We start from the raw sequence: 52,486 nt of genomic DNA, 5'->3' as shown, positions 1-52,486 counted from the left end.
TGAGGCTGTTGGTGTCGGTGAACGGCATCATCAGATGGTTGAACCATTCATCCGGCATCGCTGCGATGACCGTGCTCATGTCGGGGGAACCAGAGCCGCCGGTCATGGCCACGGTGGTGATGGTGATGCCAGGCGGCAGCTGCTCGCCCGCGTAGTAGTTGAAGCGCAGGTCAATATCGTTGCCGGTCAGCCCCTTCCACTTGGCGGTGATGTTGACCTTGGCGGTATCGGTACCGTCCACGGCAGCGGTCACCGGCAAGTTCTTGGCGGCGGTGATAGCCGCGACCACGTTGGTGGCCACGGTGGCAGCCGTGGCGGCAGCAGCCACCCCCACCTGCAGCGGCTGGCCAGCGATCAACAGGTAGAGGGTGCCGGCCTGGGTCGCAGGGCCGGCAAAGGTATAGGAACCCACGGCGGCCGCGCCGGCGGTGAGATCCCCCACCGGCAAGGCGAAGGTGCGGGTGTAGCCGTTGGCCTTGCGGTAGCGCTTGGCGGCCAGCGCCATCATGGAGCCGACGCCGAACAGGCTGTCGATGGCCGACTCGCTGACCGGCACCTCGACCACGTTGAGCGGGGTGGCGGTACCGGCATCGGCACCAGCGTTGATCATCTGACCGAACAGCATCACCTGCTGGTCCTGGGCGATGTTGCCGCTCAGGGCCTGGCTGTTGTCGATCTCGATATAGACGAGCGGCACGCGCACGTCATTGGGGATGGATCCGAGGGCCATGGTCACTTCTCCGTCTTCTTGTTGGTGGCCTTGGCGGCCGGTTTCACTTCAGTCACATCGCCATCGGCGAGGCGTCGCAACCAGAAGCTGTTGCGCGATACGGTTTCACCGGCCTCGGCCAGCTTGCTGCCATCGGGCTTTCTCACGGTCAGCCCGGGTTTGGGTTTCAGGGTCAGCTCCACGTTCTCTCCTAGGGGGTTGGGCCAGGCAGGTTGATATCCGCTTCGCAGACCGGGGCGCCATCGCCCTGCTTGGCCTGCCAGTTGAAGCGCAGGAAGTCGTCCAGGGCGGCCTTGTCGATGGGGTCATCCAACGGCCAATCCTGGCGCCAGGTGACAGCCCAGATGGCCACGCCTTTCTTGTCGGTCTTGATGGCGTAGAGGTTCTGCATCGAGACCGCTTCGGGTGCCTTGGCGGCGCCCGTTCCCGTCCAGTTACCTTTGAGCATCAGCGCCTTGGCCAGGCGGCCGGCGATCACCTCGGCGCGCTGGTCTTTGGCGTAGGCCCACATGTCGGCGCAGAACACAAAGGCGGCCAGCTCGATGGTGCCAATCAGGGTGCTACCCTGGTTCTCCATCTTCGTCACTCGCTGGGCGGCGATACGGATCCCGCCATCCTTGGGGCCCATCCAGCGGCTAATCTCTTCTGCCGTATCGAACTGGCCGATATGGCGCTCGACGACTTGCACCCGATCAACCACGCGATCGGCGCCGGGGCCGGTCGCTTCCAGGTAGGGCTTGAGGTACTGCACCACGGCCTCGCAGGCCGAGACGGTACTGCCGATGGTGCCAAAATCCGGGCGACTCATAGGCCTGCCTCCTTCATCACGTCTTGCCAGAAGTCGCCGATCACGGCGAGCAACTCGGTCTGGTTGTCACTGGAAAGCCCCAGGTAGGGGCGCGCCGGCATCTCCATCTGGCGGGTGAAGCCCCCCACCGACGAATAGACCGGGAACTTGAGCGCCTTGCCGAATGCCTGAGTGATGCGGCGGATATGGGCCGGCACCTGCACCTGGCCACTGAATCCGTCCTGGTGCACCCCGGCATAGGCCAGCGCCGACCCGACCCGCACATTGTTGCGCTGCACCTGGTACTCGATGCTGTCGAGCAGGGCTCCTTCGCCCTGCAGCAGCGACTGATTGCCGTGGCGGGTCTTCTGATAGGCCGCTGACCAGGGCGTCCAGGCGCTGCCATCCGGCGCGGTTTTCTCATCGCTGATGCGGCGGCGGGTCTGGCTCTCCACCACGGCACCGATGCTTTCCAGCAGCTCGGCCTTGTGGTCACTGCGCCCCAGGGTATCGAGCAGGCGCTGATAGTCAGCAAGCTCTGGCCCCTGGGTGTGGACCTCGACCGAGACAGCCATCAGAGCACCCCTTTCAGGCTGTCGCGGGTGAAGAGGCGCTCGTTCTCCTGCACCAGTTCGACCTTGCCGACCGCACCCTCGGGTGGTTGTTCGGGAGTGGGCAGCCCCAGATCCAGCTTGCCGGAGGCGATCTCTTTCAGCTTCGTGATGGCGCGGTCATAGCGGTCCTGCAGCAGGTCGGTGACCTGGTTGTCCCGATCCCCGAGCCAGTAGAAGGCGATAACCACGGCCTGACGCTTGAGCAGGTCAGGCACTTCCGGCAGCGGCAGCACATAGCGACGCGACAGGTAGCCGTTGATCTCGTCGTCAGCCGTGCCCAACGCCTCATCGATCCAGGTGTCGTTGAGAGTGTCGGTGGAGCGATCGAGGGCGAGGTTGTAGAGCATGCTCCCGTCCCGCGTCTCCAGATCCTGCTTCGTCGCATAGATGGCCATGAGATTTCCCTTGGTTATCAGGCATGCCTGGCAAACGGCGTTGTCTTTCAAAAACGGTTAGATTTGATACTCAAACCCAGCCTTATATCACTTCACTGCCTGGCACCACGGTGAGCCAGGATTCCTGGTGAACGCGCTTGGCCTCTTCCAGGGTCAGATAGCAGCACACCACACTGCAGTCGTGATCTGCCGGCACGTCGGCCTTGTCGTTCACCACGAACACCCGGGTCGGGCTGGAGTGCAGGAACTGCACACCACAGCGCCAGAAGCCCGCCGGCGACTTGGCCTTGACGTCAAACTGACCGATCAACCAGTCAGGCTGGTGTTCCTCGACACCCAGGATCAAGCTGGCGGCGGAGGCATCGAACTCCTCCAGGGTGAGGCTGGTTACGTCCGCACCTGCAGGCAACTGCTCGGCGGTGAGCAAGTCGGAGTTCAGGTTCGCCCCGGGTTCGCTCGATGCGCCGATGGCATTGGCGCTTCCCTGGTCACTGGTTTGCCCTTCGGCTGCCAGGGTGGAAGCCACTGCGGCGTTGGCTTCTGCAGCCAGCCGTGCTTCTTCGGCGGATTTCGCCTCCGCTTCCAGACGATCGGCTTCAGCCTCAGGGTCTACCAATACGACACCATCGTTCTTCGGTTCGGATTGCGCTTGTACCAGGTCGGCACCTGCGCCCACTGCAGCAGCTGCCAGCTGCTCGCTTTTGCCGTCGGGCTTCTTCTTGCCTGCCATCTTCAATGCTCCTTTAAACGGGGGTTACACCGCCGAAATGACGGTCTCGGTGGTGATCTGCTCGGCGATGATCTGGACGGCGGTCACCGTGAAGGGGGCCCCGTTGCTGCGGATCACCGGCTTGGTGCCGTTGGTGGCGATGTTGCCGTTCTTGTCGATGCTGAAGAACGTGGCCATGGTGATGTCGTCCACCGTCACCGCGACATCCCGGCTAGCCACCAGTCGGTTGCCGTTGGTACCCACGAAGTCGAGCTGCATCGAGCGGTTATTGCCGCCGGTCCAACTGCCACGCAGGTTCAGCTTGAAAAACACGCTGGCGTTGTCGTTGTAGACGTTCAGCTTGTTGCTGGTCGTGTTGAAGAATGGGGCCAGGGTGCCGCTGGTTGGTGCCACCAGTGCATTGAGCCACGCCACCAGATCGATATCGGTGTTGGCCGCCAGCGAGGCGCCGGTCAACGTTGCCCAAAACACCTCGCTTTTCTTGCGAGCCGGCAGGGGCATGACCGGCCCCGGAATGAAGTTGTCACCGAACGGCATGGGTTATCCCTCCACCACAACCAGCGGACCGCCAGGCTGGCCAAGAGCACGGGCATAGATGTTCTGGGCCGGGTTAAAGCTCCAACTCACAGACTTGTCTCGCTCCAGCGTCAAGCCCACCATCTCGGTGGGAGCTGGCAATGCGGCGGCGGCGCGGTAGATGACGAGCTGGCCGGTCTGGTTCTCCATGGTGCCGCTGACGGCGCTAGAGACCAGAGTCCAGGCATCCGCGCTGAGGGTCTTGGTACTGGTGGCCATGCTGCGCTCCTGGTAATGGCCTGGGCTTCGACGCTTGGAAGCTCCACCCAGGCCGGGTGAATGAATGCCTGGGCTTCATCGCCATGAAGCTCTGCCCAGGCCTGGGGGTTACACGATGTAGGGGCTGACCACCAACTTGACGCGCTGGTAGTTGATGTTGGTGCCACCGTTATCGAGCAACTGGCGGTTGAGGATCTTCTCGGCCGCGGCCCGGTTGGCCGGGCCCACGACCAGCACGCGGCCCATGGTGCCGATGGGAGTACCATCCGCCTTCTTCATGGTGGCCAGGCGGTCGAACGCGGCTTCGAAGTTGGCCTCGGAGAGTGCGGCCTTGGAGCCGATGGCGGTCTGCGGGAAGCCGAAGCCATAGCCGTGACGGCCGTCCACCCCCTGGGCAACCATGTTGTTGAACCAGGCGTATTCGCTGGTCGCCCCGATAAACTCGAGGGCGAGCGGGCGCCGTTCCTGGAAGATGATCGGTTTGAGGATCTGCATGTCATCGACCAGGAACCAGGGCGAGCCGGTATCGGTGAGCGGATCGCCGATAACGTTGGAGAAGACGGTGGCCGGCGTCGATTCGACCGGGTGGTCGGTATCGAAGAAGTTCTGACCGTCATAGCAGAGGGTGGTGAAACCGGCGGCCAGCAGGGCGAACGAGTTCTTATCCGGGAACAGACCGGTTTCACGACCCCAGGCGCGGGCCAGGATGGAGTACTTGCCGATCTTGTCGTCTTCCAGATCTTCACGCTTGATCTTGATGGACGCTTCGTAGGTCTTGTTGAGGATGGCGTAGCCGTGGGAACCCAGCTCCTTGAGCATGCGGGGGCCGGTCCATTCCACAATGCCAGGCAGGTCCTTGAGCCAGCCATAGAGTTCGCTGGAACCAGAGCTGGGAACTCGGGTGGCGACAGCATCCCACTGCGGGGTAACGGTGTTGAGACCTTCGACAAAGGCGGCGTTGGAGCCGACGGTCAGGGCTTCGATAATCTGCGCTTCAGTAAAAGCCATGGTCAGACTCTCCGATTAGTAGGTGGGCTTATGTTGGCGGTTGGCCAACCAGGTTTCGGGTTTGACGCCCATGGCACGGCACAGCGCCAGCTCGTCTTTGCTGAGCTCACCCTGTTGCTGCTCTTTGCCCTTGACCTTGCTGGCATCGGCAATGACCGGGGCGCTGGCCACGAAGGCGTTGAACTTCTCTACCCCGCCTTCCTGGCGGCACATGCCCAGGAACATCTCTTTGTTGGCCGGGGCGATCTTGCCGTCGTTGATGGCGGCATCCACCAGGGCGGTCAGCTTGGCGTCATCGGTCTCTTTGACCTTGGCTTCGGCGGCGAGGGCCCGATTGAGCGCCAGCTCATGGGTCTCTTTGGGGACGAACTTGGTCAGGTCCGGGCCGACATTGGCACGGTTCAGGGCCAGTTGATGTTCGGCCTTGAGGGTATTGATGGCGTTGAGCGCGGCGGCGGTTTCCGCATCAGCGCCCAGACCCAGCGCCTGGGTCAGTTCGACGGGCAACGGCATGGTGTTTTCCTCACGGTTCAGTGCAGGGAGTTGATCAAGGTTGGGTTCATTGGTGAGGCCGACACTGGCGATGGCTCGCACGGTGCCGTCCTCTTCATAGAGAAACGCCGGGGAGTAGAAGGCATATTCCTTCTTCTCCAGCATCTCGCGTCCTTCGCTGTTCCAGTCCACCATCCCCCACACTTCGCCGGCGATGTTCTGCAGGGCCAGGATCCAGCCAACGGCTGGGGCCTTCTCGCCCTTCGGGCCTTTGATGTGGGTGGCGTGCTCAACGTCGAACGGGCGCTTCTTGGTGAACGAGGCCACCACGGCATCCGGGTTGCTGTTGTTCCAGGTACGCCCATCGTTGCCACTGAATACCCCAGGCGGGATAAGCGGTAGCCAGACCTTTTCATCACGGACTTGCTGACGTGACAGGTCAAAGCAGAGGGCTAGATAGGTCTTGGGCATCACTCGCTCCGTCACATAACAACCTCCCGCCAGGTGGCTGAGTGGGTTGAATGAAGTTGTTGGGACGAATCGATGATGAAGGGGCTGGGCTGCTCGGGTGTAATGACGGTTTTCGCTTTGAACCAGGGGAGATCTGGAGGAAGTGATCGCCGGGGATGGGGAGGCGATGTTCTGAACAGGGGAATGATGACCGGGCATCAACAGGGTACACGGCATTCTGCAGGACGGATAGCGCGGCATGAAATGGCAGCCATCGCCGCCACCTCACACCATCTTTAAACCCCCTTTAAATCGCGCCAGATTGAGCGCTAGCCATTTCACGCATACGCTGGCAGCCTAAAACGCTCACAGAGGCGCTGAGAGCGTCTGGTGCAGGGTTTGCTCCTTGGCTGCCAAGTCGGCCTGCAGGGCCTGCGGACGACTCTTGCCGGGGTTGTAGTTCCAGCCTGGCTCGATCCCCTTGGGGATCACCTCCACTTCACCGGTCCGCTTGTTCACCCATTCGCTGGTGCCGTTGTCCGGGGCCGTGGTGATCGCCGTGCCGCTGGCCACCATCTTGTCACGCTCGTACTTCGAGACCTGCCTCACCCCGCAGTGACAACCCCAGCCGTTGGGCCCCATGTGACTGTTCCACCAGGGATCATCTACCGGCAAGGTAACGCCCTGCCAGCTGACATGCAGGGCCCGGTGCTCCTTGGCCGGCCCGATGGTGTAAACCAGATAGGGCATGGCCCGCTTGGTGCGCTCGATGCGCTGCCACTGGCCGGCGGCCCGGGCGGTGCGCATGTTGGTGCTGTAGATGGTCTTGATGCGCCCCTCGCTGCCGAGCTGTACCTGCTTGGTCTCGCCGGTGGCGGGGTCGTCCATGGTCTGAATGCCCCACCACCCTGACTTGACCAACAGCGGTTTGATGGTCGCGGCGAATTGCTGATAGGTCTGCCCCTCAGCCAGCGCCTGTTCAACCAGCTGCCGCACCTCGACCAGCAGATCGGCGTTGAGCATCTTGGCCACGGTGAAGGCGTTGGCCTGCTCTTCCTTCCAGACGTCGCGGTAGTCGAACCCGGGCTGAATGCCCTTGGCCTTGAACCAGTCCAGCGCCGCCTGGGGGGGAAAGTCGGTGGTCTTGACCTCAGCCTGCTTTTTGTCAGCCATCCTGGGCATCTCCCAGGCCACGGGTACGGAACATGTAATCGGCCATCTGCTGTACGAACGCCTCGGGCGCCAGCTGCTCCTGCAGGGCCAGCAGCCCGGCGTTGAACTCGTCAAAGCTGGCGGAGGTGGTGGCCAGCTCGATGATCGGGTTCATGAACTCCTCGCCGCCCAGCTCCACCCAGTCGCTCATGGCCTCGTCGGTCAGTTCGGTGATGATGGCCTCGCTGGATTGTTGAATGCGGTTGATGGCCAGGCGCTTGGCGGCGGCCTTCCGATTCAGGGCAACAGGCTGCAAGGCTTGCATCTCCATGGCGCTGATGGGCTGCAGCACGGCGTCATCATCATCAGGGGCAGCCAGCCCGAACTTGTCACGCAAGGCCCCTTCGCTGACACGCAGCCCGCGATCGATCAGCGGGGTGATGCTCTCGACCAGCAGCTTGAGATCTTCCGGCTCCGGTACCCGGATGCAGACGCGGGGATAAGCGGCCTGCACCCCCCAGTTGAGGATGATAAACGGCTTGACCAGGTACTCGTTGATGGTGGCTTCCAGCTGACGGGCATCCCACTTGGCGATGTCCAGGCGCACCTCGTCATGCACTTCGGCCTGGGCCCGGCTGCTGCCATCGTCGGTGGTCATGGTCTGGCCCAGCACCGCCTTGCTGGTCTGCTCGTCGCACCAGCGCGCCATGTTCTCGAACAGGGTATTGCCGCCGTTGCCCTTCGCCGTCTCGACCAGCTCGATCTTCATGCTCTCGGGTATCACCGCGCCAGCGTCGGAGGCGATGCTGCCGATGGCATGCTTGAGGGTATCGATCTGTTCGGGGGTGGCATTGGTGCCGTACTTACCCACCCGGATGGGGATGCCAAACACTTCGGCAAACGCCCACCAGTCGCGGATGGTGAAGCTCTTGAGCATGTACATCACGGCGCAGAGTCGGGTCAGGCCGTTACGCCAGATGCTGCCTGACTTGGTGCGCGGCAGATGGACGATGAACTTGTAGGGCTCCAGGGGGGCGCCCTGGGGAGCATCGTCGCTGATGAGCAGGATCTCGCTCAGGGTCTCGGGGTCCGGGCGCAGGTAACGGGGATCGACCCAGGTGTAATCCTTCGGCATCCAGGGACGCTGGGTGGTGTCCCAGAGGATCTGGCACACCCCCATGCCCTTGCCCAGACCATCGAGCAGGTCGAAGAACAGCTCGGGGATCTGGTCACCGGTCATCAGCTTGCGCACCTCGTCGGCCAGACGCAGGTCTTCGGCTTCTTCGCTGGCCGCCTCGACGCTGGGGGGCAATGCTGCCACCGCCAGCTTGCGGGTGCGCAGCACGCTGGCGTAGTGCAGATCCCGCTCTTCAATCTCTTCGGCCAGGGTCATGTAGTCCTGGGGGTTGTTGCCATCCACGACCGAACGCAGCAGGCCCGCCAACCGATGGGGGGTGATGGTACTGGCCACACTGGCCGGGCGCGGGTTGCGTACTCCGGTGACATAGGCCTTGGCGATATCTTCGCTCAGGGTTGGCACATCGGGTTTGATGGGGTTGCCCCCGGCATCGAGAATGCTGGTCACAGTGAGACTCCTCGGCCACGCAGGGCCTTCATATTCGTTTGCAAGTCAGCGATTCGGTTTCGCTCGTTTACATCAGTGATATATGCAGCAGGATCGGGGTGACGGTTACCGATGGTGTGCAGGGCGTACTCGACGTTCTCGGCGCGGCTGGCCAGGTAAGCGAGGAAGATGGCCACCGCCGAGTCGCCGTGACGCTTGTTGCCATCGCTGCCCTGGGTGCGGCTGTCGTCGATGCCGGGGGTGCCCCGGTAGATCTGGATCTGTCCCAGGTCGGTGATGATGTCTTCGTGCTTGGGCAGCTCCAGCTCGTCATCTTCAAACGCCGCCTTGAAACGCGGCATGTTGTCGCGGTAGAAGCCGACCGACAGCATCACCTGTACCACCTCCTGCCCATAGCGATAGGCGGCCTGCTCGGCCAGGTACTGGCCATTGCCACGGGCATCGAGCCAGATCCCATCCCGCCGTGGCAGCCGATCGCAGACGAAGTAGAGGACCTGCTCCTGCTGCTTGAACGGCACGTTCTTGAGCTCGACCAGGAACGGCACCCGGCGACGGGTATTGGGCAGCACCTGGATCGGGGCGAAATCGGTAAGGTCACCCGAGCGGGCGAAGTCTTCGCCCAGAGCATGACGCAGCGTTGGGTCCAGCTTCTCCAGTTCGTGAAGCACGACGGCATCCAGCCACTCCTGCATCTCGCCCTGGCGGGCGGTCTCACTGGCGGCATTGAAGGCGGCCGAGCCGGTGAAACGCAGCACCGGGCCATCGAGCCGACACGCCCGCTCGCGCAGGCCACGGGGCAGGTAGGCGCCGCCGCCGCTCTTGGGCTCGCAGAAGTATTCCTCCCTGGCATCCTCCTCGGTGGCGGTATTGCGCAGCAGCTTGCGCAACCATTCCTGTTCTGCGCCACGGCTCCACTCCTGCTTGGAGACCTGGCAGATACGCTGATAGAGCCCCTCGTTGATGGCGGTCTCTATGTCGATGCGGTGCACGCTGAACTCTTTCTTGCCGGCGCGGCTGTCCTGGATCAGGGTGTTGAACAGGTTCTCGATCCCATTGTGGGTCGAGATGATGCGCACCTTGCTGCCCCACATGGTGAGCGCCATCGCGGCCTTGAGGATGGCGGCCAGGTCCTTGTGGAATCCCCCCTCGTCGATCACCACGTTGCCCTGCATCCCCCGCAGGTTGCTGGGGTTGGATGACAGCGCCTTGATCTTGAAGCCGCTGTCGAAGTTGATGACGTAGACCAGGATGTCCTTGTCTTCGTCGGCCAGCGCCTCCTCACCCACCTCACTGGCGGCATAGTGGTAGGCGCGGGCCCACATGGCGCAGGCGTCGATAAACTCTCGGGCCATGTCCTTGGTGGTGCCGACATAGAAGGTATCGCAGCCGCCGGCCGCCGCCGACATCGAGCCATTGAGCGCGGCATCTGCCGCCTCTGCCCAGGTGAGCCCGGTACGGCGCGACTTCTCGGCGATTTTGAGGGTGGCGTCATCGGCGATCCAGCGCTTCTGATAGGGCAGCAGCACCTCGGCAGGATTGAACTGGCCGCCGATGATGGCGGCCGCGGACTGGTTGCGCAGGGCGTTTTCAGTTTGGGTGAGGTGGTTCATCACGCTATCCCCAGGATCTGGCGCCGGATATCGGCAGCGGTCTCAGCCGTCAGCCCGGCCTGCTTCACTATCTTCTCGGCCTTGTCGGCTACCTCGGCGGCGAACGCGGCGCGGATCTCCTTCTCGACCTTGTGGCTGGTCATGGCGGCTTGCTCCACCCGCTGGATCACCAGGGCGAGCTGGCCCAGGGATTTGGGGTCGATCATCTTGCCCTCTTCGCCGTCGCTCGCGTCCATCATCTTCATGGAGGTCTCAAACGCCATGGTGCGCACGAACTCCTGCAGCAGCTTGCCCACCTCAGAGGTGGGGGCTTGGCCGAGCTTGGACGTCCAGACCTCGGCGGTGGCGCGTGCCTCGGCCATGCGACTACCCGCCAGCTCCATGCGCTTGAAGTAGCGGTTCAGGCCGGTGCGGCTGATCTGATCCTCCGGCGGCAAGCCGGCTTCCCGGATCAGCTGGTTTATCTCTTCCAGGATGGCCTTCTGCGACATGGAGTCAGATCGCAACATGGTCGCCAGCTGGCTGCGGATATCGTCCGGCAGCTGCTGGATCTTGCTCTTGGTGTTTTTCTTTTTGGACATGACTACCCCAGCAGCTTGTCAATGAGCGGGGCCGCACAGCCCCAGAGCGCAGAGACCGGATCGCCAACGATGGGCAGGGCCAGCAGGTAGCCCACGGCCATCATGGCGGCGATATCCAGCAGGCGGGCTTTCATGCGTGACCCAGCCGGCGCGCACGGCGGCCGGCACGCTTGGCCATGGCCTGACGCTGTGCCCGCTTGACCGACGGCAGCCCGCCATTGAAGGCGGTGTGGGAATGCTTAGCTTGCTCCCCTTTCCGGATGATGGTGTCGATAGGGGTGATGCCGGGGTCAGCTCTGGCGTTGCTCAACATGACACTCAGGCCACCCAGTACCAGCCCCACCAGGGCGCTTTTCATTTTCATCAGTAGCTCCTTCATGGCTTACTCCGGGCGCGGTTTCTTCACGCCATCCACCATCGACTTACCGGTGGCCACGTCACCCCCCCGGCCGGTCAGTTTGGCCACCAGGGTTTCGCCGACCTTCTCGACGGTGATCAGCCCCTGTTCCTCCAGCCAGCGCATGTGGGTGCGCACCTCGTCACGACTGACGCTGTGGCCAAAGGTTTCCAGGCACGAATCCAGGATCGAATCGTTGGCCTTGTAACCGGTCATCTCGCGCAGGCTGCGCAAAATCACCAGCCGCTTATCGCTGGTGATCATCTCTTTGAAGCTCATGTGCCCCCCTGTTATTTCTCGTTTAAACGCTGTTCGAGCAGCAGCCGCGCCAGGTGATTGACGGGGTGCAGCGCTTCGCGCAATGCCTTGATGTCGCCCCGCATCTCGGCCATTTCGAGGCGCAGGGAGTTCATTTCTTCCAGGGTGGGAAGGCTGTCCACCTTCTCTTCGAGGTTCGAGACGCGGCTGCTGACATCGGCCATTTTGGTTTCCACCTTGCTCAAGTCCTCGCGGCGGGCGAAGTTCTTGCTCAACCACAACATGGCGACAGTGGCCAGCACTGCCACCACGGTGGTGATGACTCCCCACCAACGCGGGATCCAGTCAAACTCCATAGCGATGTCTCCCCGCTATCTCTACACGGCACTGGCACGGCACACAGCGCACCGCGTCAGGCGAAGCACACAGTCGCGCCAGGGCGATCTGCTCCCCACAAGTCAGGCAGAAGCGGTTGCCGCGCTCGTCCTGGTCTGGTTGTTCTTTGCGGCGGGCCAGCACCTTGTTGATGGCTCGCTCGCGGTTCTCTTGTTCTTGTTGTTGGGCACGGTCAAACAGATCGGTCATTTGCCCCTCGTCAGTAGCTTGGAGACGGCGCCGGTCACGGCGGTTTGCACCTTCTGGCCGCTGCTCTTGGGATGCGGGGCGAAGCCGTCCAGGGTGCGTAGGCCGAGATAAGCCCAGGCCGGGGTGCTGAGCATGGCCACCATGCTGAGATCGGCACCGGTGCCGAAGCCGGCGACGGCCAGCCCCTCGAACGCCAGCACATAGAGCGCGGTGACATACCAGGACTGACGCGCCATCAACGGCCGGGTGTTGCGCACATAGGTGTCGGTGGCGGCATCGCCGCTGCGGATGGTTTCCTGGGTCTCGTGCTGCTCGGTCTGGCGGTCCTGCAGCTCCAGTTCCTGGCGGCGGGTCTGCTCCTTCTCCATTTCGTTCTTGAGCTTCTGCAGTTCGAGCAGCGCGGCAGGATCGGTGATGCGGCCGAGCTGTTCTTCGATGCTGGCCTGCTGCTGGGCAGCGGTGAGACCGATGCCGGAAACCTGCTCGACCATGTCGGCAACCTTGTCGGCGGTCTTGCTGCCGCCAAACATTCCGGCGATACCACGGATCAACGCGGGGCCCTGCTGCACGGCGAGCGCGGCCAGGGCGGGGATTAACGGGAGCATGGAACATCCTTATCAAAGAGAGCACGCAGGCGAGCGCAGTGCGCGGCCACCTTGTCGCTGCCAGTGGTGAGGATCTTGAAACGGTGGCGGTTGCGGGCGTCGTAGATCTCGGATGCGGTGACTGAGCTCCAGCCCTTGGCAAACTGGGATTGCATGGTGCCGTCGCGGCTATGGAGCGGCACCGTGCGATCGATGTCGCACTCGGCGATGCCCTGCTCGGCGGCCTCGCGCTCCAGCTTGAGCCGCTGCTCGCGGCCATGGTCGAAACTCCACTGCCAGTTGCGGCCCATGTCAGGCCACCTTGCGGAAATCAGGATTGGAACTGCCTTCGACTACCTGCCAGCAGGCATCAGACAGATGTGCCAAGCGGTTATGCCAGCCTTCGAAGAAGCGCCCCTGGGTGGGGTTCTTGATGAGGATGCGACCATAGAAGCGGGCACGGCGCAGCAGCAGGCGAGCCAGCACCCACTCGGGATCCATGCCGGCGATGGCGGTCTTGGTCTTGGGCCCGATGATGCAGTCGGCCTTCACCCCCATGACCTCCTGCAGCATCTTCACCGAGCTCTGCCAGCCATGCTGGACGGCGCCATCAAACACGGCCAGCGAGACGCCAGCGGGCAGCTCGGCGCAGTAGGCCTGGCGCCAGTAGTCGCGGTGATAGAGGAAGATGGCCCGTTCGAGGGTCAGGTTCTTGATGTCTTCGTTGGGGTAGGCGCGCTTGCTGATGCCGGCCTTGGTCTCACCGCCCCGATCGTTGGGGTCATTGACATAGCCCATGTTTGGGCGCAGGCCGCCCTCTTTATCCAGCACAAAGGTCACTGCATGCTGGAATGCCAGGCTATATGGCTGGGTAAATTGAATGATGTTCGACATATTCACCTCACGGTTAATAGGTCGAGTGTGCTTTTTATGAAATCCGTCGCTGTAGAGACGGACTTCATAAAAAAGTGAAATCCGTCATTACCAAAAAGCGGCCACTGGGGCCGCTTATTTCTTGATGCTTATTGCTGGCTAATAGGCTCTGCCATTACGCCGACCATGGCCATCTGCAACCGGGTCGAGACCGGTAAACATATCGCCCTGTATTTTCCGCATTTCAGAGCGGCGCATCCTGGCCAGCACGAATTGAATTTCGCGGGTGGACACCCCGAATTTACGCGACAGCTCGAACACGTTATTGCCGGTGAACTCCTTCCATATTTGAATGGAGCGCAGCACCGTGGCCAACGTCTTGCCGTTCGGCACATAGAAGGGGGCGCCGCCGAAGGTACGGCAGAACTCAGACAACATGATGAAGGCCAGCATCTTGTCGTTGCGGTGATCGTCCACAACCGCTTCGATGGTGTCGAACATGCCGCGCAACTGCTCGCTCCAGCCAGGGGCGGTGTCATCGCTCAACATGCGATAGGTCTCAGGATCGATGGCGTCCAGGTCAACGCCAATGCCAAACAGATCGATGGTCTGCTTGTCGTGTGTCTCTTTCATATCGCCTCCGAACGCCAGATAAAACAACACCCAGCATGGCTGGGTGTTGAGATCATAACCTCCCGGATCAGGGCGCCCAAGTGGCAGGCTATAGCGTGACCAGATAGTAGTCCTTCATCTTCGCATCGATACCGCACCAATCCAGACTTGCCTGCTTGGCAAATACCATCAGTTCGCGCGGTGCGTCTTCACGGAGATAGAAATGGTGGGTTTCGCCACGGTGGTCAACTGCCTTGAAGTAAAAATCGCTCTGCCAGCCAAGCTTCTCGTTGCGCCAAAACAAAGCTTCACCTTGTTCGTGCATCACCACCACCGACTTGGCTTTGAGTACGGCCGGGCAGTTGGCCGCCAGTTCTGTGAAGTTGGCTTTAACCTGTTCAGAGCGGTCAACGCCATCATTGACCCCCTGAATGCTGATATCGACCTGTTGTTTGGCGGGCATGGCCAGATAAGCCACCGCGCTACCAACTACCACGATCACGCCAAGAACTGCCCAACCAAAGCCGTTTATCTTTGCCACCTCAACTCTCCTTTTGCTGTAACTCGTTCACCGGCCTGCTGCCATCGATCACCATCCGGCCACCGGCTCGCCAACCCGGTGTTTCGTACACCTCCCGCACCAGGTCATAGCCCGGCAGGGCATCGAGCCGGTGTGAGTTGCTGACCGGCATAATATCACCCCGGCTCAGGATGGCATCGGTCATCAACCGGATATGCCACTTCTTCAGCGCTTCCAGTACCCGCTCAGCCTGGGCAGAGGTCAGCCATTCGGCACGGTTGATGCCGGCGCCGCCGTTGCTGTTGGCGGTCATCCGCTTGATGAAGCTGCCGAGCGCATCCTCAGATCCATCTCGCAGCAGGCCATCCTGCGCCATGGTGATCCAGATGGCCCGCAGCTTGCGCCCCTCGGGGGCCTGCACCTTGGCAGAACTGGGCGGCGAGAAGCGCTTGCCGGCGGCCGGCGATTTGGCCTTGACCTTGAAGCCGGCGGCCTTCATGGCGGTGACCACTGCTTCGAGCTGGGCAGGCTTAAGCCCCTTGGCAGAACGGGCGCCGGTCACTGACTCCAGCAGGGTGCGGTAATCCTCATCATCCAGGCCCAGCTCGCGGCGGCCGACGTGCACCAGCTGCAGCAGGCGTTTGCTATCACTCATCGTCTTGCTCCTCATCTGCCTCGCTCCCTGAGAGCGCGGCGACATAAATTTTGTTGGTCTTCGGCGGCTTTCCCTCGCGCCAACGGGGCACGGTGCGGTCCAGCCAGTCCATGGCTTTCTGGTCAGCTTCGGCCTTGGCCTCCTTCACGGCGGCCCGGCTCATCCCCTTGTGCTGGCGGGTGACCATGCCGGGCATATTGGCCTTGACATAATCCACCTGGCGGCGTTGATAGGCGGTCAACTTCATGCGGCTTTTCCTTCTCGGCGCTTGACGGCGATCTCCCCCTCGCAGGCCTTGCAATAGTGCTGCAGACCGTCTGGAGCGGTGGGATGATGCCTGGCCGACCAGAAGGCCGTGTCTTGCGGCCAGTATTCGTTGCAGCCAGAACAGAGCTTCTCCAACCCCATCTCGGGATCGAGCCGCGCCTTGCCAGAGGCCAGCCGCTTCTCCAGCAGGCCGGGCTTCATCAGTGGGGTATATTCACCGTGCATGGCGTTGCCCTCTGTTCGTACTGCTGGTGTAATTCGGCCCGCAGCTCTTCTTCATAGCGCCTGGCTTCTGCCGCCAGCGCCATGGCCCCCTGTTCAGTCGCTCGTGCCGCGAAGGTCGCGTACCGTCGCATGGCCATGAGCTTGGCGATGTAGCTGGTCGCGGTACACGCGAGGCCACATAGCCTGGATAACTCGATACTCAACTCACCGTTTGTCATTCTCAATTCCTTGTCTGTTGTCAGAAGCTGGAACGGTCATGACCGGGCCCGGTCGGCTGCTCATCAGTGCCTGGCCACCACGCCAGGCAGACGGGGGAACGGCCCCCGTTTCGCTTATTGGGTAAGGCGCTTGCGCGCCTTGTTGACGATGGTGGTCAGCATGGCCAGGCGGGAGCGGTGCTTCGCGGCTTGGCCGTACTGGTTGATGAAGTCGATGGCCAGTTGTGCATCGGCCAGGGCCTGCTGCGGGTTGCTTTGCAGTTGGCACTCCAGGGAGCTTTTGCCATCGGCCACGCTGGTGTTGAGCAGGTATTTCACGTTCGACATGTCGGTCACTCCCTATTGCAAGATTTCGTAAACCGCCCAGGCGGCAGCCGGGATCAGCAGCGCCCAATAGAGCGCCGCCGCCAGATAGAAGGTCCGGGGTTTGATGCTCATGCTGCCCCCAACTTGGCTTGTTCCTGGCCACCGACACCGGCATTCAGCTCCACCTCTTTCGCCGCTATCCATCCCAGTAGAGAGGCGGACTGATCGCGCTTGGTGGCCTTGGCGGCGCGGGACTCACCGGCGCTCAGGTTCGGGTGATGTTTTTCGATGTACTGGGCAACCAGCTGACTCTCCTGCTCGCTGGGCACCAGGGCGGAGATCTTGTGATACACCCCGTTGCACCAGCCCTCGCAGAACAGATCCGCGCGAGCCGTTTTGGTGCTGGTCTTCATGCGCTTGCTCAGGCTGCTGATGTACTCGGCCCTGGCTGCCTTGAGCTGGCGAGCCAGCACGGTGTAGACGTAGCCGGCGATCTCCACCCGCTCCGCTGGGCCGATGAACATCACCTCGGCGGTGTTGCGCCCCCATGCCATCTCATGGCACATGATCGCCTCGACCCCGAACGCTTGGCGCACCAGACTGACCAGCAACAGACTCCATTTAGGCTGGCGCTCGCTGTTGTTGGCGGCCTTCACCTTGCTGGCGTCGATGCCGCTCAGGGCGACGTCTTCGCTGGAGAGCTGATGCTCGGCCATCAGCGCCTGCACCTTCTTCATCGCGTTGGCGGATTCGTGCGGGTTGCCGCGCTCCACCATGGCCATCAGCTTCTTGATCTTGGCCAGAATGCGCTTGTCGCTCATCACGCCTCCCGCTTGCCGAAACGGTGGATGCAGGTCATGCACAGGTCGACGCGGGTCTGGGCCCAGTGCTGGTTGATGACGTTCTTGGCAGCCTTCTTGGCCATCACCCACAGGTCCAGGGCTGGGATATAGCGGCCCTCGCGTTCCAGTTCGGCGGCGCGGGTGGCCATGGCCATGTAACCATTCGGGTTACGGGCGATCTCGTCGCCCTTCAAAGCCGGATTACTCATGGTGTTGCTCCTGTTTAAATGCGGTTCAGTGCTTGTCGTAAACGGTGACGATTGAGCCTTTTTTCACGATGAAATAGGCGTGGTCACATTCGAGGATCCGGCGCGGGCTCCATCCCGCCTCGCGCTGCCGGATCCGCCGCAGCTGTCGTTTGCTTGGGCGCCAAGCCCGTGACAGGGCGCCCAGCATGTCCAGTTCGCTGCGGCCGGTACGCTCAACCCAACGCTCGAAGGCGTGGCGTGTGAGGTACAGCGGGCCATAACGGGTTTCAAACTCCATCGTCTATCCCGACAAGCCCCAGGCCTTCGGTCATGATGGCCAGTTCCTCTTCGGTGACGGGCCATTCGGTTGGGTTGTAGGGCGGGTTATCGAGCAACCCGCACATCCACCCCAGGGCATCCCGCACACCTTGCTCATAGGAGCCATCTTCAAACTGGGTGCCCTCGTCTTCGCTCTGGTCTGCCAGCAACTGGGCCAGAGCCAACTGCTTGATCACTTCGGGGGTCAGGTTCAACACGGCGCACCTCACAACTTCGACCAGTCGATGACGATGGCCTTGTAGCCGCCGGTGCAGGTCTTCTCGTAGAACCGGATGTACTCGGCTTTGCCGACCACGGTGATGGCGTCGGCGATGGCCTGCATGGCTTCCTTCCACTCCACATCCTGGATCTCGAGCTTGCGCAGGGAGAGCACCTGGTTGACGTCCACATGGCCGCCCTTGTTGACGCGGAAGGCGTGATCCACCAGGGCGCGGATCTCGCTGCTGCTGCCTTCGCTCCAGCGGCCGATGCAGCCGTCGATCAGGGCCTTGGCGGTCTGCAGGCGCTCGTCAAACTTGCGGTGCTCGCCGATGGCCCGCACCACCTGGAAGCGGCCGTCAAAGCTGGTTAGGGTGACGTTGCCCTTGGCGCCGCCGTACTGCACGCCGTACTCGGCGGCCGACAGATCCATGAAGGCTTCGATCTCCAGTGCGATGCTGGCCTTGCGAGCCAGCAGGCGCAGCTTCTCTTCGAGCGCGTCGTTGCACAGGCGGGTCACCAGGTCATCGCGCAGCAGGTCGATCTGGGCAATCAGGGACTCCGGTACGAAGTGGCCCAGGGCGTTCTTGCGCATTTGTTCGGTTTGGTTGGTCATTGCTGTGTGCTCCTGTTAAGCCGGAAAGCCGGCGGCGCGGTGGTGCAGGTACTCGACCGCGGTCATGTTGCCGGTCAGTTCGAAGTCGTCTTGCGGCAGGTCTTCGTGCCAGTGGATAACGCAGCCGCCGAGGCGGGCGGCGAAGGCGCGGCGGCGCAAGCCGTTGACCTGCTCTTTCAGCTCGATGGCTCCCTGTTTCAGCTCGGGGCTGGGATAGGCGATCTCGATCATGGGGCGCACCTGGGCGGCCTTGACGGTCAACACCTGGCAGCCGGATTTGCGCAGTTCTGCCATCACTCGCTGGGCGATCACGCCGATGCTATTGGTTCGAATGTTCATGCTTGTTCTCCTTGTTGTTCCTGTTTCAGCGGCGCCCAGATGAGGTGCAACCGGTCTTCGTCATAGCTCTGTGCCCATCCCTTCTCGCACTGGATCACCACCTCGCCATCACTGCGGCTCACCTCGCGGCCCTTGCGGCCGTTCAGCAGGTGGACGTGGGTCCAGGCTTGGGCGGTTGGGACGCCGTAGAAGGTCGTCTCCTGGGGTTTGGCTTCCATCAATTCCCCCCCTGAGCCGCTGCTGGTTGAGCTGCTTTCAAGTCACCACCGCAGAATGGGCAGTAGTTAAAAATCAGGCCGCTTTTGAATTCCCCACTGCGCACCCCATACATCGTTCTCATCTCCCTTGATGGGCTGTTCATAAGGACGGAATGCCACTCAAAAACACCGCCCCCCTTCCTTGCTGCGATATTCCCTTGGCTGGCTTTTGCCAGAAATTCGCAAGGGATCACGCGCATCCCCTCTACTCGACAAATCTCCATCACTCCCCCTCCAGCTCGTTGTAGGCATGCAGCAGGATCTGCTCGGTCAGCGGTTCACCGCCCGAGTACATCACCGCCAGTTTCAGGGTCTTGCTCACCAGCCGCAGGGCGCCGGGGCGCTCGCTGATCCGCAGCAGCAGATCGCGCTCGGCAGTGCCGGTGATGTTCCAGGCATTGGCCACCGCCAGCACATCGGCCTTCTTGGCCTTGGTCAGGGCGCGTTTTTTGGCGACGCGGGAGTAAAGGCGGGCGAAGTCTTCGCTGCGCTGGCCGCCGGTGAGCTGGGTGTACACCCGGCTGTTGCCGACCAGCACCATGCCGACCTCGACTTCTTCCACCAGGATGCGCAGCTCCTCCAGGGTGGCGCGGTCCAGGTGGTCGGCTTCATCCACCACGATCAGGCCCTTGGTGTTGCGCAGCCGGCGGCGCAGGGCGCGGGCCAGCGGGCCACGCAGGCGGGGGGCGTTCTCCATCCCCAGCTCCATGGCCAGTTCATACAGGCACTCAGTCATGGTGGAGCGGGATGGCGAGGTGGTGATCACCCAGACGTTGTTGCTCAGGCGCTGGAACTCGCGCAGGGCGGTGGTCTTGCCCACACCCGAGGCGCCGTGGTTGATGACGATGCTCTGGGTGGCCAGCGCATAGGACATATCCGCCATGATCTGCTTGGCGGTCTCGGTCATCACAAAGCCGGGATCGCGGGGGGCATCGGCACGCTGGTCGCGGGCGGTCAGCCAGTTGGCCAGCTTCTGCACCATGGCGCTGGGGTCGGCCTTGTACTTGTCGTTCAGCAGCTGGTTGACTGTGGTCGGGGAGATCCCCACTTCTGCAGCAACCTGCGCCTGAGTGACCACGCTCTGCTCCAGCAGGGCCTTGACCCGGGCGATCACGTCTGTGCCGGTGTTGCTGTTCTGGTCCAAGGTGACTACGTTTGACATGTCTGATTACTCCCTTTGGGCGGCCCGCAAGGCCGCTTTTTTCTTGGTTTAAAGGCCGGTTAAATCCGGTTTTTCTGTTGTGCGGCCAGGGCTAATGCGGCGGCTGCTTGGAAGCGCGCCTCGTAGTCGATGACCGGAGCGGATTCGGTATTGGTTTGGGTGGCGACCAGCGGCGCGGGCTGCATGGCCAACGCGGCATTGCCGAGGCTGACCGGACGCACCATCTCCACCACCTTGGTTTCGGGTGCTTCTTCGTCCGTGATGCTGGGCAGCAGGGCGGCCGCTTCGAGCGCAGACATGCCTTGCTGGGCCAGTGCCGCCGCCTTGTTGGCCTTGACGAACTGGGTGCGCTTGCGCTTGTGCTCGCGGGCCTGCTGGGTATCGCCGAAGGCGACCTTCTCCAGGCAATCCGCTTCGCAGATGTGCAGGCCGGTGAGGGTGGTGACGATCACCGCTTCGTGCAGGCGCTGCGGGTCGAACCTGGCCACCACCTTCTGCCCGGCGTACTCGGCCAGATCGCTGTGGTAGTAGCGGTTGCTGCGGCTGGCGATGGCACCGCCCGATTCCAGCTTGATGGTGCCGTGCTGGCTGACACGGGTCGCCTCTGCCTGCAGCATCATCATCATCAGTTGCTCGCGGCTGGCCTTGCGCACGGTGGCCTGGGCATAGCTCTGCTCGAAGGCCTGGTCAAAGCTCATGACGCCCCGGCAGGCTTCGGTCTGGCGTCCCAGCTTGGCGTTGTACTGAGCGACCCCTTCGGCCACGAGGCGCAGGAACTCGGCCGCATCCACTGCCCGCTCACCATAATTGTCCGGCTTGGCCATGGGGTTGGGGCCGGTGTAGCAGCCTTTCAGGGCTGTTGTTTTGTCGATGAACTCTTCCAGGCCGCCATTACCGAAGGCACGCTCGATCGGCTTGGCCTGACCGTGCCCCTTGCCCAGCAGCACGCTGGACCAGTGCAGCTTGATGCCCAGCTGCGGGATCAGGCCGAGGGGGTCGTCTGGCTTGACCTTGAAGCGGTAGCGGTTCGGCACGCCCCCGGTCATCCATTTGTTGGCGGCGGCGCGGGTGTTATCGATGGTGATCTCGCGCGGGATGCCGTACTTGCTGCACACGTCCATCAGGGACAGGCGGATGCTGTCGGTGTTCTCGCTGATGTCGGTGCGCCAGCCCACGATCTTGCGGCTGTAGATGTCTTGCCAGAACCAGGTCTTGGGACGGATCACCTCGCCGTTGAACCAGCGCACGAAGACGTTGTGCAGGTAGCCGTCACCGTTGATCCACTCCATGGCGTCCAGCCCTTCGATGGTGCGCTCCTGCGGCGGGTAGAGCTGCATCAGCGCGTGCTCGCCCTGGCGCAGCATCACCTGCTGTGGCTTGGGCACTTCCAGCTCCAGGCGGCGCATCAGGCTGCTAAGGCTGGGCACGGCCCAGGCTTGATCGCGGGCGGCCAGCTTCAACCGCTCATAACAGACCGAGGCGTTAGGCTGCTCGCGGCGCAGGTAGTCTGCCTTGAAGAACTCCCAGGCTTGATCGCTCACCGGCGCCAGGCGATCGGCACGGCTCTCGGTGGCGGCTTGCTGCTGCTTGGGCACCAGCACGGCCAGCCAGTCGCTATCCTCGAAGCCTTTCACCGCGGCGCAGTAGCGACGCAGGGTCGGCAGGGCGATAGCGAACTCGGCGGCGATATGCTGGTAGGCCTCCATCAACGAGCTGCCGTTGGCTACCAGGGCGTGCACAGCCTGCACCGCTTTCAGGCGGTCCTTGGCCTTGTCGTGCGCCTTGGTGTTGGCCTTGCTCCAGTTGGCCCACAGCTGCTCTTTGCAGTAGCGCGGCGCCTGCGGTTTCGGCAGATCCAGCGTCATCCCACCGACCACGACCTTGCCAGTCTTGCGCAGCAGGGCGGCTTGGACGGCCGGGGGTAGGATGCTGATGTGATATTCAGTGGCTTTGCTGCCATCACGCTGGCGGGCTTTCTCCTGATCGGAGGAGGCCAGATCCTTCATGATGTTTCTAATTTGGCGATCTGTTGTTGGCATGCCTGGTGTGCCTGCCAGCTCAGATGAGGTGAACCACTCCATCGCGATGCTCCTCAACTGGCCTGTTGCAGGTTTTGATAACGGCTCGGCCAGATGTCTTGCGGCTCAAGACCGAGAGCACCGGAGATGATTTTTTCCCCTTTCGGCCAGGGCGAACGGAAGGCATTTGCCAGAGTGCTGCCAGCCAGGCCATTGGCACGGCTCAACGCGGAGATGGTGATCCCCCTTTTCTTGAGCGCGGCGACGACATCGGCACGATGCCAGTCGACATTTCCACTCCCCTCAGGCGTCTTTTTCTGCGAGACTATTTCGCTAACTTGGTAACTCATCTTTGTAACTCCGTCTGGTTACTCGTCTTATTAACCAGACTATAAAGACGAAACGGACGTGATATCAAGCGAATCGGAAATTTATTTTTCCGTTATTTCCGATTCGACTTTTCGCGATCACTCCTCAATACGCATGCAAAACCAATAAATACAATTGGTTACGGGATTCGGAAATGAGTGAACATGAATCGGAAGTGATTTCCGATTCCCATGGTGGGAATCGGAAATTGTGGGTCACTGCAAAAGAGGTAGCAGGGCTCGAAGGAATGCCGACGACAGACCGCCGCACCAGGGACATCCTGGACGAGTGGGCGGAAGGGAAGGAGGGGGCCCGGCGCAAACGTTCTGGCACCAAGGCATTCGAGTATCACATCTCAGTACTACCCAAGGCAGTGAGGGAGCAGATATCTCCGCTGCCGAACCAGGGCGGTGTGGCGATGGTGGCACCTGGTGCTGGAGCGGCCCTTGGTACTGCAGCTGGCGCCCCGATGCTTGCTACTGGTGGGATCCCATTCATTGGGGCGGCCACAGTAGTAGGTGCCGTCGCTGGTGGCCTTGGAAAAATCTTTGATAGTGATAGCCATATCTCAGAAGAATCAACAAGTTACAAAGCAAGAAAACATGATAACGCTGTTGAACTTCGCTTCTTCATTGAAGAGCCAGAGCTTTTCTTGAATGAGATGGGAGGGACCTTCCCAGTGTCCTCCAAGTGGCTGAAATGGCGAGGGTTTGAGCCAAACGATCTGGCTTTCTTTGTGCAGAACGGAGACAGCATGGAGCAGCGGATAAAGCACCGCGACACCGTCATCATCAATAGCCGCGACAACCGCCTGGCTGATGGCTCCCTCATGGTCGTTGAAGTCGATGGCGCGGCGCTCATCCGCAATGTGCAGAAGATCCCGGGCGGATGGAGCCTGAACTGCGAGAACCCGCGCTATGAGCCAATCACGCTGCCTGTCGATGCTGATGAAGCGTGCAAGGTGATTGGCCGCGTTGTGCGCATCATCAACGAAACGTGATGTTGGTGAGTGACATGGACAATAAAATTAAGAGAGCGGCCGCCCAGTGGCAGCGCATCCAGCGCACAAAACGCGCCATGCCATATCTGATCTACAATCTTGGCCCGAGCCGTGAGCCTTGTCATCCTCAGTGGGATGGTGTGCTGCTGCCCGTCGATGACCCATGGTGGAGAACGCACTTCCCGCCCAATAGCAGTGAATGCAAGTGCTGGGTGCGGCAGATTTCAAAGTATGAGTATCAGAAGATACTGGAGTCCGGCAAAGCCAAGACCAGCGCTTCTGATGATGGCATCGAGCCTGGCTGGGACTTCAACCCTGGCCTTTAAAGCCGGTTTAAAGCCAGCTTCACGAAATCGACAGTGATCAATTCACTCGCGATTTTCCGCCGCTTTCAGATCCATTGATCATTTCGTGGATCCGCCATAACGAACGCGGCCTGCAGAGTTTCGATTGCTCTACAGGCCGCGCCACTTCTGGTTTTCAGATCCCACTCATTCCCTCAAGATCCCACTTATTCCCTAACCTTCTCCAGTGATCAATTCAATAGGTCCTATACAGCCGCCATGATCCTGACTCATCGAGCCAGATCAGTCCGGCCAGGATGGCGAGGGGAGGCACCAGTAGTTGAACGCTGGCGGCCAGGGTGCGGCCGAGGTGGGGCAGCACCCCATACCAGAGGGCGTAGCCGAGGCCGGAGGCGAGTCCCCCCGAGGCCAGGGCGTAGCCAATGGCGGCCGGGCTGGCGTCGAGATGCCCCAGCAACAGGTAGATCAGGGCAGCAGGCAGGCTGGCCATCAGGAAGTGGCCCGCATTGGCGGCGAGGGCATCGCTAAAGCGCGGCCCGCGCAGGGTATAACAGGCCCAGGCTATGCCTGCGGCTATCATGAGTACGGCCCCCAGGGGATCCGGTGCCTGGATGCCGGGCAGTAGCAGGCATAACAGACCCGCCATGGCGAGCAGCAGGCCGGCCAACTGGCGAGGGGGAAGCCGTTCGCCCCGGAGCAGGGGCGGGGCCAGCATGCTGAGTTGGACGGCGGCGAACAGCAGCAAGGCCCCGGTGCCTGCGGTCAGGGTCAGGTAGGCAAAGGAGAAGGCGGCGGCGTAGGTGATGAGGCAGAGGGCGCCGCCCCAGTCCCCCTGGCGGGGCGGTGGGGGACGGCGGGCCGAGCAGAGCAGGATCAGCACCAGGGCCCCGCTAGTCAGGCGCAGCAGGGTGAACAGCGCCGGATCCATGCGCTCTTCAAACAGCGCCAGGCGACAGAGCACAGAGTTGGCGGCGAACGCCATCAGGGTCAGCAGGGTCAGCAGCAACAGGCGGGGCAGCGGCATTTATTCACCTTGAGTTCAGTGGCGGCGAACCAGCATAAAGCACTATGCAATGAGGAGGGCCTATGAAACAAATACTCGATCAACTGCTTGGCGCCGGCAAGGGCTGGCTCAACGACGGCGGTGACAGCCGCAAGGCCCAGATGAAGGGCATGGCGCAGGGCGGTCTGGCAGCCGGGGCCATGGCCTTGCTGCTTGGCAACAAGAAGGTGCGCAAGTATGGCGGCAAGGTGGCGGCGGTGGGCGGCGCGGCAGCCCTCGGCGGTCTCGCCTACAAGCTCTATCAGGATTGGCAGAGTCAGCAGGGCGGCGCGGCGCAACCTGCCCAGCCCCTCGATACCCTGCAGGGGCAGGCGCTGGATGCCCGCTCGACCCTGCTGGTGCGTGCCATGGTGGCGGCGGCCCGGGCCGACGGCCACATAGACGCGGCCGAGCGCCAGAAGATCCAGGATTATTTGACCGAGCAGGGCCAGAGCGATGCGGCGCGCTGGATTGATGCCGAGCTGGCCCGCCTGCTGGACCCCCAGGCCCTGGCGCGGGAAGTGACCGACATGGAGCAGGCCACCGAGGTCTACCTCGCCTCCCTGCTCGCCATCGAGGTGGATCACTTCATGGAGCGCGGCTATCTGGACGAGCTGGCCCGTGCCCTCAGGCTCGATGACAACCTCAAAGGCAGCATAGAGAAGCAGGTGGCCCAGCTGGGGGCGCCGAGCTGATCCGCACGTTCGTACTCGATGAAAAGGCCCCGTCATGGGGCTTTTTTATTGCCCGCTTATCCCATTAAGATGCTTCTTCCTCACCCAGGTAGTGACGAATGACGCTTTTTATATCGGAAACCGAGAGAGCAAGGAGCACCCGTTGGAGATACGCAAGGCAACCGAGCAGGATATCGACGCCATCCTCGAGCTGAACAGGCAGATAGGGCTGATCCACTTCGAGCAGGCTCCCGAGGTGTTCTGTCCGCCTTCCCCCGAGGAGCGCGACTTCTTGCTCGGCGCCATCGGTGCCGAGGGGCGACTGTTCTGCGTGGCGGTGGACGAGGGGCGGGTGCTGGGCTTTCTGACCGCCCGGATCGACATCAACGAATCAGTCCCCTTCCTCAGCAAGCTCCCCATCTGCCGCATCGGCTCCGTGGTGGTGGATGAGGGTCATCGCTCCCTCGGCATCGGCAAGGCCTTGATCGCCCACTGCGATGAGTGGGCCAGGGCCCGGGATGCAAGCCAGATCCGGCTGGAGGTGATGTCATTCAACGAGAGGGCCAAGTCGCTTTACGAGTCCCTGGGTTTTACCCGCCAGTCGGAGATCTACGCCCGATAAGTCGAGGAACAGCGCTAACAACAAGGTCCCGTGATGGGGCCTTGTTGTTGCTGACATAGGGGCTGCATTCGCGCTCAGCTCTGCGCCGGCCAGGGGCCGAGCTCGATGCAGTGGCCGCGATAGAGAGGGCGTTCGCTCCCCTTGTTCATCACCAGCAGCTCGCTGCTCTCTTTAAGCTGCTTCCACTCGGTGGGGGTCATCAGTCGGCCGGCGATCACCTCTGCCAGCGGCGCCAAGGGCACCAGCCTGGCTGATTCCCGGTCGCGCATCCAGAGCATGGCATCGGCGGGCAGACGCAGCGGGCTCGCCTGATTCTGCTGCAGGCGGATGCTGGACTGGCCCGGTTTCTTGCCCTGATAGGCGACCAGCACGAAGGGGGCTTCTTCGCCCCCAGAAGACATCATGGCCAGGTAACTTACCGGCTGGATGGAGGCGGGGGCTTGCCAGGGCAGCAGGGGTTGCAGCCACAGACCGAGCAGCAGGGAGGCGGCCATGGCGAGCGGCCACCACAGTCGCCCGGCGCGAGGTTTGGGGGAGATCCCTTGCTCTATCCTGCGCCAGGTGTTGCGGGGTAAGGGTGGCGCGGACTGGCCGTTGTGCATGATGGGGTCCAGATGCTGTTGCCACTGTTCCACCCACTGCCACCAGTCGGGGTCGCGGGCCATCAGGGCGTCGAGCCTGGCCCGGACCCGGGGGCTCTGAGTGCCCAGTACGTATTCGCCGGCGAGCCGCTCGCGCAGGACGGGGTCCCGGTAGCGTTTGGGGGTCATTGGGTCAGGCATAGCTTGAGCTCCTCCAGTCCGCGCCGGATCCACGACTTGACGGTGCCAAGCGGCGTCTGGGTGTGGCTGACGATCTCCTGATGGCTCAGCCCGTGGCGATAGGCCAGCACGATGGCGTTGCGCTTGTCGGCGGAGAGCTGCTCGAGGCAGCGCTCGAAGGAGAAGGAGGGGGGCTGGCCCCCCTCGCTGTGCCCAGCCAATCCCTCATCCCAGGGCACCTCCCCGTGGCGAGCCCTGGCCCGCAAGGCATCGATGGCGAGATTGCGCATGCACTGGCAGAGCCAGGCCCAGGGGTAATCCACGGGATAGGCGCTCTGGCCGTGCCAGATCTTCAGAAAGCCCTCCTGCAATATGTCCGCGGCCCACTGCTTGTCTTTGAGCAGGCCATAGAGCATGGCGAACAGGGGTTGGCCCGTCAGCTGGTAAAGCGCCTCGAAGGATTGCTTGTCCCTGAGCCGGCAGCGTGCCAGCAGGTGGGAGAGTTGCTGGTTGTCGATATTCACTCAGACCTCATAACTGGACACGGTGCCAGACGTTTTTCACCCCGTCACCGCTGCTCTGGCCGGGGGCCGTGTCTTTGATCCAGCGATAGAGGGGCTGACCAAGGTAGCTCCACTGGGATTGGCCGTCGTCTCGCAGGATCAGGCCAAAACCGGCATCCGCCCCCTTGCCAAGGCCCGCCTCGATCTGCTGCGCACTGGCAAGGGCGGGGGGCCATTTCTCGGCGCACTCAGCATAACAGGTTGATTTTCCTTGGGCATCCTTGTCGAAGCGGTAGAGGCTGAAGCCCTCCTTGTCGACCAGATAGGCCTTGCCGTTCTCTGTCATCCGGGCGAGGGGCAGCTGCTCGGCGCCAGGGACGGGCTGCATATCCATGGCCCAGAGGGAGCCGAGTGGCAGCAGGGTGAGGGCGATCAGGGTCTTTTTCATGGGTCTCTCCTTGGGTTAACGGGTCCAGCCATCCTGGGTGAAGAAGGGCTCCCCCTTGGGGCTGTCGATGAAGTCGATAAACTGTCGGGTGCTGGCATCTGCGCCCTGCGCCTTGGTGAGCAGCAGGCCGCGATGGATGCGCCGCTCCGGCTCGATCTCGACGAAATCGGCCTTGTCCTTGTGGTTCAGGGGCCAGTGCACCCAAGTAATCCAGGCATCGGCCTGCTGGCCGGTGAAGGCTCTCAAACTGGCGCCGCTACCCTGGGCGAAGGCGATGATGTTGCTGCGCAGCTTCTGCACATCGGCCAGGGATCCCATGCGCCCTGCGATGTCCTCCCAGAGGCCGGTGCCCGAGGTGTTGTAGTTGCCGAGCCCCTCGGTCACCACCACCTTGAGGGGGCGGTTGATCAGATCCTCCATGCCACGGATCCCGGCCGGGTTGCCCTTCTGTACCGCGATGACGCTGCGGCGCAGGTAGTGGGCGTGGGTACTCCGGGGATCCAGGAAGGGGTAGCTCTGCAGGTAGGCGGACATGGATTGCTCGGCGCCGGCGAAGATGAGATCCGCATCCTTGACGGCCCTGTCACGCCAGCTGGGTTCCGGGCCTGCGATAACCTCGACCGGGATCCCGGTCTCCTGCTGGAAAGCCGCGGCGGCGCGCTTCAATGCGCTGTCGGGCCCGCCGGGGCCATAGAGGCGGATCACGCCGTCATTGGCCTGATGAGCAGCGTCGGTCTGGGCGGCGCCTGATTGCTGGGAAAGGGTGGCGGCCTGCAGCGGCTGGATAAGGGCCGAGCAGAGCAGGGTCAGCCAGAGGGGGTGGGATTTCATCGTCTCTCCTTTATTGAGGTTCAAGCAAGAGACGACGAGGGGAGGCGATTGGATGCAGCCCCGGAAAAATAAAGTGAGAAAAGGGGCTGCGACTGCCTCAGGGGCTCAACGCAACGAGGGTTTGTCCAACTGCTGCCGGATAAGCTCCGCCAGCTGGACGAGGGCTGCCTCCAGCGCTGGGCTCCAGGGATGGGAGCTGTTCAGGCGCAGGCAGTGGTTGTGTTGGCCCTGGCTGGAAAACAGCGCCCCGGGCGCGAGCGAAAAGCCGCAGGCGAGCGCCCGGGCATGCAGGGCCCGGCTGTCGAGGCGCTCGTCAAATTCCAGCCAGAGGAAGTAGCCGCCATCGGGGGAGGAGATGCGCACATCCAGGGGCAAGAGGCGCAGCAGGGCGGCCCGCATCTGCTGCTGGCGCTGGGCCAGGGTGTGGCGCAGGCGGCGAAAGTGGGCATCTACCCCGCCCTGGCGCAGCATGTCGGCAAGCGCGAGCTGGCTCGGCACATTGGTCGACAGGGTCGACATCAACTGCAGTCGCTGGATGCGCTCGGCATGGGGGCCCGCCACCACCCAGCCGACCCGAAAGCCCGGCGCCAGGCATTTGGAGAACGAGCTGCACAGCAGGCTGTCCCCTCGCGCGTCCCAATGCTTGAGCGGGCGCGGCCGCTCGCGGCCAAAATAGATCTCCGCATAGACGTCGTCCTCCACCAGAGGCACCCGGTGGGCGTTGAGCAACAGCATCAGCGCCTCCTTGTGGCCATCCGGCATGGTGTGGCCGAGCGGGTGCTGGACGTTGCCCATCAGCCAGCACGCCTTGATGGGGCGCTGGGCCAGGGCCTGTGCCAGCAAGGCGAGATCGATGCCGACCCCGGGGATCACGGGGATCTCCACCGCCTTGAGCTGCAGGCGCTCTATGGCCTGCAGGGCGCCGTAGAAGGTGGGGGACTCCACCACCACCCAGTCCCCCGGCTCGGTCAGCACCTGCAGGCTGAGGGAGAGCGCCTCCATGGCCCCCGTGGTGATGATGATCTCTTGGGGGTCGACCAGCAGGCCGTCGTCCGCGTAGCGGCGGGCGATGGCCCGGCGCAGGGTCTCGTTGCCGGGGGGGAGGTCCGCTACCGTGCTGAAGGGATCGAGCCGGCGCATGCAACTGCCGAGGGCCCGGCCGAGCTGGGGGTGGGGGAAGAGGGCGGGATCCGCCACCGCCATGCCGAGCGGCACCAGATCCCGGGACTTGCTCGCCTGCAGCACCTCGAACACCAGATCGTTGATGTCCACAGAGCCGCTGTAGTGCGCCTGTTGGGGGGCGCTGATGCGCTGGGGAGAGGCGGCAGCCTTGACGTAGTAACCGGACTGGGGCCGCGCCAGCACTAGGCCGCGGCTCTCCAGCAGCTGATAGGCCTGCAGCACCGTCATGGGGCTGAGGTGATGGGTCTTGCAGCTCTGGCGGATGGAGGGGATGCGCTCCCCCGGCCGCCAGACGCCGCTCTCTATCTGCTGCTGCAGCTGATCTGCCAGTTGGCCGTAGCGGGACATGGTGGGCTCAAACTGTTATAGGTGTATTTCACTATAACTGCATCTGTTATAGGTGTCATGGCACGTGTTGTACTTAACGGGCGAAAACCTGTCTGTTAAATGCAACATAGAGAGTCATGCATGATAAGCCTGGATGATGTGGTCAGCCTCTCCCGAATACAGTTCGGCGCGACGGCGATGTTCCACTTTCTGTTTGTACCCCTCACCCTGGGGCTGTCCTGGATCCTGGTGATTGCCGAGTCGGCCTACGTGATGACCGGCAAGGTGATCTACAAGGACATCACCCGCTTCTGGGGCAAGTTGTTCGGCATCAACTTCGTGATGGGGGTGACTACCGGGATCACATTGGAGTTCCAGTTCGGGACCAACTGGGCCTACTACTCCCACTACGTCGGCGACATCTTCGGTACCCCGCTGGCGGTGGAGGGGCTGATGGCCTTCTTCCTGGAGTCCACCCTGGTGGGTCTCTTCTTCTTTGGCTGGGACAAACTCTCCCGGGGTCAGCACCTGCTGGTGACCATGCTGGTGGCGCTCGGCTCCAATCTCTCCGCCCTCTGGATCCTCATCGCCAACGGCTGGATGCAGAACCCGGTCGGCGCCGAGTTCAACCCCATGACGATGCGCATGGAGCTGGTGGACGTGGCAGCGGTGATCTTCAACCCGGTGGCCCAGGTCAAGTTCGTGCACACGGTGGCGGCGGGCTATGTGGCCGCCTCCCTGTTCGTGATGGGGGTGAGCAGCTGGTATCTGCTGCGCCGCATGGAGGTGCGCTTCGCCCTGCGCTCCTTCGCCATCGCCTCGGGCTTCGGCCTGGCCGCCATCCTCTCGGTCATCGTACTGGGTGACGAGTCTGGCTATCGCACCGGCGAGGTGCAGAAGGTGAAACTCGCCGCCATCGAGGCGGAGTGGCACACCGAGCCAGCCCCTGCCTCCTTTACCCTGTTCGGCCTGCCGGATCAGAGCGCCGAGACCACCCATGCCGCGGTCAAGATCCCCTATCTGATGGGTATCATAGCCACCCGCTCCCTCGATGAGCAGGTGACGGGGCTCAAGGATCTCAAGGCCGAGCACGAGGTGCGCATTCGCAGCGGCATGCTGGCCCACGATGCCCTGGAGGCCCTGCGAGCGGATGGTAGCAATGCCGAGGCCAGGGCCACCTTCGAGCGCCACCGCGCCGATCTCGGCTACGGCCTGCTGCTGACCCCCTACGCCAAGGAGATTGGCAAGGCGGACGAGGCTGCCATCGCCAAGGCGGTGGACGACTCCATCCCCCAGGTGGCGCCGCTGTTCTGGAGCTTCCGACTGATGGTGGGCATAGGCGTGGTGCTGCTGCTGCTCTTTACCGCCGCCTTCCTGCAGCTGTGCCGAGGCCGGCTGGTGCAATCGACCCGCTTGCTCAAGGCCCTGCTCTGGAGCATACCGCTGCCCTGGATTGCCATCGAGGCGGGCTGGTTCGTGGCCGAGTTCGGTCGCCAGCCCTGGACCATCAGCGACGTGCTGCCGGTGTCGGCCTCTGTCTCCTTGCTGCAACCGGGCCAACTCTGGTTCAGCCTCATCTCCATCTTCCTCATCTACAGCACGCTGCTGGTGGTGGAGCTGTTCTTGTTGCGTCACGTGATCCGCAAAGGGCCCGCCAGCCTGCAGACGGGTCGTTATCAAGGTGAAGTGTTGAAAAACGGGAGTCCCGTCTGATGGATTACGAAACCCTGAAACTCGTCTGGTGGGGGCTGGTGCTCTTCCTGCTCATCGGCTTCGTGGTGATGGATGGCTTCGATCTCGGGGTCGGCATGCTGTTGCCCGTGGTGGCCAAGAGCGATGAAGAGCGGCGGGTGCTGCTCAACAGCGTGGGGCCCGTGTGGGAGGGCAACCAGGTGTGGCTGATCGCCGGCGCCGGCACCCTGTTCGCCGCCTGGCCCCTGGTTTATGCCGCCTCCTTCTCGGCCCTCTATGTGCCCTTCATGTTCCTGCTGTTCGGCCTCTTCCTGCGCCCGGTCGGTTTTGACTATCGCAGCAAGCTGCCGGACCCCGTGTGGCGCCGCTGGTGGGACCGGGCCCTGGTGATGGGAGCCCTGCTGCCGACCCTGGTGTTTGGCGCGACGATCGGCTTCCTGTTGCAAGGCTTGCCGTTTCGCTTCGACTCGGCCCTTCGCATCCACTATGGCGCCTTCGATTTCAACTGGCCCCTGCTCTTCACCTGCATGGGGACGGCGCTGGCCCTGCTGATGCTCCACGGCTGCAGCTTCCTGCAGTGCAAGACCCAAGGGGTGATAGCGGCGCGTTGCGCCCGTCAGAGCCGCTGGCTCGGCCCCCTGGCAAGCGCCCTGTTTGCCTTGGGCGGCTTCTGGCTCAGCCAGATGCGCGGCTACCAGATAGCCGAGATTGGGGATCTTAACAGCGCCCTGACCCCCCTGATGAAACAGGTGACGACGGCGCCGGATGGCTGGTTTGGCAACTTCATGGCGCACCCCGTGCTCTGGGCTGTGCCGGCCCTGGGCCTCTTGCTGCCGCTCATGAGCGCGCTGGCAAGCACCCTTGGCCGGGCGCGCCTCGCCATCTTGGCCAGCGGCGGTGCCTGCGCCGCCATGATGCTGACCATCGCCATCGCCCTGTTCCCCTTCGTGCTGCCCTCGTCCCTGGATCCGTCGAGCAGCCTGACCCTGTGGGATGGCACCTCCAGCGAGCGCACCCTCTTCATCATGCTGGGGATAGTCGCCGTGCTGATGCCCATCAACATCGGCTATACCCTCTGGGTCTACTGGGTGGCGCGGGGCAAGATGAGCACCGAGCAGGTGCGCGAACACGGCCATAGCCTCTACTAACACCGGAATTGAGGAGTCTTCGATATGTGGTATTTCACCTGGATACTGGGGCTGGGGTTTGCGCTGCTGTGCGGCCTGGTCAATCTGCTCTGGCTCGAGGCGCGCTGGGCCGCGGATGAGGATCTCAAGGAGTCTTGAGCCGCACCATCTTGCCAATGAAAAAGGCCGACACTGGGTGTCGGCCTTTTTGTTGCCCGGGGCTTAGGCGATCGCCGGGCGCGCGGCGCGGCGTGCACTGGCCTCGCTGATATGGGTCAGGCCATAGGCCAGCAGCACTATGAGGGCCCCGATCCAGGGAGTGTGCATCAATCCCAGGTGATCCACCACGAAACCGCCCACCACAGAACCCAGGGCGATGCCGACGTTGAAGGCGGCGATGTTGAGGCCGGAGGCCACGTCCACGGCATTGGGGGTGTGGATTTCGGCCTGTTTGACCACCAGCACCTGCAGCCCAGGCACGTTGCCAAACGCGAAGGCACCCCACACCAGCACGGTGAGCACGGCGAGCACAGGGTGCGGTGCGGTGAAGGTGAGGACGAGCAGCACCAGGGCGAGGCCGGCAAACAACAGCTTCAAGGCGGGCAGCGGGCCCATCTTGTCGGCGAGCTTTCCGCCCCAGATGTTGCCGACCGCCACCGAGACCCCGTACACCAGCAGGATCAGGCTCACCGCGTTGGCGCCAAAGCCGCTCACCTGTTGCAAGATGGGGGCGAGGAAGGTAAAGGCCGTGAAGGCGCCGCCGTAACCCAGCGCCGTCTTGGCATAGACCAGCAGCAGCGGCTTGTGGGTCAGCACCGAGAGCTGTTCACGAATGCTGGAGGCCGCGCCCTTGGGCAGGTTGTTTGGAATGAGCAGCAGGCTGCCCACCATGGCGATGACCCCGAGCAGACTCACCACCAGGAAGGTCTCGCGCCAGCCGAACTGCTGGCCAATCCAGGTGCCGAGCGGCACGCCGGTCACCAGGGCCACCGTCAGGCCGCTGAACATGATGGCGATGGCGCTCGCCGCCTTCTCCTTGGCCACCAGACCCGTGGCTATGGTGCTGCCCACCGAGAAGAAGACCCCGTGGGCCAGCCCGGTCAGCACGCGGGCGACGATCAGGCTCTCGTAACCGGGGGCCTGCCAGGCCAGCAGGTTGCCGGCGGTGAACAGCGCCATCAGGCCCACCAGTAGCCACTTGCGCGGCAGCTTGCCGGTCAGCGCCGTCAACACGGGGGCGCCGATGGCAACGCCGAGGGCGTAGAGGCTGACCAGCAGGCCCGCCGAGGGCAGGGAGACGTGTAACTGCTCGGCTATGGTGGGAATGAGCCCCACGATGACAAATTCGGTGGTGCCGATCGCAAAGGCACTCAGGGTGAGGGCAAACAACGCCAGTGGCATACAAACTCCTTGAATGGTGACTCCCGACGGGAGAATGGCGGCAGTATGCCCCCGGAGTTTGTTGGCAAAAATGACGATGACATCAAATTACTTTTGATTTATTTGCAGCAATGGCAGGGTGACAGGGGATGAGTGGCGCGAGGGCCGCTTTAAGGGGACGGCAGTCAGCCTTGCAGGGCGGCGATGGGCTGGGTAGCGTCCTGTGTCAGATGCCTAGTGATGGTGGGGAAGACGAAAAAAAGCGGGAGGCATGATGCCTCCCGCTAGGGTCACAGAATGGTCCCGGACTGCTGTGTCCTCCCTTCTCCCCTGGCGGGGGAAGGGCTGGGGATGAGGGGATCAGTCCCAGGCCGGGGCAAAGTCCGGATTGGCGCAGCGCTCGCCCCGATCCAGGGTCGCTATCTGGGCCATCTCCTCGGCGCTGAGCTGCACCTTGAGAGCGGCCAGGTTGGCGGCCTGATTCTCCCGCTTGGTGGAGCTAGGGATCACCGTCATGCCCTGGGCCAGCAGCCAGGCCAGGGACACCTGGGCCGGGGAGACCCCGTGGCGCTTGCCGATCTCCAGCAGGAGCGGCTCGCTCAGCACCTTGCCATAGGCGAGCGGCATATAGGCGGTGAGGGCTATACCCTGCTCGCGGCAGAACTCCACCACCTTGCGGTTTTGCAGCAGGGGGTGAATCTCCACCTGCTGGTGGGCGATGGCGCCCGGCCCCAGGATGGTGATGGCCTCTTTGAGCTGAGCGACCGTGAAGTTGGAAACTCCTATCTCCCGGGTCAGCCCCTGGGCCTTGGCCTCGGCCAGCTGCTCCAGGTAGACGGCCATGGGCACCTCATTTTTGGGGGAGGGCCAGTGGATGAGTGCCAGGTCCAGATAGTCGGTGCGCAGCTTATCAAGGCTGGTTTTGAGGCTCGGGATCACCTTGCCCGGGCCGAACTCGCTGGTCCACACCTTGGTGGTCAGGTAGATCTCGTTGCGGGGGACGCTCGTGCTGGCCAGCACCTGGCCCACCTCGGACTCGTTGTCATAGATCTGAGCGGTATCGATATGGCGATAGCCGAGCTCGAGGCCGGTGTTCAGAGTGGCAACCAAAGGCTCGCCCTTCAGGCGGAAGGTTCCCAAACCGATTGCAGGCATTTTCATCATCAATTTCCTCATGTTCTCTATTTTTACGCTCTTGTGTATCGGGTTTGCCCACCACTGGGGTCGCCATCGTTGGCTGACTCTCTTGATGGGCAGCAAGGTGGTGTAGGCGGTCAGGCCAAGTGATAGCGGCGAACGGCGCTTCTGGCAAACCAGCCCCGGGTCTGGGCCACGAAGGCAATAAAGTGGGGCGTCTGCTGGTGGGCGATGAGCGCATCTTCGCTCGCCCACTCCTCGTGCAGCATCCAGCCGTGGGGCGCGTCCAGGCTCTGGTGCAGCTGATAGCGCAGGCAACCGGCCTCTTGCTGGCTGGCCGCGATCAGTGGTGTCAGGGCGGCCCTGAGTTGGGCAATCACTATGACGGGAACGGACATCTGACTCTCCTCGAGACAACGAGAGTCAGTATGCCTGTGGCGGCGGGTGGGAAAGAGGGGCGTCGCCGCAAAACACTATTGTTGGCAGAGCAGCAATGAGGAGAATAAAGAAACCTCTAAGGCGGGCTCATTTATGTGAATTTTAAACGTCACACTTTATTAATTGTCGATGCCCTGGCCTTTTCAATTGCAGCGCCAATAACATTAGGGGTTAGCTTCGAGAAATCAACAAGATTAGATTTGTTAAATACATCCAGAAAGGATTCATACTCTTCTTTGGATACGGAGTTTGTATTTATAAAATACGCATACCCCTCATTGGAAAGCTTGTTTTTATATGAGATTCGAACTGCGTGATTTAATGATATGAATGCGAAGCCATATTTATCTCTAAACGTTACGGAGCTAAGGCCATCATTTATTTTTGAGAATAAAATATTGTTGTTGGGACCAATGTATTTAGTCATCTCCCCTTTGCTATTTTGAGTTTTAGTTGAGCCTCCGTAATATCCATTCAATGGTATATGGATAGTTTCCTTGCCTTTCTCTGAGTAAAATTCAATTGAAGCGAAGGTGCGAAGAGTATCTTCATAATTTGTGATGTCTGCCCCAGAGTTAAAAGTTTTTAACTCTGTTTCATAAGCTAACTTTAAGTCACTATCGTATAAGTAATATTCCTTGATATAAAAATGTGGTTGGGCATCAGAAGTGGATATTTCAATCTGCCGTTTAGTCATGTTTAGTGATGATAGCGATATTAACAAGGCAATTATGCTAATTATGCTAGGAGTAATGGTTTCAAAGTAAATTTTATTTCGCTCTAAAAACGCTCGCATGAACACTCCACGTTGTCTTGTTAATATAAAAGGTGCTAATGATCTTGAAACAAACCTGTTTAATAAAACATAAATCGATAGACCAAGCACATTGACAGTTTTAGTTACTAGGAGTTAGCCGCCTCAGACCAGACCGCAAATTCATTGCCGCTGGGCTCGACGAAGTGGAAGCGGCGGCCACCGGGGAAGTCGAACAGGGGGCGAATGATGGTGCCGCCATGCTGGCACACCCTGGCCTGGGTCGCGGCAATGTCGGCGCTGTAGAACACCAGCAGGGCGCCGCCCTGGGCGCTCTGGCCGCAGAGATCCGCCCGGTAGAAGCCACCATCCAGCCCTTCCCCCGTAAACGCAGCGTAGTCGGGGCCGTAATCCACAAACTGCCAGCCGAAGGTGGCGGTAAAGAAGGCCTTGGTGGCCGCGAGATCCCTGGCGGCAAACTCCACATAGTTCAGTTTTTCATGGGCCTTGGTCATGGCTGCTCCCCTCTGTTGCAAACGATCTGTGATGGCTGCCTCGTAATTATCTGGGCTGCCAACGCTGCTGGGTCCGTGGCGTGGAGTTGGGCAGTGCCTCCCAGGGGGTCAGCTTGAGCTGCCGGCGGCGCACCCAAAAGACGATGGCCGTCAGCAGGCCGACACCGATGGCAAAGAAACAGGTCTGGCGCAGGGCATACCCCAGGCTCACCTCATGCTCCCAACCGAAGAACCACATCAACAGACCCCAGATGATGCCTGTCGGTAGCCCCATGGTGAGCAGGTTGACCATAAAGTGCTCATAGTGGGGCGGTCTGATATTGAGCCCCGCCTTTCGCAGCAGCCAGATGAGTGGCTGGTTGTAGTTGAGTTCCTTAATGCCCTTGCTGGCCAGCTCCTTATGGGCGGCGAACAGGCGGTGTTCAAATGACATCTGCTTCCCTTTTGTGGCAACCAAGCGGAGCTGGCGACAAGACGCCGGCTGAGAACATCCCTATGTGGGCGTCGATTGTAGCCTTATTATCGGCTCGGATGCTTGCACAAGATCACATCGTCAGTGTGAGGAGTTGGCAGACTCTGGGGGAGGTCGGTGGTGGGAAGGGGCGTTTATCGCACGCCTGAACTTGATTGCCCCGACGTGCGAGTTATGGGGCTCAGCGCCCGTTCACAGGGCTCGGCCATCGTAATGCTGCACCGGCAGCGCCTCGGGATCGACCCCCTCCAGGCAGCGGACATTGACGGCGACTATGTGATTGCCCTTGGGATCCACGCCATCGCAGTAGGGGTGGATGCCGCACACGGGGCAGAATCGGTGTTTAACCACGTGCTTGTGGAAGGTGTAGGTGCTGGCCGCCTCGTCCGGGGTCAGCAGCGTCAGCTTGGCGCGCGGCAGCATCCACAGCAGGGACCCCTTGCGCTGGCAGATGGAGCAGTTGCAGGCCATGGCCTGGGTCAGCTCCCCTTCCACTTCGAATGCCACCTTGCCGCAGTGACAGCTTCCTTTGTATTTCATCTCATCCCTCCTCATTGGCATAAATTCGGCCGGATGGCCAAGGCTTCCGTTTGTTGCATTTTGCGTATTTTCATTTCGAAAGAAGCATATACGTTAATCCCATGTTGTGTTGACCATGCACTCAGCAGAGACCATTCTGGTAAGCGGCATCTCATTAGACATCTTTCGCCGACGACACAAACGAAGGAATCGCAATATGAAGCATGGATATCTCTCATCGACGATCCTCATCGCCCTGCTCGGGGCCAGCCCCATGCTGGCGGCGGCAGAGGCCCCCATGTCTCCCCTGATGACCCAGCTGAACAAGGGCAACTGGCTGGATGAGGCCGAGGCCAAGTCCCTGAGCGATGAGCTCTATTACCAGGATGCGATACAGGCCTATCTGGTCTCGTTGCCGCTGATGAACACCATAGGTCTGCGGGACGGCTCCGAGGCCGCCTTTGGCAGCGGCTACAATGTGTTGCCTGTGTGGAAGGAGCGCATGGACAGCCGCGCCGTGGTGCCGACCCCGAACGGCGATGTCATCTACTCCATGAGCTATCTGGATCTGAAAAAGACAGGCCCCCTTGTCATCAAGGCCCCCGCCAACGTCATCGGCATGTTCACCGACTTCTTCCAGCAGACCATCACGGATGTGGGGGCCATAGGCCCGGATCGCGCCCGTGGCGGTCTCTACCTCCTGCTGCCGCCGGATTACGAAGGGCCTGTGCCCCAAGGCTATTTCGCGTTCAAGTCCTCCACTTACAACGTCTTCCTGTTCTTTCGCACCATCATGGGCAAGGGGGAGGGCAAGCCGGATCCGGCCCCGGCGGTCAAGAATGCCGAGACCACCCGGGTCTATCCCCTGTGGGACGTGGAGAAGGATGTCAAACCGATGCAGTTCCCGGATGCGAGCGGCAAGCGGGTCACCATGATGTATCCGACGGACGGGACCTATTGGCAAAAACTGAAGGCGTTCGTCGATTACGAGCCCCTGACGGCCATTCCGGACCAGACCCGTAGCGCCCTGCTCAGCATCGGCATCGTCAAGGGCAAGCCGTTCAACCCGAGCAAGGAGCAAGAGGCGGCGCTCAAGAAGGCGGTGGAGATGGCGCCCCGCATGATCCTGGCGCGCCGTCAGGTGGGACGCGACGATCAGCGCCAGCTCTACTACCCGAACCGCCAGTGGGAGAACTCCTGGGCGGGAGCCACCGCCGAGTGGATGCAGTACGCCACCCTGGACAAGAACCAGCGTGCCGCCTTCTTCCAGATCGCCTACTCGAGTGCGGCGGCCATGGTGATGCACACCACGGGGGCGGGCTCCAAGTACCCCTATGCGACCAAGGATAAGGACGGCAAGCACCTGGATGGCGGTAATACCTACAAGCTGCACCTGCCAGCCAACCCGCCGGCGGCCCTGTTCTGGGCGGTGACCGCCTACAACATCACCGACGGCACCATGCCGGAGACGGATCAGCTGCTGCCCTCCACCAACGGCTATTACGATATTCCGAAGAACCAGGATGGTTCCATCGATCTCTGGTTCGGGCCGAGCAAGCCCAAGGATGTGGCAGACAGCGCCTTCATCAAGACCATCGAAGGACGCAACTTCCTGGTGGCCCTGCGCCTCTATGGCACGGAAGACGGCTTCTATGACCAGACCTGGATCCCGGACGATCTGGTCAAGGTGAATCAGTAAACCCGACATGCTCCCGGCCGCCGTCCTGGTGTGCCGGGAGATGGCATCCCTTTGAGGAGAACAGGATGAAATTGAAAAAACTCGTCTGGCTGACCGCCCTCGCCCTGAGTGCGGGAGCCATGGCCCAGTCGGCCCCCCTGACCATTCCCCATCCCACGACGTTCGATCAACTGAACAAGCCTGCCGCCGAGGTGCGCATGCCGGAGGCCTATGTGAAGGCCATCGCCCAGCAGGCCTATATCTGGGGCTATCCCATGGTGAACCAGTTCAATCGCCGGGCCACCATCACCCAGGCCCCCGAGCCGGCCCTCAACGGCGGCATGGTACCGGTCGCTCCCATGGGGCAGCTGAGTATGCTGACGGACTACATCAAACCGGCGGAAACCTTCGTCACCTGCCCGAATCAGGACGTGGTCTATGGCCTGGGCTTCTTCGAGCTGGATAAAGAACCCGTGGTCATCCAGGTGCCCGACTTTGGCGATCGCTTCTGGGTCTATGCCATCTACGATGCCCGCACCGACCAGATAGCGAACCTCGGCAAGCCCTATGGCTCCAAGCCCGGCTTCTACCTGCTGGTGGGGCCAAACTGGCAAGGGGAGACCCCCAAGGGGATGGAGGGGGTCATCCGCTCCTCCACCGAGATGGCCAACGTGATCCCGCGGGTGCAGATGGACGACACCCAGGCCGATCGCGCCGCGGTGCAGACGCCGGTGCGGGAGGTGATGACTTACCCGCTCAGCCAGTTCGACGGCAAGATGAAGTCCTATGACTACGCCAACATCCCCTCCATCGGCGAGAAGCCCAACCCCAGCGCCGGTGAGACCAAGTGGGTCATCCCGGACAAGTTCTTCGATCAATTCGACAACGTGCTGACCAAGGTCGCCCCCCTGCCCGGGGAAGAGGCCCTCTATGCCCAGTTCCGCCATCTGGTGGCGGCCGGCAAGCAGGATCCCAAGGTGCGCCAGTGGATGAACGAGGCGGCGGAGCAGACCGACAAGACGGTGATCGCCGACTTCTTCAAGTGGCAGAACAACGGGGTACCGGCGGGCAATGGCTGGAACCGCTCCAAGCACAACGCCGAGTTCGGGGTGGATTACTACAACCGCACCGGCACCTCCAAGTCGAACATGTTCGACAACAAGCCCGATGAGACCCAGTACTTCTACACGGACAACGACGCGGGCGGGGTGCAGCTCGATGGCAAGCACGACTACACAGTCACCTTTGCCAAGGGGCAGTTGCCACCGGTGAAGGGGTTCTGGTCCCTGACCCTCTACAACAGCAAGCACCTGTTCAGCCCGAACGAGCTGAACCGCTACTCGCTTGGCACCAAGAACAAGGATCTCAAGCTCAATGACGATGGCTCCCTGACCCTGTATGTGAGCCACAAGGCGCCGGCCAAGGAGAAGCTCAACAACTGGCTGCCGGCCCCCGAGGGGACGCTCTCCCTCTATATCCGCGCCTACTGGGGCGAGCAGGCGATCCTGGATGGTAGCTGGGTACCTCCCAAGGTTGAGAAAGTCAAATAAGTCAGTGGCTTGCTGCTGATGCAAAGAGGCCAAGCGGTTCGCCGCCTGGCCTCTTTCTTTTTGCGTAAAAGGAGCGTCGGGGGGAATGGCTTGCCAATCTATCGATATTGCGTCTATAAAACGCCATCGCTCTTGCCAGGATAACAACAATGAAGACCCATTCCGATGAACTGACCCTGTTCGTGGCCGTGGTGGAGGCGGGCAGTTTTCGCCAGGCGGCGGAGAATCTGGGGATGGACAATTCCGTGGTGAGCCGCGGCATCAAGCGGCTCGAGGAGAAGCTCGCCACCGTGCTGCTCAACCGCACCACCCGCCGGGTCAGCCTGACCGAGGAGGGGAGCTGGTTCTATCAGCGGGCGGTCAGGGTGCTGACCGAGATGAGCGAGGCCGAGAGCCACCTGCTGATGCGCCGGGAACAACCGGAGGGCATATTGCGAGTCGATGCCGCCACCCCCTTCATACTGCACCGGCTGGTGCCCATCATCGGCGAGTTTCGCCGCCGCTACCCCGGCATAGAGCTGCAACTGCACAGCTCGGAGGGCTTCATCAACCTGATGGAGCGGCGGGTGGACATGGCCATTCGCATCGGCGAGCTGACGGATTCCTCCCTGCGCGCCCTGCCGCTTGGGCGCTCCAAGCTGCGGTTGCTGGCCTCTCCGGCTTATCTGGCACAGCGAGGCACCCCGCGCCAGCCGGCGAATCTGCTGGCAGGGCACGAGCTGCTCGGCTTTCTGCATCCCGATCACCTCAACCACTGGCCGCTGTTAAGTGCAGAGCAGGGCGACCGATTTGCCATCACCCCGACCCTGAGGGCCAGCAGTGGTGAAACCCTGCGCCAACTGGCGCTGGCGGGGCAGGGGATCGTCTGTCTGTCGGACTTCATGACCGGGCCGGATCGCACGAGCGGCGCCCTGGTGGAGGTGCTGGCTCGCAGCAACAGCGGCGCGTCGCGCCCCGTCCATGCGGTCTTCTACTCAGATGCCCAGCGGGACATCCGGCTGCGGGTCTGGCTCGACTTCCTGAAGGAGCGGCTCGGCGCCAATGAGCTGTGATGCGCCGATTTTGACGGTGCAGTTATGCTGCTTATGGTGGATTTGAAACATAAAGAAGAGGCCGACATCGCTGTCGGCCTCTTTTTTATCTAACGGAGAAGGTTGATCGCCCGATCAATCTTCCTCTGCCCAGCGGCGGGAGCGCTCCACCGCCTTCTTCCAGCCGTTGTAGCGCTTGGCGCGATCTTCCCTGTCCATCTGGGGGATGAACTCGCGGTCCACGCTGAACTTGTCTTCCAGCTCTTCCGAGCTCTTCCAGAAGCCGACCGCCAGGCCCGCCAGGAAGGCGGCGCCCATGGCGGTGGTCTCGATGCGGGTCGGACGCACCACCGGGGTGTGCATCATGTCCGCCTGGAACTGCATCAGGAAGTCGTTGGCCACGGCGCCGCCGTCTACCTTCAGTGCCGCCAGCTTGATGCCGGAGTCTTGCTGCATGGCATCCAGCACGTCGCGGCTCTGGTAGGCGATGGATTCGAGCGCGGCGCGGATGATGTGGTTGCGGTTCGCGCCCCGGGTCAGGCCGACCATGGTGCCGCGAGCGTACGGATCCCAGTAGGGGGCGCCCAGACCGACGAAGGCCGGTACCAGGTAGACGCCGTTGGTGTCACCCACCTTGGAGGCGAAGTAGTCGGTGTCGCGGGCGTCGTGGATGATTTTGAGCTCATCGCGCAGCCACTGGATGGTGGCGCCACCCATAAACACGGCACCCTCGAGGGCATAGTTCACTTCCCCTTTCGGGCCGATGGCGACCGTGGTCAGCAGGCCGTTATTCGAGCGAACCGGCTCTGTGCCCGTGTTCATCAGCATGAAGCAGCCGGTGCCATAGGTGTTCTTGGCCATGCCCTTCTCGAAGCAGAGCTGACCGAACAGGGCGGACTGCTGATCACCGGCGATGCCGGCGATGGGAATGCGGGCGCCGCCGCCACGAGTGGTGTAGCCATACACCTCGGAGGAGGGTTTGACTTCCGGCAGCATGGACATGGGGATGCCGAGCTCGTCCAGCATGCGCTCATCCCACTTCAGATCGCGGATGTTGTAGAGCATGGTACGGGACGCGTTGGTCGGATCGGTGACGTGCACCTCGCCGTTGGTCATCTTCCACACCAGCCAGGTATCGATGGTGCCAAACAGCAGCTCGCCGTTCATCGCCTTCTCGCGGGCCCCTTCCACGTTGTCCAGGATCCACTTCACCTTGGTGCCGGAGAAGTAGGCGTCCAGCACCAGGCCGGTGTTCTCGCGCACATACTCTTCCAGACCGCGGGCCTTGAGCTCCTCGCAGATGGCGGCGGTGCGGCGGCACTGCCAGACGATGGCGTTGTAGATGGGCTTGCCGGTGGCTTTTTCCCACACCACTGTGGTTTCACGCTGGTTGGTGATGCCGATGGCGGCGATCTGCTCGCTGTGCAGGCCGCTCTTGGCCAGCACCTCGGTGAAGACAGAGGACTGGGTGGCCCAGATCTCCATGGGGTCGTGCTCGACCCAGCCCGCCTTGGGGTAGTGCTGGGTGAACTCGCGCTGGGAGGTCGCGACTATGTTGGCATTCTGGTCAAAGACGATGGCGCGGGACGAGGTGGTGCCTTGATCCAGGGCGACGACATATTTCTTATCAGCAGACATGATGTTCTCCACGTTCTTATTTTCCACGTGAGGAACCGCTCTTAGGCGGCGGCCTCTTCTTTATTAGACACTTTGGTGGCTTCTTCGGTGGCGACACGGTTGCCCGGGACGCAGGGAGCCAGCACTTTCACATAGAGGGCGGTACCGATCTGGGCGCCGACGATGGGGCCCAGGATGGGAACCCAGAAGTAGGGGTTGTCGCGACCGCCGGTCAGGGCGACGTCACCCCAGCCTGCGAAGAAGGCGAACAGCTTGGGACCGAAGTCACGGGCCGGGTTCATGGCAAAGCCGGTCAGGGGGCCGAGGGAGGCACCGATCACCGCAATCAGGATGCCGATCAGCAGGGCGGCGGCGAAGCCCTTGGGGGCACCGTTGTTGCTGTCACCGAGTGCCATGATGCCCAGCATCAGCACGGCGGTGATCACCAGCTCTACCGTGAACGCCTGCATGTTGGAGAGCAGGGCGTTGGGGTAGGTGGAGAAGATACCGGCGGTGCCGAGGCTCTCTATGCTGCCGCGCACCACGTTGTGGGTCAGTTCCCACTGGGTGAAGAGGTTGGCATACAGGAAGTAGACCAGGGCGGCGGAGGCGAAGGCGCCCGCTATCTGGGCGATGATGAAGGGCACCACCTTGCGCTTGTCGAAGCCGGCGAAGGTCATCAGTGCCAGGGTCACGGCCGGGTTCAGGTGGGCACCTGAGATGCCGCCGGTCACATAGATGGCGATGGCGACGCCGAGCCCCCAGGTAATGGAGATTTCCCATTGCCCGAAGTTGGCACCGGCCAGCACCAGGGCGGCCACACAACCGACGCCGAAGAAGATCAGCAGGCCGGTTCCGATAAACTCGGCGAGACACTCGCCAAGCAGGGTATTGGGTCTTTGTATGCTCATACCTTTTATTCCTTATATCCACCCAGAGTAGGTTTGATGTTCCGTTTCGTTATCTTTTTGTCCCATTAATTGCGCCCGAAAACGTTTCTTCTTGTTGTTTGAGTTGACGCAAACGTTATGCTCGTTTGCGCTCGTTCTTGGACGGGAGAGAAAATAACTCTTCTGTGCCAATTCACCAGACCCCTGCCATCGGAAATGTGGACAAGATCCCACTCATTGCTAAGAAAATGTGACAAATAGCCGCTAACTTGGATTGGTTTACCACTTAGTGGGTACCCGCAATCCTTGTTCTATCAGGGGTTCAGGCTAATGAGCGAACACTCACTCGGTGATTTATTTTGTAATAAAACTGCAATAATTTAGCCGCCATCACAGATTAAATGTTCACAAATGAGCACAATTGGCTCGCTTACGAATTAGGACTCACTGGTCGTAAACATGTCCAGGGCACCCTCTACTGCCCATTACAACAATAAGGAAGCAGAACATGCTTAGTCTCTTCAGGCCCGCGCCCCATATCGAGCGGTTGCCGGCCGACAAGGTCGATCCCTTCTACAAGCGCATGCGTTGGCAGGTGTTTTTCGGGATCTTCTTCGGTTATGCCGGCTACTACCTGGTACGCAAGAACTTCAGCCTGGCCATGCCCTATCTCATCGAGCAGGGCTTCTCCCGCGGTGATCTGGGCCTGGCCCTGTCCGGGGTCTCCATCGCCTATGGCCTGTCGAAATTCCTGATGGGCAACGTGTCGGACCGATCCAACGCCCGTTACTTCCTCTCCGCCGGTCTGCTGCTCTCGGCCGGCATCATGTTCATGATGGGGACCATGCACTGGGCTACCTCCAGCATCGCCATCATGTTCGTGCTGCTGTTCCTGAACGGTTGGGTGCAAGGGATGGGCTGGCCCCCCTGCGGCCGCACCATGGTGCACTGGTGGTCACAGAAGGAGCGGGGCGAGATCGTCTCGGTCTGGAACGTGGCCCACAACGTGGGCGGCGGCATGATAGGCCCGCTGTTCATCCTCGGCATGGGCTGGTTCAACGACTGGCGCAGCGCCTTCTACGTGCCCGCGGCGGCGGCGGCGGCCATCGCGGTGATCGCCTTCTTCGTGATGCGCGACACCCCGCAATCCGTCGGTCTGCCCCCCATCGAGGAGTACAAGAACGACTACCCGCAGGATTACAACGAGAGTCACGAGCAGGAGTTCTCCGCCAAGGAGATCTTCATGAAGTACGTGCTGCACAACAAGCTGCTGTGGTACATCGCCATCGCCAACGCCTTCGTCTACCTCATTCGCTACGGCGTGCTGGACTGGGCGCCGACCTACCTGAAAGAAGCGAAAGACTTCAGCGTGGATCACTCCTCCTGGGCCTACTTCCTCTATGAGTGGGCGGGGATCCCGGGCACCCTGCTGTGCGGCTGGATCTCGGACAAGATGTTCAAGGGCCGCCGCGCCCCGGCCGGCATCCTCTTCATGGTGCTGGTGACCCTGGCCGTGCTGGTCTACTGGCTGAACCCGGCGGGCAACCCGAGCGTGGACATGATGGCCCTGGTCGCCATCGGCTTCCTCATCTATGGCCCCGTCATGCTGATCGGCCTCTACGCCCTGGAGCTGGCGCCGAAGAAGGCCGCCGGTACCGCCGCCGGTTTCACCGGGCTGTTCGGTTATCTGGGGGGCGCCGTGGCCGCCAACGCCATGCTGGGCTACACCGTCGACCACTTCGGCTGGGACGGTGGCTTCATGGTGCTGGTGGTTTCCTGCGTGCTCTCCATCGTGCTGCTGGCCATGACCCTCAAGCACGAGAACCAGTCTCTGGCTCACAAGGCCGCCGCCAACAAGGCATAAAACGTGATCCTGCCCTTATCCATCGGAAAAGGGATAGGGTACACTGCCAAAGGCCCCGCACTGCCGGGGCCTTTTTTCGTCTCATCTGCGGAGTGCAAGCGTGAAGCAAACCCAACGACATCTGGAGATCCTGGACGTCCTGACCAGGCAGGGCTTTGTCTCGACCGACGATCTGGTGACCCATTTTGACGTCAGCCCCCAGACCATTCGCCGGGACCTGAACGATCTGGCGGAGCAGAACAAGATCCGGCGTCATCACGGCGGCGCCTCCCTGCATTCGAGCACGGTCAATACCGCCTACAGCGCCCGTAAAGTCATGCAGCTCAAGGAGAAGGAGCGCATCGCCCGCGAGGTGGCCGCCAATATCCCCGACGGCTCCTCGCTCTTCATCGACATCGGCACCACCACCGAGGCCATCGCCCGCGCCCTGCTCGATCACCGTGAGCTGCGCATCGTCACCAACAACCTGAACGTCGCCAGCATACTCACCGCCAAGGATGACTTCACCGTCATCATCGCCGGCGGCGAGATCCGCAACCGGGATGGGGGCATAGTGGGGGAGGCGACCCGTGACTTCATCGGCCAGTTCCGCATGGATTACGGCGTCATCGGCATCTCGGGCATCGACAACGACGGCTCCCTGCTCGATTTCGACTATCACGAGGTGAAGATCGCCCAGGCCATCATCGCCCACTCCCGCCAGGTGTTCCTGGCCGCGGATCACACCAAGTTCGGTCGCAACGCCATGGTCAACCTCGGCAACCTCAGCCAGATCCACGCCCTGTTCACGGACGAGGAGCCCCCGGAGCGGCTGATGCGGCTGATGACCCAGCACCAGATCCCCTGCCACATCTGCTAACCCCTCTCTGATCAGGCATCAGGCCGCCGACTGGCGGCCGCTTTGTCTCTGCACTTCCCGATCCCTTCTTCCATTCCCCCGTATCACTCTTTCACTGCCCTGACCTTGACCTTGACCTTGACCTTGACCTTGATTTTCACCCCTTTGCCCGGCGCATTCGCGCGCTCTCTCACAGGCGGTGGCCTGGTACAGGGCTGCCGGGTTGCGTCCGAGTGACCCCTGGTCACCGACTGGCAGCATTTTTTAGCATTGTCAGAACAATCCCGATCACATTTCCTCCATAAAATGTTCGTTTATCATTTTTTCATGTTCTAATATGAGCGAAATCAAACATTGCTGTCATGGCAAAGCCAAAATAAGAAAGTAGGTGAACATGAGCGAACATTATGATCTGGTCGTCGTCGGCGGCGGTATCAACGGCGTCGGCATTGCGGCGGATGCGGCGGGGCGGGGGCTGAAGGTGGCGCTGTTCGAGGCGCAAGATCTCGCCTCGGCCACCTCCTCCAACTCCAGCAAACTGATCCACGGTGGCCTGCGCTACCTCGAGCACTACGAATTCCGGCTGGTGAAAGAGGCGCTGGCGGAGCGGGAGGTGCTGCTCGGCATGGCTCCGCACATCGCCCGCCCCATGCGTTTCCGTTTGCCCCATCGCCCGCACCTGCGCCCGGCCTGGATGATCCGCGCCGGCCTCTTCCTCTATGACAATTTGGCCAAGCGGGACAAGCTCAAGGGCAGCTGCGGCCTGCGCTTCCTGCCCCAGGATGGCCTGAAGAACGGCATCAACAAGGGCTTCGAGTATTCCGACGCCTGGGTGGACGACGCCCGTCTGGTGGTGCTCAACGCCATGCTGGCCCGGGACAAGGGCGCGCTGGTCGAGACCCGTACCCGCTGCGTCAAGGCGGTGCGCGGCTCCAAGCACTGGACCCTGACCCTGGAGCGAGCCGGCGGCGAGCAGTTCAACGTCACCTGCCGTGGCCTGGTCAACGCGGCCGGCCCCTGGGTCAAGACCTTCTATGACGAGAGCCTGCACGAGAAATCTCCCCGCGGCATTCGCCTCATCAAGGGCAGCCACATCATAGTGCCGCGCATCCATGAGCGCGAAGAGGCCTATATCCTGCAAAACGAGGACAACCGCATCGTCTTCGTCATCCCCTATCAGCAGGACTATTCCCTGATCGGCACCACGGACGTGGAGCACAGGGGGGATCCGCGGGAGGCGAAGATCAGCAGCGCCGAGGTAGAGTACCTGTGCAAGGTGGTCAACGCCCACTTCACCCGCCAGATCTCTCCCGAAGAGGTCATCTGGACCTACGCCGGGGTGCGGCCACTCTGCGATGACGAGTCCGACTCCCCCCAGGCGGTGACCCGCGACTACACCCTTGAGCTGTCCGGTGAATCCGACGGCGCACCGCTCTTGTCGGTGTTTGGCGGCAAGCTCACCACCTACCGCAAGCTGGCCCAGGCCGCCTGCAACAAGCTCAAACCCTGGTTCAACCAGATGGGAGAGGATTGGACCGCCAGCAGCCGGCTGCCCGGCGGCGAGTTCGACTGCACCACCGCCGAGCTGGCCCGCGCCTATCAACTGGAATTCGACTGGCTGGATGAGCGCAATGCGCGCCGCATCGCCGAGGCTTACGGCAGCCACGCCCGCCTCTGGCTGCACGAGGAGCGCGGCCAGCACTTCGGCGCCGGTCTGTATGAGTCAGAAGTGCGCTACCTCATCAACCGGGAGTGGGCTCACTCACTGGAAGACATCCTGTGGCGCCGCAGCAAGCTGGGGCTGCGCCTCTCCGAAGTCGAGCAACAACAGCTGCAGGCCTGGCTCGGCGAACATCACCACGCCCTGCCCAAGGCGAGCTGACATCCAGGCGGGCGGCCTTGGCCGCTCGCCGTAAAACTGCAATAAACCTCTGCTATAACAACAACCTACATCCAATAAACAATAACAAAGAGCACACTTCATGAAAAAAATCCCTCTCTCCCTGATTGCCCTCGGCCTCGGAGCCGCCCTCACATTGCCGGCCCTGGCGGCCGATGAGGGCAAGGTGGTCATTGCCCACCGCGGTGCCTCCGGTTATCTGCCCGAACACACCCTGGCGTCCAAGGCGCTGGCCTACGGCATGGGGGCTGATTATCTGGAGCAGGATCTGGTGATGACCAAGGATGACCAGCTGGTGGTGATGCACGATCACTTCCTGGATGGCATCACCGACGTGGCCGAGCGCTTCCCGGGCCGCGCCCGCGCCGATGGTCGCTACTATGTGGTGGATTTCACTTTGGATGAGGTGCGCTCCTTGCGCATGACGGAGCCGTTCCAGCTGGTGGATGGCAAGCAGGTGCCCGTCTATCCGGCACGCTTCCCCCTGTGGCAGTCCCGCTTCGAGATCCACAGCTTCCAGGAGGAGATCGAGATGATCCAGGGGCTCAACAAGAGCACCGGCAAGCAGATCGGCATCTACCCGGAGATCAAGGCCCCCTGGCTGTTCCGCCACGAGGGCAAGGACATCTCCAAGGCGGTCCTCAAGGTGCTCAAGCAGTACGGCTACACCAATAAAGAGAGCAAGATCTACCTGCAGAGCTTCGATGCGGATGAGCTCAAGCGCATCGACACCGAGCTGATGCCCGCTATGGGCATGGACTTGAAGCTGGTACAGCTGATGGCCGAGACCGACTGGAACGAGACCATGGTCTACGACGCCAAGGGCAAGGCGACCCCCTACGACTACGACTGGATGTTCAAGCCGGGGGCCATGAAAACCATCGCCACCTACGCCGATGGAATCGGTCCCTGGAAGCCGATGATCGTCACCGAGCCGGGCATTCCCGGCAAGCCGGTGATCACCGGCATGGTGAAGGAGGCCCACGCCGCCGGTCTGAAGGTGCATCCTTATACCTTCCGCCAGGATCAGGGTCAGATCCCGGCTTATGCCAAGGACTTCACCGACCTGCTCAACATCTTCCTCTATCAGGCGGACGTGGACGGGGTGTTCAGCGACTTCCCGGACAAGGCGGTAGAGCTCATCAAGGCGCACGGCAAGGCATAACAACGAGAAGAGAGTACGGGAACGCAAGCGGGGCCAGGTGCCCCGCTTTTTTATGGCCGGGATAGGGGCAGGGGAGGTCGAAGCCGACTCATTTAACAGTTATGGATGTAAATCTATATTTACGATATTTTGTTCTTTGGTGACGGTTAGTACCCGATTTTATGGCTATTTAGGTCAGTGCGGTGGTCGTTTATTCACCTGTTAAGCTGTTTCACCGCTGGTTTCACTTGATTGTTTGTTTTTCCTTGGTAAGGTGGGGGCGGTTGCGTAACAAAGTGATGACTTGTGTAAACATAAAAATACAGTCGCACTTTTGGCTTGATACAGTAGAGAGAATGAGAAAATGCAAAGAGATCCCCTGAACAACATCCATATCCAGTCCGAACAAGTGATGATCACGCCTGCCCAGCTCAAGGAGAAGTTACCCATCTCCGATCGGGCGCTGGCATTCGTGCAAGGGGCCCGCAACACCATAGCCGACATCATCCACCGTCGCGATCACCGCCTGCTGGTGATCTGTGGACCCTGCTCCATCCACGACATGGACGCCGCCAAAGAGTACGCAACCAGACTCAAAGCGCTGCATGACGCCTATCAGGATTCTCTCTACATTGTCATGCGGGTCTACTTTGAGAAGCCACGCACCACGGTCGGCTGGAAAGGCTTTATCAACGATCCGAACCTCGACGGGACCTTCGACGTGGAGCTGGGGCTGCACCGCGCCCGCGAGCTGCTGTGCTGGCTCGCCGAGCTGGAGTTGCCGCTGGCGACCGAGGCGCTCGATCCCATCAGCCCCCAATACCTGGCGGAGCTCTTCTCCTGGTCGGCCATCGGCGCCCGCACCACGGAATCCCAGACCCACAGGGAGATGGCGTCCGGCCTCTCCATGCCGGTGGGCTTTAAGAACGGCACGGACGGCAACCTCGGCACCGCCATCAATGCGCTGCAGGCGGCCTCCAGCCCTCACGCCTTCATGGGCATCAACCAGCAGGGCCAGGTCGCTTTGCTTCAGACCCAGGGCAACCCGGATGGCCACGTGATCCTGCGCGGCGGCAAGCACCCGAACTACGACTCGGTCAATGTGTCCCTGGCGGAAGAGGCGCTGGAGAAGGCCGGCCTGCTGCCTGGCCTGGTGGTAGATTGCAGCCACGGCAACTCCAGCAAGGATCACCGCCTGCAGCCCAAGGTGGCGGACAACGTCATCCACCAGATCCAGGAAGGTAACCGCTCCATCATAGGGGTGATGCTCGAATCCAACCTGCTGGAGGGCAACCAGTCCAGCGAGCAGCCCAAGGAGCAGATGCGTTACGGGGTCTCCATCACCGATGCCTGCATCGATTGGGAGACCACCGCCGATCTGTTGGCCCGCTGCCATCGTCAGCTGGCCGCGCCCCTCAAGGGCAGAACCGCGCCTTAAGCCGTGGTATCTTGTCAGGCAGATATAAGCGCGGCACGACCCTGGGTCGT

At 61.6% G+C, this 52,486-nt stretch carries 68 protein-coding genes and 1 other RNA gene (1 of these 69 cut by a window edge); 15 read left to right on the top strand and 54 right to left on the bottom strand.

Features of this window, described 5'->3' with window-relative positions; genetic code table 11:
* From ACRCYW_RS09290 to ACRCYW_RS09100, 39 genes are all read right to left on the bottom strand, one after another.
* On the bottom strand, positions 1-730 hold the beginning of the coding sequence (locus tag ACRCYW_RS09290) for a phage tail sheath subtilisin-like domain-containing protein (RefSeq protein ID WP_438549835.1). The gene continues 761 nt to the left of window position 1, outside the view; only the first 730 of its 1,491 coding nucleotides appear in the window; its start codon is at positions 728-730; its stop codon lies off the left edge, out of view.
* A gap of 2 nt (positions 731-732) precedes the next feature.
* Entirely contained in the window at positions 733-912 is a 180-nt protein-coding gene (locus tag ACRCYW_RS09285; protein ID WP_438549834.1) for a DUF2635 domain-containing protein, read from the bottom strand.
* A gap of 8 nt (positions 913-920) precedes the next feature.
* On the bottom strand, positions 921-1,538 hold the full coding sequence (locus ACRCYW_RS09280; protein WP_438549833.1) for a hypothetical protein: 618 nt from the start codon (positions 1,536-1,538) through the stop codon (positions 921-923).
* On the bottom strand, positions 1,535-2,092 hold the full coding sequence (locus ACRCYW_RS09275) for a phage virion morphogenesis protein (RefSeq protein WP_438549832.1): 558 nt from the start codon (positions 2,090-2,092) through the stop codon (positions 1,535-1,537). Before ACRCYW_RS09275 ends, ACRCYW_RS09280 begins: the two co-directional genes overlap by 4 nt.
* The gene (locus ACRCYW_RS09270; protein ID WP_438549831.1) at positions 2,092-2,526 is read right to left on the bottom strand and encodes a gp436 family protein; all 435 of its coding nucleotides are present in this window, start codon (positions 2,524-2,526) and stop codon (positions 2,092-2,094) included. The genes ACRCYW_RS09275 and ACRCYW_RS09270 overlap by 1 nt, the downstream gene beginning before the upstream one ends.
* An 82-nt stretch (positions 2,527-2,608) precedes the next feature.
* Positions 2,609-3,256, bottom strand: coding sequence for a hypothetical protein (locus ACRCYW_RS09265; protein ID WP_438549830.1), 648 nt, complete (start codon positions 3,254-3,256; stop codon positions 2,609-2,611).
* Positions 3,257-3,280: 24 nt separating this feature from the next.
* Complete coding sequence (locus ACRCYW_RS09260; protein ID WP_438549829.1) at positions 3,281-3,793, bottom strand: tail needle knob protein; 513 nt, start codon at positions 3,791-3,793, stop codon at positions 3,281-3,283.
* Between the two features lie 3 nt (positions 3,794-3,796).
* Positions 3,797-4,051: a hypothetical protein gene (locus ACRCYW_RS09255; protein ID WP_438549828.1), complete on the bottom strand. Its 255-nt coding sequence runs from the start codon at positions 4,049-4,051 to the stop codon at positions 3,797-3,799.
* A 108-nt stretch (positions 4,052-4,159) separates the two neighbouring features.
* A complete protein-coding gene (locus ACRCYW_RS09250) occupies positions 4,160-5,059 on the bottom strand; it encodes a Mu-like prophage major head subunit gpT family protein (RefSeq protein ID WP_438549827.1) in 900 nt (299 codons plus the stop codon).
* Positions 5,060-5,074: 15 nt separating this feature from the next.
* Positions 5,075-6,022: a phage protease gene (locus tag ACRCYW_RS09245; protein WP_438549826.1), complete on the bottom strand. Its 948-nt coding sequence runs from the start codon at positions 6,020-6,022 to the stop codon at positions 5,075-5,077.
* Between the two features lie 345 nt (positions 6,023-6,367).
* Complete coding sequence (locus ACRCYW_RS09240) at positions 6,368-7,174, bottom strand: phage head morphogenesis protein (protein WP_438549825.1); 807 nt, start codon at positions 7,172-7,174, stop codon at positions 6,368-6,370.
* A complete protein-coding gene (locus tag ACRCYW_RS09235) occupies positions 7,167-8,738 on the bottom strand; it encodes a DUF935 domain-containing protein (RefSeq protein ID WP_438549824.1) in 1,572 nt (523 codons plus the stop codon). The genes ACRCYW_RS09240 and ACRCYW_RS09235 overlap by 8 nt, the downstream gene beginning before the upstream one ends.
* A complete protein-coding gene (locus ACRCYW_RS09230; RefSeq protein ID WP_438549823.1) occupies positions 8,735-10,348 on the bottom strand; it encodes a terminase large subunit domain-containing protein in 1,614 nt (537 codons plus the stop codon). The genes ACRCYW_RS09235 and ACRCYW_RS09230 overlap by 4 nt, the downstream gene beginning before the upstream one ends.
* Positions 10,348-10,929 (bottom strand): DUF3486 family protein, encoded by a 582-nt coding sequence (locus tag ACRCYW_RS09225; RefSeq protein WP_438549822.1) that lies wholly within the window; start codon positions 10,927-10,929, stop codon positions 10,348-10,350. Before ACRCYW_RS09225 ends, ACRCYW_RS09230 begins: the two co-directional genes overlap by 1 nt.
* Before the next feature lie 2 nt (positions 10,930-10,931).
* Positions 10,932-11,063, bottom strand: a complete 132-nt coding sequence (locus tag ACRCYW_RS09220) for a hypothetical protein (RefSeq protein ID WP_438549821.1) — start codon at positions 11,061-11,063, stop codon at positions 10,932-10,934.
* Positions 11,060-11,293: a hypothetical protein gene (locus tag ACRCYW_RS09215; protein WP_438549820.1), complete on the bottom strand. Its 234-nt coding sequence runs from the start codon at positions 11,291-11,293 to the stop codon at positions 11,060-11,062. Before ACRCYW_RS09215 ends, ACRCYW_RS09220 begins: the two co-directional genes overlap by 4 nt.
* 18 nt (positions 11,294-11,311) lie before the next feature.
* Positions 11,312-11,605 (bottom strand): VpaChn25_0724 family phage protein, encoded by a 294-nt coding sequence (locus tag ACRCYW_RS09210; RefSeq protein ID WP_438549819.1) that lies wholly within the window; start codon positions 11,603-11,605, stop codon positions 11,312-11,314.
* A gap of 11 nt (positions 11,606-11,616) precedes the next feature.
* Positions 11,617-11,940, bottom strand: coding sequence for a DUF2730 family protein (locus tag ACRCYW_RS09205; RefSeq protein ID WP_438549818.1), 324 nt, complete (start codon positions 11,938-11,940; stop codon positions 11,617-11,619).
* Entirely contained in the window at positions 11,930-12,169 is a 240-nt protein-coding gene (locus ACRCYW_RS09200; protein WP_438549817.1) for a TraR/DksA C4-type zinc finger protein, read from the bottom strand. Before ACRCYW_RS09200 ends, ACRCYW_RS09205 begins: the two co-directional genes overlap by 11 nt.
* Positions 12,166-12,774: a hypothetical protein gene (locus tag ACRCYW_RS09195; protein ID WP_438549816.1), complete on the bottom strand. Its 609-nt coding sequence runs from the start codon at positions 12,772-12,774 to the stop codon at positions 12,166-12,168. The genes ACRCYW_RS09200 and ACRCYW_RS09195 overlap by 4 nt, the downstream gene beginning before the upstream one ends.
* On the bottom strand, positions 12,762-13,064 hold the full coding sequence (locus ACRCYW_RS09190; protein WP_438549815.1) for a hypothetical protein: 303 nt from the start codon (positions 13,062-13,064) through the stop codon (positions 12,762-12,764). The genes ACRCYW_RS09195 and ACRCYW_RS09190 overlap by 13 nt, the downstream gene beginning before the upstream one ends.
* Position 13,065: 1 nt before the next feature.
* A complete protein-coding gene (locus ACRCYW_RS09185; RefSeq protein WP_438549814.1) occupies positions 13,066-13,647 on the bottom strand; it encodes a glycoside hydrolase family 108 protein in 582 nt (193 codons plus the stop codon).
* Positions 13,648-13,785: 138 nt separating this feature from the next.
* Positions 13,786-14,259 carry a Mor transcription activator family protein gene (locus ACRCYW_RS09180; RefSeq protein ID WP_438549813.1) on the bottom strand — a complete coding sequence of 158 codons (474 nt, stop codon included), beginning with the start codon at positions 14,257-14,259 and terminating at the stop codon, positions 13,786-13,788.
* An 88-nt stretch (positions 14,260-14,347) separates the two neighbouring features.
* Positions 14,348-14,779, bottom strand: a complete 432-nt coding sequence (locus ACRCYW_RS09175) for a hypothetical protein (RefSeq protein WP_438549812.1) — start codon at positions 14,777-14,779, stop codon at positions 14,348-14,350.
* A 1-nt stretch (position 14,780) separates the two neighbouring features.
* Entirely contained in the window at positions 14,781-15,413 is a 633-nt protein-coding gene (locus tag ACRCYW_RS09170; protein ID WP_438549811.1) for a gp16 family protein, read from the bottom strand.
* Positions 15,406-15,660 carry a hypothetical protein gene (locus ACRCYW_RS09165; protein ID WP_438549810.1) on the bottom strand — a complete coding sequence of 85 codons (255 nt, stop codon included), beginning with the start codon at positions 15,658-15,660 and terminating at the stop codon, positions 15,406-15,408. The genes ACRCYW_RS09170 and ACRCYW_RS09165 overlap by 8 nt, the downstream gene beginning before the upstream one ends.
* Complete coding sequence (locus tag ACRCYW_RS09160) at positions 15,657-15,905, bottom strand: hypothetical protein (RefSeq protein WP_332505261.1); 249 nt, start codon at positions 15,903-15,905, stop codon at positions 15,657-15,659. The genes ACRCYW_RS09165 and ACRCYW_RS09160 overlap by 4 nt, the downstream gene beginning before the upstream one ends.
* Before the next feature lie 268 nt (positions 15,906-16,173).
* Positions 16,174-16,239, bottom strand: an RNA gene (locus ACRCYW_RS09155) — hammerhead ribozyme type II.
* On the bottom strand, positions 16,238-16,450 hold the full coding sequence (locus ACRCYW_RS09150) for a hypothetical protein (RefSeq protein WP_438549809.1): 213 nt from the start codon (positions 16,448-16,450) through the stop codon (positions 16,238-16,240). The genes ACRCYW_RS09155 and ACRCYW_RS09150 overlap by 2 nt, the downstream gene beginning before the upstream one ends.
* 107 nt (positions 16,451-16,557) lie before the next feature.
* Positions 16,558-17,250 (bottom strand): DUF2786 domain-containing protein, encoded by a 693-nt coding sequence (locus ACRCYW_RS09145; RefSeq protein WP_438549808.1) that lies wholly within the window; start codon positions 17,248-17,250, stop codon positions 16,558-16,560.
* Positions 17,250-17,480, bottom strand: a complete 231-nt coding sequence (locus ACRCYW_RS09140) for an ANR family transcriptional regulator (RefSeq protein ID WP_438549807.1) — start codon at positions 17,478-17,480, stop codon at positions 17,250-17,252. Before ACRCYW_RS09140 ends, ACRCYW_RS09145 begins: the two co-directional genes overlap by 1 nt.
* A gap of 25 nt (positions 17,481-17,505) precedes the next feature.
* Positions 17,506-17,757, bottom strand: coding sequence for a hypothetical protein (locus ACRCYW_RS09135; RefSeq protein ID WP_438549806.1), 252 nt, complete (start codon positions 17,755-17,757; stop codon positions 17,506-17,508).
* Positions 17,747-17,995, bottom strand: coding sequence for a hypothetical protein (locus ACRCYW_RS09130; protein WP_438549805.1), 249 nt, complete (start codon positions 17,993-17,995; stop codon positions 17,747-17,749). The genes ACRCYW_RS09135 and ACRCYW_RS09130 overlap by 11 nt, the downstream gene beginning before the upstream one ends.
* An 8-nt stretch (positions 17,996-18,003) precedes the next feature.
* On the bottom strand, positions 18,004-18,612 hold the full coding sequence (locus tag ACRCYW_RS09125) for a DUF3164 family protein (protein WP_438549804.1): 609 nt from the start codon (positions 18,610-18,612) through the stop codon (positions 18,004-18,006).
* A gap of 15 nt (positions 18,613-18,627) precedes the next feature.
* The gene (locus ACRCYW_RS09120; protein ID WP_438549803.1) at positions 18,628-18,951 is read right to left on the bottom strand and encodes a hypothetical protein; all 324 of its coding nucleotides are present in this window, start codon (positions 18,949-18,951) and stop codon (positions 18,628-18,630) included.
* A complete protein-coding gene (locus ACRCYW_RS09115; RefSeq protein ID WP_438549802.1) occupies positions 18,948-19,169 on the bottom strand; it encodes a hypothetical protein in 222 nt (73 codons plus the stop codon). The genes ACRCYW_RS09120 and ACRCYW_RS09115 overlap by 4 nt, the downstream gene beginning before the upstream one ends.
* Before the next feature lie 262 nt (positions 19,170-19,431).
* Positions 19,432-20,370 (bottom strand): AAA family ATPase, encoded by a 939-nt coding sequence (locus ACRCYW_RS09110; RefSeq protein WP_438549801.1) that lies wholly within the window; start codon positions 20,368-20,370, stop codon positions 19,432-19,434.
* A 59-nt stretch (positions 20,371-20,429) separates the two neighbouring features.
* Positions 20,430-22,451: a transposase domain-containing protein gene (locus ACRCYW_RS09105; RefSeq protein WP_438549800.1), complete on the bottom strand. Its 2,022-nt coding sequence runs from the start codon at positions 22,449-22,451 to the stop codon at positions 20,430-20,432.
* 11 nt (positions 22,452-22,462) lie between these two features.
* Positions 22,463-22,738, bottom strand: a complete 276-nt coding sequence (locus ACRCYW_RS09100; RefSeq protein WP_236267801.1) for a helix-turn-helix domain-containing protein — start codon at positions 22,736-22,738, stop codon at positions 22,463-22,465.
* Positions 22,739-22,911: 173 nt separating this feature from the next.
* On the opposite strand from ACRCYW_RS09100, the gene ACRCYW_RS09095 reads away from it, so the two are divergent.
* Both ACRCYW_RS09095 and ACRCYW_RS09090 read left to right on the top strand, forming a co-directional pair.
* Complete coding sequence (locus ACRCYW_RS09095; RefSeq protein ID WP_438549799.1) at positions 22,912-23,757, top strand: helix-turn-helix domain-containing protein; 846 nt, start codon at positions 22,912-22,914, stop codon at positions 23,755-23,757.
* A 14-nt stretch (positions 23,758-23,771) separates the two neighbouring features.
* Positions 23,772-24,083 (top strand): phage head morphogenesis protein, encoded by a 312-nt coding sequence (locus ACRCYW_RS09090; protein WP_438549798.1) that lies wholly within the window; start codon positions 23,772-23,774, stop codon positions 24,081-24,083.
* 214 nt (positions 24,084-24,297) lie between these two features.
* Here ACRCYW_RS09090 and ACRCYW_RS09085 read toward each other — a convergent pair whose 3' ends face one another.
* Complete coding sequence (locus ACRCYW_RS09085) at positions 24,298-25,086, bottom strand: DMT family transporter (RefSeq protein ID WP_438549797.1); 789 nt, start codon at positions 25,084-25,086, stop codon at positions 24,298-24,300.
* A gap of 62 nt (positions 25,087-25,148) precedes the next feature.
* Between ACRCYW_RS09085 and ACRCYW_RS09080 the strand changes: the two genes are divergently transcribed.
* Together ACRCYW_RS09080 and ACRCYW_RS09075 are read left to right on the top strand one after the other, a co-directional pair.
* Positions 25,149-25,799, top strand: coding sequence for a tellurite resistance TerB family protein (locus tag ACRCYW_RS09080; RefSeq protein WP_438549796.1), 651 nt, complete (start codon positions 25,149-25,151; stop codon positions 25,797-25,799).
* A gap of 142 nt (positions 25,800-25,941) precedes the next feature.
* The gene (locus ACRCYW_RS09075) at positions 25,942-26,400 is read left to right on the top strand and encodes a GNAT family N-acetyltransferase (protein ID WP_438549795.1); all 459 of its coding nucleotides are present in this window, start codon (positions 25,942-25,944) and stop codon (positions 26,398-26,400) included.
* Positions 26,401-26,474: 74 nt separating this feature from the next.
* On the opposite strand, the gene ACRCYW_RS09070 is transcribed toward ACRCYW_RS09075, so the two are convergent.
* The 5 genes from ACRCYW_RS09070 to ACRCYW_RS09050 all read right to left on the bottom strand — a co-directional run bounded on the left by ACRCYW_RS09070 (position 26,475) and on the right by ACRCYW_RS09050 (position 30,473).
* Positions 26,475-27,182, bottom strand: coding sequence for a hypothetical protein (locus tag ACRCYW_RS09070; RefSeq protein ID WP_438549794.1), 708 nt, complete (start codon positions 27,180-27,182; stop codon positions 26,475-26,477).
* Positions 27,167-27,685 carry an RNA polymerase sigma factor gene (locus tag ACRCYW_RS09065; RefSeq protein WP_438549793.1) on the bottom strand — a complete coding sequence of 173 codons (519 nt, stop codon included), beginning with the start codon at positions 27,683-27,685 and terminating at the stop codon, positions 27,167-27,169. Before ACRCYW_RS09065 ends, ACRCYW_RS09070 begins: the two co-directional genes overlap by 16 nt.
* A 7-nt stretch (positions 27,686-27,692) precedes the next feature.
* Positions 27,693-28,112: a COG4315 family predicted lipoprotein gene (locus ACRCYW_RS09060; protein ID WP_438549792.1), complete on the bottom strand. Its 420-nt coding sequence runs from the start codon at positions 28,110-28,112 to the stop codon at positions 27,693-27,695.
* A gap of 15 nt (positions 28,113-28,127) precedes the next feature.
* Positions 28,128-28,943, bottom strand: coding sequence for a substrate-binding domain-containing protein (locus ACRCYW_RS09055; protein ID WP_438549791.1), 816 nt, complete (start codon positions 28,941-28,943; stop codon positions 28,128-28,130).
* Positions 28,944-29,048: 105 nt separating this feature from the next.
* Complete coding sequence (locus tag ACRCYW_RS09050) at positions 29,049-30,473, bottom strand: PLP-dependent aminotransferase family protein (RefSeq protein WP_438549790.1); 1,425 nt, start codon at positions 30,471-30,473, stop codon at positions 29,049-29,051.
* 120 nt (positions 30,474-30,593) lie between these two features.
* On the opposite strand from ACRCYW_RS09050, the gene ACRCYW_RS09045 reads away from it, so the two are divergent.
* Genes ACRCYW_RS09045 through cydX form a run of 3 tightly spaced genes read left to right on the top strand, consistent with a single transcriptional unit; the run spans position 30,594 to position 33,430 of the window.
* Positions 30,594-32,165: a cytochrome ubiquinol oxidase subunit I gene (locus ACRCYW_RS09045; protein WP_438549789.1), complete on the top strand. Its 1,572-nt coding sequence runs from the start codon at positions 30,594-30,596 to the stop codon at positions 32,163-32,165.
* The gene (cydB, locus tag ACRCYW_RS09040; protein WP_438549788.1) at positions 32,165-33,292 is read left to right on the top strand and encodes a cytochrome d ubiquinol oxidase subunit II; all 1,128 of its coding nucleotides are present in this window, start codon (positions 32,165-32,167) and stop codon (positions 33,290-33,292) included. Before ACRCYW_RS09045 ends, cydB begins: the two co-directional genes overlap by 1 nt.
* A gap of 24 nt (positions 33,293-33,316) precedes the next feature.
* Positions 33,317-33,430 (top strand): cytochrome bd-I oxidase subunit CydX, encoded by a 114-nt coding sequence (gene cydX, locus ACRCYW_RS09035; protein ID WP_005310033.1) that lies wholly within the window; start codon positions 33,317-33,319, stop codon positions 33,428-33,430.
* A 63-nt stretch (positions 33,431-33,493) separates the two neighbouring features.
* On the opposite strand, the gene ACRCYW_RS09030 is transcribed toward cydX, so the two are convergent.
* The 7 genes from ACRCYW_RS09030 to ACRCYW_RS09000 form a co-directional block, all read right to left on the bottom strand.
* On the bottom strand, positions 33,494-34,672 hold the full coding sequence (locus ACRCYW_RS09030; RefSeq protein WP_438549787.1) for an MFS transporter: 1,179 nt from the start codon (positions 34,670-34,672) through the stop codon (positions 33,494-33,496).
* A 339-nt stretch (positions 34,673-35,011) separates the two neighbouring features.
* Positions 35,012-35,815 carry a 2,5-didehydrogluconate reductase DkgB gene (gene dkgB, locus ACRCYW_RS09025; RefSeq protein ID WP_438549786.1) on the bottom strand — a complete coding sequence of 268 codons (804 nt, stop codon included), beginning with the start codon at positions 35,813-35,815 and terminating at the stop codon, positions 35,012-35,014.
* A gap of 110 nt (positions 35,816-35,925) precedes the next feature.
* Positions 35,926-36,186 (bottom strand): putative quinol monooxygenase, encoded by a 261-nt coding sequence (locus tag ACRCYW_RS09020; RefSeq protein ID WP_438549785.1) that lies wholly within the window; start codon positions 36,184-36,186, stop codon positions 35,926-35,928.
* A gap of 149 nt (positions 36,187-36,335) precedes the next feature.
* Complete coding sequence (locus ACRCYW_RS09015; RefSeq protein WP_438549784.1) at positions 36,336-37,022, bottom strand: hypothetical protein; 687 nt, start codon at positions 37,020-37,022, stop codon at positions 36,336-36,338.
* 107 nt (positions 37,023-37,129) lie between these two features.
* Complete coding sequence (locus ACRCYW_RS09010; RefSeq protein WP_438549783.1) at positions 37,130-37,495, bottom strand: VOC family protein; 366 nt, start codon at positions 37,493-37,495, stop codon at positions 37,130-37,132.
* A 46-nt stretch (positions 37,496-37,541) separates the two neighbouring features.
* Positions 37,542-37,928, bottom strand: a complete 387-nt coding sequence (locus ACRCYW_RS09005; RefSeq protein WP_438549782.1) for a DUF6404 family protein — start codon at positions 37,926-37,928, stop codon at positions 37,542-37,544.
* Positions 37,929-38,159: 231 nt separating this feature from the next.
* Positions 38,160-38,507: a GFA family protein gene (locus tag ACRCYW_RS09000; RefSeq protein ID WP_100859547.1), complete on the bottom strand. Its 348-nt coding sequence runs from the start codon at positions 38,505-38,507 to the stop codon at positions 38,160-38,162.
* 196 nt (positions 38,508-38,703) lie between these two features.
* On the opposite strand from ACRCYW_RS09000, the gene ACRCYW_RS08995 reads away from it, so the two are divergent.
* The 3 genes from ACRCYW_RS08995 (at position 38,704) to ACRCYW_RS08985 (ending at position 42,766) form a co-directional block, all read left to right on the top strand.
* Positions 38,704-40,185: a DUF1254 domain-containing protein gene (locus tag ACRCYW_RS08995; RefSeq protein WP_438549781.1), complete on the top strand. Its 1,482-nt coding sequence runs from the start codon at positions 38,704-38,706 to the stop codon at positions 40,183-40,185.
* Positions 40,186-40,250: 65 nt separating this feature from the next.
* Complete coding sequence (locus ACRCYW_RS08990) at positions 40,251-41,714, top strand: DUF1254 domain-containing protein (protein WP_438549780.1); 1,464 nt, start codon at positions 40,251-40,253, stop codon at positions 41,712-41,714.
* A 149-nt stretch (positions 41,715-41,863) separates the two neighbouring features.
* Positions 41,864-42,766: a LysR substrate-binding domain-containing protein gene (locus tag ACRCYW_RS08985; protein WP_438549779.1), complete on the top strand. Its 903-nt coding sequence runs from the start codon at positions 41,864-41,866 to the stop codon at positions 42,764-42,766.
* A gap of 114 nt (positions 42,767-42,880) precedes the next feature.
* On the opposite strand, the gene glpK is transcribed toward ACRCYW_RS08985, so the two are convergent.
* Both glpK and ACRCYW_RS08975 read right to left on the bottom strand, forming a co-directional pair.
* Positions 42,881-44,383 (bottom strand): glycerol kinase GlpK, encoded by a 1,503-nt coding sequence (gene glpK / locus ACRCYW_RS08980; protein ID WP_438549778.1) that lies wholly within the window; start codon positions 44,381-44,383, stop codon positions 42,881-42,883.
* Between the two features lie 41 nt (positions 44,384-44,424).
* Positions 44,425-45,273: an MIP/aquaporin family protein gene (locus ACRCYW_RS08975; RefSeq protein WP_438549777.1), complete on the bottom strand. Its 849-nt coding sequence runs from the start codon at positions 45,271-45,273 to the stop codon at positions 44,425-44,427.
* 487 nt (positions 45,274-45,760) lie between these two features.
* On the opposite strand from ACRCYW_RS08975, the gene glpT reads away from it, so the two are divergent.
* From glpT to ACRCYW_RS08950, 5 genes are all read left to right on the top strand, one after another.
* Positions 45,761-47,116, top strand: coding sequence for a glycerol-3-phosphate transporter (gene glpT / locus ACRCYW_RS08970; RefSeq protein ID WP_438549776.1), 1,356 nt, complete (start codon positions 45,761-45,763; stop codon positions 47,114-47,116).
* A gap of 100 nt (positions 47,117-47,216) precedes the next feature.
* A complete protein-coding gene (locus ACRCYW_RS08965; protein WP_349921707.1) occupies positions 47,217-47,975 on the top strand; it encodes a DeoR/GlpR family transcriptional regulator in 759 nt (252 codons plus the stop codon).
* A gap of 373 nt (positions 47,976-48,348) precedes the next feature.
* Entirely contained in the window at positions 48,349-49,836 is a 1,488-nt protein-coding gene (gene glpD, locus ACRCYW_RS08960) for a glycerol-3-phosphate dehydrogenase (RefSeq protein WP_438549775.1), read from the top strand.
* A gap of 100 nt (positions 49,837-49,936) precedes the next feature.
* A complete protein-coding gene (gene glpQ / locus ACRCYW_RS08955; RefSeq protein ID WP_438549774.1) occupies positions 49,937-51,019 on the top strand; it encodes a glycerophosphodiester phosphodiesterase in 1,083 nt (360 codons plus the stop codon).
* Between the two features lie 343 nt (positions 51,020-51,362).
* Positions 51,363-52,436, top strand: coding sequence for a 3-deoxy-7-phosphoheptulonate synthase (locus ACRCYW_RS08950; protein WP_438549773.1), 1,074 nt, complete (start codon positions 51,363-51,365; stop codon positions 52,434-52,436).
* Positions 52,437-52,486 lie beyond the last annotated feature (50 nt).

This window comes from Aeromonas sp. (assembly GCF_051657805.1).
GTDB lineage: Bacteria > Pseudomonadota > Gammaproteobacteria > Enterobacterales > Aeromonadaceae > Aeromonas.
The sequence above is the reverse complement of the archived record's forward strand: the minus strand, read 5'-3'. Positions and strand labels throughout refer to the sequence as shown.

Bases quoted from the DNA above. Each gene is read 5' to 3' on its own strand.
- ACRCYW_RS09085 (WP_438549797.1), bottom strand. From the start codon at position 25,086: ATGCCGCTGCCCCGCCTGTTGCTGCTGACCCTGCTGACCCTGATGGCG.
- ACRCYW_RS09255 (WP_438549828.1), bottom strand. From the start codon at position 4,051: ATGGCCACCAGTACCAAGACCCTCAGCGCGGATGCCTGGACTCTGGTC.
- ACRCYW_RS09220 (WP_438549821.1), bottom strand. From the start codon at position 11,063: ATGAAAGCCCGCCTGCTGGATATCGCCGCCATGATGGCCGTGGGCTAC.
- ACRCYW_RS08985 (WP_438549779.1), top strand. From the start codon at position 41,864: ATGAAGACCCATTCCGATGAACTGACCCTGTTCGTGGCCGTGGTGGAG.
- glpD (WP_438549775.1), top strand. From the start codon at position 48,349: ATGAGCGAACATTATGATCTGGTCGTCGTCGGCGGCGGTATCAACGGC.
- glpK (WP_438549778.1), bottom strand. From the start codon at position 44,383: ATGTCTGCTGATAAGAAATATGTCGTCGCCCTGGATCAAGGCACCACC.
- ACRCYW_RS09105 (WP_438549800.1), bottom strand. From the start codon at position 22,451: ATGGAGTGGTTCACCTCATCTGAGCTGGCAGGCACACCAGGCATGCCA.
- glpT (WP_438549776.1), top strand. From the start codon at position 45,761: ATGCTTAGTCTCTTCAGGCCCGCGCCCCATATCGAGCGGTTGCCGGCC.
- ACRCYW_RS08950 (WP_438549773.1), top strand. From the start codon at position 51,363: ATGCAAAGAGATCCCCTGAACAACATCCATATCCAGTCCGAACAAGTG.
- ACRCYW_RS09270 (WP_438549831.1), bottom strand. From the start codon at position 2,526: ATGGCCATCTATGCGACGAAGCAGGATCTGGAGACGCGGGACGGGAGC.
- cydB (WP_438549788.1), top strand. From the start codon at position 32,165: ATGGATTACGAAACCCTGAAACTCGTCTGGTGGGGGCTGGTGCTCTTC.
- ACRCYW_RS09055 (WP_438549791.1), bottom strand. From the start codon at position 28,943: ATGAAATCCCACCCCCTCTGGCTGACCCTGCTCTGCTCGGCCCTTATC.
- ACRCYW_RS09115 (WP_438549802.1), bottom strand. From the start codon at position 19,169: ATGGAAGCCAAACCCCAGGAGACGACCTTCTACGGCGTCCCAACCGCC.
- ACRCYW_RS09180 (WP_438549813.1), bottom strand. From the start codon at position 14,259: ATGAAAGAGACACACGACAAGCAGACCATCGATCTGTTTGGCATTGGC.
- ACRCYW_RS09125 (WP_438549804.1), bottom strand. From the start codon at position 18,612: ATGACCAACCAAACCGAACAAATGCGCAAGAACGCCCTGGGCCACTTC.
- ACRCYW_RS09000 (WP_100859547.1), bottom strand. From the start codon at position 38,507: ATGAAATACAAAGGAAGCTGTCACTGCGGCAAGGTGGCATTCGAAGTG.
- ACRCYW_RS09135 (WP_438549806.1), bottom strand. From the start codon at position 17,757: ATGGAGTTTGAAACCCGTTATGGCCCGCTGTACCTCACACGCCACGCC.
- ACRCYW_RS09215 (WP_438549820.1), bottom strand. From the start codon at position 11,293: ATGAAAATGAAAAGCGCCCTGGTGGGGCTGGTACTGGGTGGCCTGAGT.
- ACRCYW_RS09030 (WP_438549787.1), bottom strand. From the start codon at position 34,672: ATGCCACTGGCGTTGTTTGCCCTCACCCTGAGTGCCTTTGCGATCGGC.
- ACRCYW_RS09265 (WP_438549830.1), bottom strand. From the start codon at position 3,256: ATGGCAGGCAAGAAGAAGCCCGACGGCAAAAGCGAGCAGCTGGCAGCT.
- ACRCYW_RS09165 (WP_438549810.1), bottom strand. From the start codon at position 15,660: ATGAAGTTGACCGCCTATCAACGCCGCCAGGTGGATTATGTCAAGGCC.
- ACRCYW_RS09250 (WP_438549827.1), bottom strand. From the start codon at position 5,059: ATGGCTTTTACTGAAGCGCAGATTATCGAAGCCCTGACCGTCGGCTCC.
- ACRCYW_RS09050 (WP_438549790.1), bottom strand. From the start codon at position 30,473: ATGTCCCGCTACGGCCAACTGGCAGATCAGCTGCAGCAGCAGATAGAG.
- dkgB (WP_438549786.1), bottom strand. From the start codon at position 35,815: ATGATGAAAATGCCTGCAATCGGTTTGGGAACCTTCCGCCTGAAGGGC.
- ACRCYW_RS08990 (WP_438549780.1), top strand. From the start codon at position 40,251: ATGAAATTGAAAAAACTCGTCTGGCTGACCGCCCTCGCCCTGAGTGCG.
- ACRCYW_RS09245 (WP_438549826.1), bottom strand. From the start codon at position 6,022: ATGCCCAAGACCTATCTAGCCCTCTGCTTTGACCTGTCACGTCAGCAA.
- ACRCYW_RS09140 (WP_438549807.1), bottom strand. From the start codon at position 17,480: ATGAGTAATCCGGCTTTGAAGGGCGACGAGATCGCCCGTAACCCGAAT.
- ACRCYW_RS08975 (WP_438549777.1), bottom strand. From the start codon at position 45,273: ATGAGCATACAAAGACCCAATACCCTGCTTGGCGAGTGTCTCGCCGAG.
- ACRCYW_RS09240 (WP_438549825.1), bottom strand. From the start codon at position 7,174: ATGGCTGACAAAAAGCAGGCTGAGGTCAAGACCACCGACTTTCCCCCC.
- ACRCYW_RS09100 (WP_236267801.1), bottom strand. From the start codon at position 22,738: ATGAGTTACCAAGTTAGCGAAATAGTCTCGCAGAAAAAGACGCCTGAG.
- ACRCYW_RS09045 (WP_438549789.1), top strand. From the start codon at position 30,594: ATGATAAGCCTGGATGATGTGGTCAGCCTCTCCCGAATACAGTTCGGC.
- ACRCYW_RS09185 (WP_438549814.1), bottom strand. From the start codon at position 13,647: ATGTCGAACATCATTCAATTTACCCAGCCATATAGCCTGGCATTCCAG.
- ACRCYW_RS09060 (WP_438549792.1), bottom strand. From the start codon at position 28,112: ATGAAAAAGACCCTGATCGCCCTCACCCTGCTGCCACTCGGCTCCCTC.
- ACRCYW_RS09070 (WP_438549794.1), bottom strand. From the start codon at position 27,182: ATGCCTGACCCAATGACCCCCAAACGCTACCGGGACCCCGTCCTGCGC.
- ACRCYW_RS09090 (WP_438549798.1), top strand. From the start codon at position 23,772: ATGGACAATAAAATTAAGAGAGCGGCCGCCCAGTGGCAGCGCATCCAG.
- ACRCYW_RS09280 (WP_438549833.1), bottom strand. From the start codon at position 1,538: ATGAGTCGCCCGGATTTTGGCACCATCGGCAGTACCGTCTCGGCCTGC.
- ACRCYW_RS09020 (WP_438549785.1), bottom strand. From the start codon at position 36,186: ATGTCCGTTCCCGTCATAGTGATTGCCCAACTCAGGGCCGCCCTGACA.
- cydX (WP_005310033.1), top strand. From the start codon at position 33,317: ATGTGGTATTTCACCTGGATACTGGGGCTGGGGTTTGCGCTGCTGTGC.
- ACRCYW_RS09205 (WP_438549818.1), bottom strand. From the start codon at position 11,940: ATGGAGTTTGACTGGATCCCGCGTTGGTGGGGAGTCATCACCACCGTG.
- ACRCYW_RS09200 (WP_438549817.1), bottom strand. From the start codon at position 12,169: ATGACCGATCTGTTTGACCGTGCCCAACAACAAGAACAAGAGAACCGC.
- ACRCYW_RS09120 (WP_438549803.1), bottom strand. From the start codon at position 18,951: ATGAACATTCGAACCAATAGCATCGGCGTGATCGCCCAGCGAGTGATG.
- ACRCYW_RS09010 (WP_438549783.1), bottom strand. From the start codon at position 37,495: ATGACCAAGGCCCATGAAAAACTGAACTATGTGGAGTTTGCCGCCAGG.
- ACRCYW_RS09005 (WP_438549782.1), bottom strand. From the start codon at position 37,928: ATGTCATTTGAACACCGCCTGTTCGCCGCCCATAAGGAGCTGGCCAGC.
- ACRCYW_RS09190 (WP_438549815.1), bottom strand. From the start codon at position 13,064: ATGGGCCGCAACTGGCAGTGGAGTTTCGACCATGGCCGCGAGCAGCGG.
- ACRCYW_RS09095 (WP_438549799.1), top strand. From the start codon at position 22,912: ATGAGTGAACATGAATCGGAAGTGATTTCCGATTCCCATGGTGGGAAT.
- glpQ (WP_438549774.1), top strand. From the start codon at position 49,937: ATGAAAAAAATCCCTCTCTCCCTGATTGCCCTCGGCCTCGGAGCCGCC.
- ACRCYW_RS09260 (WP_438549829.1), bottom strand. From the start codon at position 3,793: ATGCCGTTCGGTGACAACTTCATTCCGGGGCCGGTCATGCCCCTGCCG.
- ACRCYW_RS09160 (WP_332505261.1), bottom strand. From the start codon at position 15,905: ATGCACGGTGAATATACCCCACTGATGAAGCCCGGCCTGCTGGAGAAG.
- ACRCYW_RS09195 (WP_438549816.1), bottom strand. From the start codon at position 12,774: ATGCTCCCGTTAATCCCCGCCCTGGCCGCGCTCGCCGTGCAGCAGGGC.
- ACRCYW_RS09080 (WP_438549796.1), top strand. From the start codon at position 25,149: ATGAAACAAATACTCGATCAACTGCTTGGCGCCGGCAAGGGCTGGCTC.
- ACRCYW_RS09210 (WP_438549819.1), bottom strand. From the start codon at position 11,605: ATGAGCTTCAAAGAGATGATCACCAGCGATAAGCGGCTGGTGATTTTG.
- ACRCYW_RS09015 (WP_438549784.1), bottom strand. From the start codon at position 37,022: ATGCGAGCGTTTTTAGAGCGAAATAAAATTTACTTTGAAACCATTACT.
- ACRCYW_RS09230 (WP_438549823.1), bottom strand. From the start codon at position 10,348: ATGAACCACCTCACCCAAACTGAAAACGCCCTGCGCAACCAGTCCGCG.
- ACRCYW_RS09110 (WP_438549801.1), bottom strand. From the start codon at position 20,370: ATGTCAAACGTAGTCACCTTGGACCAGAACAGCAACACCGGCACAGAC.
- ACRCYW_RS09225 (WP_438549822.1), bottom strand. From the start codon at position 10,929: ATGTCCAAAAAGAAAAACACCAAGAGCAAGATCCAGCAGCTGCCGGAC.
- ACRCYW_RS09150 (WP_438549809.1), bottom strand. From the start codon at position 16,450: ATGTCGAACGTGAAATACCTGCTCAACACCAGCGTGGCCGATGGCAAA.
- ACRCYW_RS08995 (WP_438549781.1), top strand. From the start codon at position 38,704: ATGAAGCATGGATATCTCTCATCGACGATCCTCATCGCCCTGCTCGGG.
- ACRCYW_RS09145 (WP_438549808.1), bottom strand. From the start codon at position 17,250: ATGAGCGACAAGCGCATTCTGGCCAAGATCAAGAAGCTGATGGCCATG.
- ACRCYW_RS09170 (WP_438549811.1), bottom strand. From the start codon at position 15,413: ATGAGTGATAGCAAACGCCTGCTGCAGCTGGTGCACGTCGGCCGCCGC.
- ACRCYW_RS09275 (WP_438549832.1), bottom strand. From the start codon at position 2,092: ATGGCTGTCTCGGTCGAGGTCCACACCCAGGGGCCAGAGCTTGCTGAC.